At 60.6% G+C, this 57,671-nt stretch carries 51 protein-coding genes (1 of these 51 only partly in view); 19 read left to right on the top strand and 32 right to left on the bottom strand.

All coding sequences use genetic code 11. The features are described 5' to 3' along the window. Window positions 1–996 precede the first annotated feature (996 nt). The 3 genes from leuD to ACP90_RS01345 all read right to left on the bottom strand — a co-directional run bounded on the left by leuD (window position 997) and on the right by ACP90_RS01345 (window position 3,297). Window positions 997–1,602: a 3-isopropylmalate dehydratase small subunit gene (gene leuD / locus ACP90_RS01355; protein ID WP_023002568.1), complete on the bottom strand. Its 606-nt coding sequence runs from the start codon at window positions 1,600–1,602 to the stop codon at window positions 997–999. 38 nt (window positions 1,603–1,640) lie between these two features. Then, complete coding sequence (gene argC, locus ACP90_RS01350) at window positions 1,641–2,591, bottom strand: N-acetyl-gamma-glutamyl-phosphate reductase (RefSeq protein WP_062486157.1); 951 nt, start codon at window positions 2,589–2,591, stop codon at window positions 1,641–1,643. A gap of 139 nt (window positions 2,592–2,730) precedes the next feature. Next, window positions 2,731–3,297 (bottom strand): peroxidase-related enzyme, encoded by a 567-nt coding sequence (locus tag ACP90_RS01345; RefSeq protein ID WP_031270047.1) that lies wholly within the window; start codon window positions 3,295–3,297, stop codon window positions 2,731–2,733. Between the two features lie 107 nt (window positions 3,298–3,404). Here ACP90_RS01345 and ACP90_RS01340 point away from each other — a divergent pair, with 107 nt between their 5' ends. Both ACP90_RS01340 and ACP90_RS01335 read left to right on the top strand, forming a co-directional pair. After that, window positions 3,405–8,216 carry an NAD-glutamate dehydrogenase gene (locus ACP90_RS01340; RefSeq protein WP_062486154.1) on the top strand — a complete coding sequence of 1,604 codons (4,812 nt, stop codon included), beginning with the start codon at window positions 3,405–3,407 and terminating at the stop codon, window positions 8,214–8,216. A gap of 548 nt (window positions 8,217–8,764) precedes the next feature. Next, complete coding sequence (locus ACP90_RS01335) at window positions 8,765–10,135, top strand: MFS transporter (protein WP_062486151.1); 1,371 nt, start codon at window positions 8,765–8,767, stop codon at window positions 10,133–10,135. A 96-nt stretch (window positions 10,136–10,231) separates the two neighbouring features. On the opposite strand, the gene ACP90_RS01330 is transcribed toward ACP90_RS01335, so the two are convergent. From ACP90_RS01330 to htpX, 5 genes are all read right to left on the bottom strand, one after another. After that, window positions 10,232–12,343, bottom strand: coding sequence for a methyl-accepting chemotaxis protein (locus tag ACP90_RS01330; protein WP_062491243.1), 2,112 nt, complete (start codon window positions 12,341–12,343; stop codon window positions 10,232–10,234). Between the two features lie 229 nt (window positions 12,344–12,572). Next, a complete protein-coding gene (purH, locus tag ACP90_RS01325) occupies window positions 12,573–14,189 on the bottom strand; it encodes a bifunctional phosphoribosylaminoimidazolecarboxamide formyltransferase/IMP cyclohydrolase (RefSeq protein WP_062486148.1) in 1,617 nt (538 codons plus the stop codon). Window positions 14,190–14,264: 75 nt separating this feature from the next. Then, on the bottom strand, window positions 14,265–16,022 hold the full coding sequence (locus tag ACP90_RS01320) for a heparinase II/III family protein (RefSeq protein WP_208993424.1): 1,758 nt from the start codon (window positions 16,020–16,022) through the stop codon (window positions 14,265–14,267). A gap of 128 nt (window positions 16,023–16,150) precedes the next feature. Beyond that, the gene (locus ACP90_RS01315; protein WP_062486142.1) at window positions 16,151–17,527 is read right to left on the bottom strand and encodes a transcription antitermination factor NusB; all 1,377 of its coding nucleotides are present in this window, start codon (window positions 17,525–17,527) and stop codon (window positions 16,151–16,153) included. Window positions 17,528–17,691: 164 nt separating this feature from the next. After that, window positions 17,692–18,669, bottom strand: a complete 978-nt coding sequence (htpX, locus tag ACP90_RS01310; protein ID WP_062491241.1) for a zinc metalloprotease HtpX — start codon at window positions 18,667–18,669, stop codon at window positions 17,692–17,694. A gap of 156 nt (window positions 18,670–18,825) precedes the next feature. Here htpX and ACP90_RS01305 point away from each other — a divergent pair, with 156 nt between their 5' ends. Further along, entirely contained in the window at window positions 18,826–19,089 is a 264-nt protein-coding gene (locus ACP90_RS01305) for a DUF1674 domain-containing protein (RefSeq protein ID WP_023002557.1), read from the top strand. A gap of 67 nt (window positions 19,090–19,156) precedes the next feature. Here the strand turns inward: ACP90_RS01305 and ACP90_RS01300 are convergent, their stop codons facing one another. Further along, complete coding sequence (locus tag ACP90_RS01300) at window positions 19,157–19,813, bottom strand: SGNH/GDSL hydrolase family protein (RefSeq protein WP_062486139.1); 657 nt, start codon at window positions 19,811–19,813, stop codon at window positions 19,157–19,159. Between the two features lie 311 nt (window positions 19,814–20,124). On the opposite strand from ACP90_RS01300, the gene ACP90_RS01295 reads away from it, so the two are divergent. From ACP90_RS01295 to ACP90_RS01275, 5 genes are all read left to right on the top strand, one after another. Next, window positions 20,125–21,360, top strand: a complete 1,236-nt coding sequence (locus ACP90_RS01295) for an aminotransferase class I/II-fold pyridoxal phosphate-dependent enzyme (RefSeq protein WP_062486136.1) — start codon at window positions 20,125–20,127, stop codon at window positions 21,358–21,360. After that, window positions 21,357–24,101 (top strand): DNA translocase FtsK, encoded by a 2,745-nt coding sequence (locus ACP90_RS01290; RefSeq protein WP_062486133.1) that lies wholly within the window; start codon window positions 21,357–21,359, stop codon window positions 24,099–24,101. The genes ACP90_RS01295 and ACP90_RS01290 overlap by 4 nt, the downstream gene beginning before the upstream one ends. An 84-nt stretch (window positions 24,102–24,185) precedes the next feature. Further along, entirely contained in the window at window positions 24,186–24,833 is a 648-nt protein-coding gene (locus ACP90_RS01285; protein ID WP_023002553.1) for an outer membrane lipoprotein carrier protein LolA, read from the top strand. A gap of 19 nt (window positions 24,834–24,852) precedes the next feature. After that, on the top strand, window positions 24,853–25,815 hold the full coding sequence (locus ACP90_RS01280) for a hypothetical protein (protein WP_062486130.1): 963 nt from the start codon (window positions 24,853–24,855) through the stop codon (window positions 25,813–25,815). A 129-nt stretch (window positions 25,816–25,944) separates the two neighbouring features. Continuing rightward, a complete protein-coding gene (locus ACP90_RS01275; protein ID WP_062486128.1) occupies window positions 25,945–26,940 on the top strand; it encodes an LLM class flavin-dependent oxidoreductase in 996 nt (331 codons plus the stop codon). On the opposite strand, the gene ACP90_RS01270 is transcribed toward ACP90_RS01275, so the two are convergent. Next, the gene (locus ACP90_RS01270) at window positions 26,941–27,552 is read right to left on the bottom strand and encodes an NAD(P)H-dependent oxidoreductase (protein WP_286145718.1); all 612 of its coding nucleotides are present in this window, start codon (window positions 27,550–27,552) and stop codon (window positions 26,941–26,943) included. It abuts the gene before it with no gap. 279 nt (window positions 27,553–27,831) lie between these two features. On the opposite strand from ACP90_RS01270, the gene ACP90_RS01265 reads away from it, so the two are divergent. From ACP90_RS01265 to ACP90_RS01250, 4 genes are all read left to right on the top strand, one after another. Continuing rightward, window positions 27,832–28,092, top strand: a complete 261-nt coding sequence (locus ACP90_RS01265) for a PepSY domain-containing protein (protein ID WP_062491238.1) — start codon at window positions 27,832–27,834, stop codon at window positions 28,090–28,092. Between the two features lie 2 nt (window positions 28,093–28,094). Then, entirely contained in the window at window positions 28,095–28,745 is a 651-nt protein-coding gene (locus tag ACP90_RS01260) for a cytochrome b/b6 domain-containing protein (protein WP_062486122.1), read from the top strand. Beyond that, window positions 28,742–29,275 carry a helix-turn-helix transcriptional regulator gene (locus tag ACP90_RS01255; RefSeq protein ID WP_062486119.1) on the top strand — a complete coding sequence of 178 codons (534 nt, stop codon included), beginning with the start codon at window positions 28,742–28,744 and terminating at the stop codon, window positions 29,273–29,275. The genes ACP90_RS01260 and ACP90_RS01255 overlap by 4 nt, the downstream gene beginning before the upstream one ends. Before the next feature lie 172 nt (window positions 29,276–29,447). Continuing rightward, complete coding sequence (locus ACP90_RS01250; RefSeq protein ID WP_077291397.1) at window positions 29,448–31,034, top strand: arylsulfatase; 1,587 nt, start codon at window positions 29,448–29,450, stop codon at window positions 31,032–31,034. 107 nt (window positions 31,035–31,141) lie between these two features. On the opposite strand, the gene ACP90_RS01245 is transcribed toward ACP90_RS01250, so the two are convergent. From ACP90_RS01245 to ACP90_RS01235, 3 genes are all read right to left on the bottom strand, one after another. Beyond that, entirely contained in the window at window positions 31,142–31,348 is a 207-nt protein-coding gene (locus ACP90_RS01245) for a DUF1737 domain-containing protein (RefSeq protein WP_023002545.1), read from the bottom strand. A gap of 17 nt (window positions 31,349–31,365) precedes the next feature. After that, the gene (locus ACP90_RS01240; protein ID WP_062486116.1) at window positions 31,366–32,250 is read right to left on the bottom strand and encodes a CoA ester lyase; all 885 of its coding nucleotides are present in this window, start codon (window positions 32,248–32,250) and stop codon (window positions 31,366–31,368) included. Window positions 32,251–32,383: 133 nt separating this feature from the next. Continuing rightward, window positions 32,384–33,301, bottom strand: a complete 918-nt coding sequence (locus ACP90_RS01235; RefSeq protein WP_062491234.1) for an EamA family transporter — start codon at window positions 33,299–33,301, stop codon at window positions 32,384–32,386. Between the two features lie 203 nt (window positions 33,302–33,504). Here ACP90_RS01235 and ACP90_RS01230 point away from each other — a divergent pair, with 203 nt between their 5' ends. Beyond that, window positions 33,505–33,966, top strand: a complete 462-nt coding sequence (locus ACP90_RS01230) for a GNAT family N-acetyltransferase (protein WP_023002542.1) — start codon at window positions 33,505–33,507, stop codon at window positions 33,964–33,966. A gap of 72 nt (window positions 33,967–34,038) precedes the next feature. On the opposite strand, the gene ACP90_RS01225 is transcribed toward ACP90_RS01230, so the two are convergent. Beyond that, entirely contained in the window at window positions 34,039–35,088 is a 1,050-nt protein-coding gene (locus ACP90_RS01225) for a DUF2125 domain-containing protein (RefSeq protein WP_158514151.1), read from the bottom strand. Between the two features lie 150 nt (window positions 35,089–35,238). Between ACP90_RS01225 and ACP90_RS28150 the strand changes: the two genes are divergently transcribed. Continuing rightward, window positions 35,239–35,757 carry a gamma-glutamylcyclotransferase gene (locus ACP90_RS28150; protein ID WP_023002540.1) on the top strand — a complete coding sequence of 173 codons (519 nt, stop codon included), beginning with the start codon at window positions 35,239–35,241 and terminating at the stop codon, window positions 35,755–35,757. A gap of 45 nt (window positions 35,758–35,802) precedes the next feature. On the opposite strand, the gene ACP90_RS01215 is transcribed toward ACP90_RS28150, so the two are convergent. Further along, window positions 35,803–36,510 (bottom strand): GntR family transcriptional regulator, encoded by a 708-nt coding sequence (locus ACP90_RS01215; protein WP_023002539.1) that lies wholly within the window; start codon window positions 36,508–36,510, stop codon window positions 35,803–35,805. A 199-nt stretch (window positions 36,511–36,709) separates the two neighbouring features. Between ACP90_RS01215 and ACP90_RS01210 the strand changes: the two genes are divergently transcribed. Further along, window positions 36,710–38,170, top strand: coding sequence for an NCS1 family nucleobase:cation symporter-1 (locus ACP90_RS01210; protein ID WP_088665215.1), 1,461 nt, complete (start codon window positions 36,710–36,712; stop codon window positions 38,168–38,170). Window positions 38,171–38,258: 88 nt separating this feature from the next. Here ACP90_RS01210 and ACP90_RS01205 read toward each other — a convergent pair whose 3' ends face one another. Genes ACP90_RS01205 through ftsE form a run of 4 tightly spaced genes read right to left on the bottom strand, consistent with a single transcriptional unit; the run spans window position 38,259 to window position 41,591 of the window. After that, on the bottom strand, window positions 38,259–39,068 hold the full coding sequence (locus tag ACP90_RS01205; RefSeq protein WP_286145717.1) for a 1-acyl-sn-glycerol-3-phosphate acyltransferase: 810 nt from the start codon (window positions 39,066–39,068) through the stop codon (window positions 38,259–38,261). Between the two features lie 24 nt (window positions 39,069–39,092). Then, window positions 39,093–39,818 carry a YdcF family protein gene (locus ACP90_RS01200; RefSeq protein WP_023002536.1) on the bottom strand — a complete coding sequence of 242 codons (726 nt, stop codon included), beginning with the start codon at window positions 39,816–39,818 and terminating at the stop codon, window positions 39,093–39,095. Window positions 39,819–39,870: 52 nt separating this feature from the next. After that, window positions 39,871–40,923, bottom strand: a complete 1,053-nt coding sequence (locus ACP90_RS01195) for an ABC transporter permease (RefSeq protein ID WP_055660539.1) — start codon at window positions 40,921–40,923, stop codon at window positions 39,871–39,873. 8 nt (window positions 40,924–40,931) lie between these two features. Continuing rightward, entirely contained in the window at window positions 40,932–41,591 is a 660-nt protein-coding gene (gene ftsE, locus ACP90_RS01190; protein WP_031270017.1) for a cell division ATP-binding protein FtsE, read from the bottom strand. 194 nt (window positions 41,592–41,785) lie between these two features. Here ftsE and ACP90_RS01185 point away from each other — a divergent pair, with 194 nt between their 5' ends. From ACP90_RS01185 to ACP90_RS01175, 3 genes are read left to right on the top strand one after another with little or no spacing between them, the layout of a single operon-like run. Beyond that, a complete protein-coding gene (locus tag ACP90_RS01185) occupies window positions 41,786–42,730 on the top strand; it encodes a zinc-ribbon domain-containing protein (protein WP_062486106.1) in 945 nt (314 codons plus the stop codon). Window positions 42,731–42,732: 2 nt separating this feature from the next. After that, a complete protein-coding gene (hpt, locus tag ACP90_RS01180; RefSeq protein ID WP_035907880.1) occupies window positions 42,733–43,296 on the top strand; it encodes a hypoxanthine phosphoribosyltransferase in 564 nt (187 codons plus the stop codon). 2 nt (window positions 43,297–43,298) lie between these two features. Continuing rightward, entirely contained in the window at window positions 43,299–43,694 is a 396-nt protein-coding gene (locus ACP90_RS01175) for a response regulator (protein ID WP_023002531.1), read from the top strand. Between the two features lie 354 nt (window positions 43,695–44,048). On the opposite strand, the gene ACP90_RS01170 is transcribed toward ACP90_RS01175, so the two are convergent. The 4 genes from ACP90_RS01170 to argH all read right to left on the bottom strand — a co-directional run bounded on the left by ACP90_RS01170 (window position 44,049) and on the right by argH (window position 49,950). Continuing rightward, window positions 44,049–46,631, bottom strand: a complete 2,583-nt coding sequence (locus ACP90_RS01170; RefSeq protein WP_208993422.1) for a TIGR02302 family protein — start codon at window positions 46,629–46,631, stop codon at window positions 44,049–44,051. Window positions 46,632–46,769: 138 nt separating this feature from the next. Further along, on the bottom strand, window positions 46,770–48,044 hold the full coding sequence (gene lysA / locus ACP90_RS01165; protein ID WP_062486103.1) for a diaminopimelate decarboxylase: 1,275 nt from the start codon (window positions 48,042–48,044) through the stop codon (window positions 46,770–46,772). Between the two features lie 156 nt (window positions 48,045–48,200). Then, window positions 48,201–48,401 carry a lipoprotein gene (locus tag ACP90_RS01160; RefSeq protein WP_145903830.1) on the bottom strand — a complete coding sequence of 67 codons (201 nt, stop codon included), beginning with the start codon at window positions 48,399–48,401 and terminating at the stop codon, window positions 48,201–48,203. Window positions 48,402–48,564: 163 nt separating this feature from the next. Then, the gene (argH, locus tag ACP90_RS01155; RefSeq protein WP_062486100.1) at window positions 48,565–49,950 is read right to left on the bottom strand and encodes an argininosuccinate lyase; all 1,386 of its coding nucleotides are present in this window, start codon (window positions 49,948–49,950) and stop codon (window positions 48,565–48,567) included. 42 nt (window positions 49,951–49,992) lie between these two features. Here argH and ACP90_RS01150 point away from each other — a divergent pair, with 42 nt between their 5' ends. Further along, complete coding sequence (locus ACP90_RS01150; RefSeq protein ID WP_062486097.1) at window positions 49,993–50,655, top strand: TlpA disulfide reductase family protein; 663 nt, start codon at window positions 49,993–49,995, stop codon at window positions 50,653–50,655. Window positions 50,656–50,726: 71 nt separating this feature from the next. Here ACP90_RS01150 and ACP90_RS01145 read toward each other — a convergent pair whose 3' ends face one another. From ACP90_RS01145 to ACP90_RS01105, 9 genes are all read right to left on the bottom strand, one after another. Continuing rightward, a complete protein-coding gene (locus ACP90_RS01145; RefSeq protein ID WP_055660176.1) occupies window positions 50,727–50,939 on the bottom strand; it encodes a hypothetical protein in 213 nt (70 codons plus the stop codon). A gap of 136 nt (window positions 50,940–51,075) precedes the next feature. After that, entirely contained in the window at window positions 51,076–51,336 is a 261-nt protein-coding gene (locus tag ACP90_RS01140; protein ID WP_023002524.1) for a hypothetical protein, read from the bottom strand. Window positions 51,337–51,636: 300 nt separating this feature from the next. Then, window positions 51,637–51,843, bottom strand: coding sequence for a hypothetical protein (locus ACP90_RS01135; RefSeq protein ID WP_023002523.1), 207 nt, complete (start codon window positions 51,841–51,843; stop codon window positions 51,637–51,639). Window positions 51,844–51,901: 58 nt separating this feature from the next. Further along, window positions 51,902–53,392: an AMP-binding protein gene (locus ACP90_RS01130; RefSeq protein ID WP_062486095.1), complete on the bottom strand. Its 1,491-nt coding sequence runs from the start codon at window positions 53,390–53,392 to the stop codon at window positions 51,902–51,904. Between the two features lie 35 nt (window positions 53,393–53,427). After that, entirely contained in the window at window positions 53,428–54,309 is an 882-nt protein-coding gene (locus ACP90_RS01125) for a 3-hydroxybutyryl-CoA dehydrogenase (RefSeq protein WP_023002521.1), read from the bottom strand. 138 nt (window positions 54,310–54,447) lie between these two features. After that, entirely contained in the window at window positions 54,448–55,380 is a 933-nt protein-coding gene (locus ACP90_RS01120) for an FAD-binding protein (RefSeq protein ID WP_062486092.1), read from the bottom strand. 23 nt (window positions 55,381–55,403) lie between these two features. Then, window positions 55,404–56,153, bottom strand: coding sequence for an electron transfer flavoprotein subunit beta/FixA family protein (locus ACP90_RS01115; protein WP_023002519.1), 750 nt, complete (start codon window positions 56,151–56,153; stop codon window positions 55,404–55,406). Window positions 56,154–56,477: 324 nt separating this feature from the next. Beyond that, window positions 56,478–57,176: a hypothetical protein gene (locus ACP90_RS01110; RefSeq protein WP_062486089.1), complete on the bottom strand. Its 699-nt coding sequence runs from the start codon at window positions 57,174–57,176 to the stop codon at window positions 56,478–56,480. Continuing rightward, window positions 57,176–57,671 carry the 3' portion of an RNA polymerase sigma factor gene (locus ACP90_RS01105; protein WP_023002517.1) on the bottom strand. The gene runs 17 nt beyond the window's last position, so the window shows 496 of its 513 coding nt (coding positions 18–513); its start codon lies off the right edge, out of view — the gene reads right to left on this strand; the stop codon is at window positions 57,176–57,178. Before ACP90_RS01105 ends, ACP90_RS01110 begins: the two co-directional genes overlap by 1 nt.

The following is a 57,671-nucleotide window of genomic DNA, read 5'->3' as shown; positions in this document are numbered from 1 at the left end:
TATTCAATCCGACAGGAACCACTCATTCCCACATTCTTTGTCATCCCGGTTTGACGCGTCAGCGGCAAGACCGGGATCCAGTACGCCATGGGAACAGACTTCGAAAACCTTGCGAACCCAGTGAATACTGGATCCCTGCCTTCGCAGGGATGACAAGGTTCATAGGCTTCAGGACAACACGGCTGAATGCGGTTCCGCGATCATGCAGCGGCGGTTCGGTCACAGGGGTGAAGAAGCGAACCAAGGCGGTGGGCGGCGCACCGGAAAACTTCATTTAGCCCATTTGTCGACCAAGTTTTCAGCACAGCCGGCTTGCATCCGGTCGGAGCAGGACATCCGATTTGGAACCACTCATTCCCGCATTCTTTGTCATCCCGGTTTGACGCGTCAACGGCAAGACCGGGATCCAGTACGCCGGGGGATCAGACCCGAAAAACCTCGCGAACCCAGTGAATACTGGATCCCTGCCTGCGCAGGGATGACAAGGTTGATGGGCTTCAGGACAACACGGCTGAATGCGGTTCCGCGATCATGCAGCGGCGGTTCGGTCACAGGGGTGAAGAAGCGAACCAAGGCGGAGAGCGGCGCACCGGAAAAATTCAATTAGCCCATTTGTCGACCAAGTTTTCAGCACGGCCGGCTTGCATCCGATCGGAGCAGGGCATCCAATTTGGAACCACTCATTCCCACATTCTTTGTCATCCCGGTTTGACGCGTCAGCGGCAAGACCGGGATCCAGTACGCCGTGGGATCAGACTTCGAAAACCTTGCGAACCCAGTGAATACTGGATCCCTGCCTTTGCAGGGATAACAAGATTGATGAGCTTCAGGACAAGACGGCTGAATGCGGTTGTCGTGATCGAACTCTGGAGGATTGACCCTGTGAGTGGGGATCATGTCTTGGCGACGCGTCGCGCGCCTTAAAGAGCCTGAGGCAACCAAAACAAAAAAGCCGGGTCGTAAAACCCGGCTTTTCAAAAGTCATTGCAGTCCGGCTCAGACCCAGGGACGGTCGTTGCCCATCTTGCTTTCAAAGGTGTCGATTTCACCGGCCTTCGCCATGGTCAGGCCGATGTCGTCGAGGCCGTTGATCAGGCAATGCTTGCGGAAGCTGTCGATCTTGAAGGCGATGTCGCCGCTTTCAAGACCTTTGATTTCCTGGCTTTCCAGATCGATCGTCAGCGTGAAGTTGGCGCCGCGCTCTGCCGCATGCATCAGGGTTTCCAGCTCGTCTTCGGAAACCTGGATCGGGAGAATGCCGTTCTTGAAGCAGTTGTTGTAGAAGATGTCGGCGAACGAGGTGGAGATCACGCAACGGATGCCGAAATCAAGCAGTGCCCAGGGCGCATGCTCGCGCGAGGAACCGCAGCCGAAGTTGTCACCGGCGATCAGGATCTTGGCATTGCGGTAGGCGGCCTTGTTGAGAACGAAGCTCTCGTTCTCCGATCCGTCGTCGTTGGTGCGCATTTCGTGGAACAGCGCGGTGCCGAGGCCGGTACGCTTGATCGTCTTCAGGAACTGCTTCGGAATGATCATGTCCGTGTCGATGTTCACGATCGGCAACGGCGCTGCGACACCGGTCAGGGTCTCAAATTTTTCCATTCTTCTTCTCTCCTGAAAGGCCTGAAAACGGATGCCGCTTACGCGGCAAGGCTGGTTGTCTGATCGACACCGAGCATCAGATTGAGGTTCTGGACCGCAGCACCGGACGCGCCCTTGCCCAGGTTGTCGTAGACGGCAACGATCGCAGCCTGCGCCCTGGCGTCATTTGCAAAGACGTGCAGATGCAGCTTGTTGGTGTCGTTGAGCGCCTGCGGGTTGAGGCTGTCGGATTTTTCGAGCGCTTCCAGCGGCGCGACCTCGACAAAACCGCCGGGTGCCGAAGCGAAATGATCGGCGATCGCCGCATGCAGCTGCTCGCCCGTCGGCACCTTGGCGAGGCCTGCCAGGTTCAACGGAACCACCGTCAGCATGCCCTTGTAGAAATCTCCGACAGTCGGAGTGAACAGTGGAGCTGCGTCGAGCAGGCCGTATTCCGTCATTTCCGGAAGATGCTTGTGATTGAACCCGAGCGCATAGGGCGCAAACGAATTTGCGCTGGTTCCGGCGGCTTCGTAATCGGCAATCATGCCCTTGCCACCACCGGAATACCCGGAGATGCCGAAATAGGTCAGGTTGAAGTCCGTCGGCAGCAGCTCCGCGGCAATCAGCGGACGAACCGCCGCGATCAGGCCTTGCGGCCAGCAGCCCGGATTGGCAACGCGCATGGCTGCGGCGATGATGTCGGCCTGGTCGAGGTCCATTTCGGCAAAACCGTAGGCCCAGCCCTCGGCAACCCGGTGGGCGCTGGAAGCATCAATCACACGGGTGGTGTCGTTCTCGATCAGGGCAACGCTTTCCTTGGCCGCCGCATCCGGCAGGCAAAGAATGGCAATATCGGCCTTGTTGAGGTAGTCGGCCCGGGCAGCCGGATCCTTCCGGCTTTCGTCCGGAATGGAGATCAGCTCAAGGTCGCGGCGCATGGCAAGGCGCTCGCGGATCTGCAGACCCGTCGTACCGGCTTCACCATCAATAAACACGCGCGCAACCATCGCCCGTTCCTCTCCCTCTCATGATCGCCGCCAGTTTCGAACCCCAGGGCCCGAAAGCCGTCAGGCAGATCGGTGCAAAATCGAAAGCGTCATACACCCAATCGCGCGGCTTGTCACCGCCGCGCGACGCTCCGTTATCTCAACGGGCCCTTGAGTGATACTCATCATTCGGGCGCATGTCGGACGCCGCAGCCACCCTGTTTGACATGTTGAAGAAGCCCGTTACCGAGGCGATGTCCCAGATGTCGCGATCCGTAAACCCGACATCGCGCAGGGCTTGCCGGTCGCTTTCCACGATTTCCGCCGGCTTCTCCGTCAACTTGACGGCGAAGTCGAGCATCGCCCGCTGCTTTGGCGAAAGGTCCGCAACGCGGTAGTTCATCACCATCAGTTCACCCAGCACGGGGTCCCCGGAAAGCTCGCGCACCGCAGCACCATGAGCCGTAAGACAATAAAAACAGCGGTTGACCGCTGATACCGCAACGGCAATCATCTCTCTCTCGAGCTTGGAGAGTGTACATTCGCCCAGCATGAGGTCGTTGTACATGTCGGTGAAGGCGCGCAGCTTCGTTTCGTCGAACGCATATGCCTTGAGGACGTTGGGAACGAGACCCAGCTTCTCTTGGCACAAGTCGAAATAAGCCTGTGTCTTTTCACTCAATGTTACATTTGAATCGATTTGCAAGGCCGTGACTTTACTTGACAATTTGCTCCTCCCGTCATGAAACCGTTTATGTCGCTGAAATATGAACTTAAGTCTTAGAACGAGCGAGCGACAGAGCCAAACCATACGATCGCCTAAGGGGATGGAAAATGCCGGACAAACACGACGTCGAGAAACTCAAACTCATCGACGCGGTCCAAGCAACCTTGAATCAGGAAGATCCGGCTCTCGCCGAGTTTTCCCGCGCCTTTTATGACCGGGGCGCAGCGGAAGACCTGGTGGCCTACACCGCGGAAGAGCTGACCGGCTTTGCCCGGGACGCCTGGCAGGATTTCCAGAACCACGAACTCGGCACGCATCGTGTCAGCATCGCCGATCCGGCGTTCAAGGCCCAGGGCAGCAAGGTCAAGGGCGTCTCGATTATCGAGATCGTCAACGACAACATGCCCTTCCTGGTCGATTCCGTCATGGACGAGCTGCAGGAAAGCAAGATCGAAGTGCATCTGGTCCTGCACCCGATCTTCATCGTGGAACGGGATGACAACGGCAAACTGACAAGCGCCACGGCCCGCAAGAAACCACCGAAGCGGACCGACCGGCAGGAAAGCCTCATCCATATCCACGTGACACGGATTGATTCGCCCGAAGCCCGCGCAGCCCTCAAGGCACGGCTCGACAAGGTTCTGTCCGATGTCCGCGCCGTCGTGTCGGACTTCAAGCCGATGCAGGAACGCCTGGCGGAGGCCATCGACACCTACAAGACCACGCAAATCCCCGGCAGCAGCGACGAGTTGTGGGAGGCAATCCACTTCCTGGAGTGGATGGAGAACGACAACTTCATTTTCCTCGGCATGCGCGAATACATGTTCGAAGGCGGCGTCGAGGAGGGCGAGCTTTCCCCCCATGAGGGCACGGGCCTCGGCCTCTTGTCCGACCCGGATGTGCGCGTTCTCCGCCGCGGCACGGAGTTCGTGCAGATCACGCCGGAAATTCGCGAGTTCCTGAAGAAACCCGAACCGCTGATCATTGCCAAGGCCAACGTGAAGAGCACCGTGCACCGGCGCGTGCACATGGATTACGTCGGCGCCAAGCTCTATGACGACGAAGGCAACATGAACGGCGAGCTGCGCATCGTCGGCCTGTTCGCCTCGACCGCCTATACCGAACCGACCAGCACCATCCCGTTCCTGCGCCGCAAGGTTGCCAGCGTTCTGGCCCGCGCCGGCTACGGGTCGGAAAGCCATTCCGGTCGCGCCCTCCGCAACGTTCTGGAAGCTTTCCCGCGTGACGAGCTGTTCCAGATCGAACGGGAGCGCCTGTTCGACTTTTCCATCGCCATCCTGCAGCTGGACGAGCGCCCGCGCATTCGCGTGCTGTCCCGCCCGGACAAATTCGACCGCTATGTCTCCATTCTGGTCTTCGTCCCGCGTGACCGCTATTCCACCGAAGTTCGCCTGAACGTCGGCACCTATCTGGCCTCGGTCTATGAAGGACGCGTGTCGGCCTGGTACGTTACCTATCCAGAAGGTCCGCTGGCGCGGGTTCACTACATCATCGGCCGCGATCGCGGGGAAACGCCGACGCCCCAGCAGGAAGAGCTGGAGGCCGCCGTTGCCGACATGGTGCGCACCTGGTCCGACAGCGTGCGCGACGCGCTCAAGGACGAATTCGCGCCTTCACAGGCCCGCAAGCTGGCCGATCGCTACGCGCTTTCGTTTCATGGCGGCTACAAGGAAGTCTACAACGCCCAGTCCGCGCTGTTCGACATCGTCAAGCTGGAAACCCTGTCCGACAAGAACGACACCACCATCACGTTCCACCGCCAGGCAGGCACCAGGGACAGCCGCCTGTCGCTGAAGGTCTATCACCGCGGTTCGCCGATCCCGCTGTCCGCGCGCGTGCCGCTCCTGGAAAACATGGGCTTCCGGGTGATCAACGAGCGGACCTACCGCGTCACGCCGGCCGATGCCCCCTTGTCCTACCTGCACGAAATGACGCTGGAATCTCGCAGCGGCGAAGACATCGTCTTTTCCGATCAGCTGCAATCCCGGCTGGAAAGCATGTTCATGGCAGTCTGGACCGGGCTGGCGGAGGACGACGGCTATAACCGCCTGGTGCTGACGGCGGAGCTTGCCTGGCGCGACGTGGCAGTGATCCGCGCGCTGTCGAGATACCTGCGCCAGGCCGGTATCCGCTTCTCCGAAGACTACATGTGGTCCACGCTCAACAACTACCCGAAGATCGCGGCCAAACTGGTGGAACTGTTCCACCTGCGCTTCAACCCGGATGTCACCGAAAAGGACAGGGACCTCGGCACGGAACGGCTGGAAAGCGAACTGACCGCCGATCTGGAGGACGTCGCCAGCCTTGACGACGACCGCATCCTGCGCCGGTTCCAGAACACGATTGAATCGATCCTGCGCACGAACTTCTACCAGCTCGACAAGAAGGGTCAGCCCAAGCCGACCTTCGCCTTCAAGATCGACAGCCGCCAGATCGACGACCTGCCCCAACCGCGTCCGTTCCGGGAAATCTTCGTCTACAGCCCTCGCGTGGAAGGCGTGCACCTTCGTTTCGGCATGGTTGCCCGTGGCGGCCTGCGCTGGTCTGACCGGCCGCAGGACTTCCGCACCGAAGTGCTGGGTCTGGTGAAGGCACAGCAGGTGAAGAACGCAGTGATCGTCCCGGTCGGTGCCAAGGGCGGTTTCGTGCCCAAGAACCTGCCGCCGATGAGCGATCGCGATGCCTGGTTCAAGGAAGGCACCGAAAGCTACAAGATCTTCATCAACGCCCTTCTGGACGTGACCGACAACCTCGGCGAGGACAACATCCTGCCGCCGGAGCGCGTGCAACGCTACGACGGTGACGACCCCTATCTGGTGGTGGCAGCCGACAAGGGCACGGCCACCTTCTCCGATACGGCCAACGGCATTTCGGAAGGAAGGCACTTCTGGCTGGGCGACGCCTTCGCTTCCGGCGGGTCCGCCGGCTACGATCACAAGAAGATGGGCATCACCGCACGCGGCGCCTGGGAAGCGGTCAAGCGGCACTTCCGCGAGATGAACCGGGATATCCAGACGCAGCCCTTCACGGCGGCCGGTGTCGGCGACATGTCCGGCGACGTCTTCGGCAACGGTATGTTGCTGTCGAAGGCAACCAGGCTGATCGCCGCCTTCGATCACCGCGACATCTTCATCGATCCGGATCCGGACCCGGCAAAGACCTGGGAAGAGCGCAAGCGGATGTTCGACCTCGGCCGCTCGTCCTGGAAGGACTACAACACCGACCTGATTTCCAAGGGTGGCGGCATCTTCTCGCGCCAGATCAAGTCCATTCCGCTTTCACCGGAAATGCAGTCCCTGCTCAACCTGAACAAGGGCAGCGCAACGCCGCAGGAAGTGATGACCGCCATCTTGAAGATGGAAGTCGACCTGCTGTGGTTCGGCGGTATCGGCACTTATATTCGCGCCAAATCCGAGACGGACGCCGATGTGGGCGATCGCGCCAATGACCCGATCCGCATCACGGCATCGGAAATCGGCGCAAAGGTGATCGGCGAAGGTGCCAACCTCGGCCTGACCCAGCTCGCCCGTATCGAGTTCAACAAGAAGGGTGGGCGCTGCAACTCCGATGCGATCGACAATTCCGCCGGGGTGAACTCCTCGGACATGGAGGTCAACATCAAGATCGCTCTCGGCGCCGCGGTGAAATCCGGCAAGCTGACCATCGAGCAGCGCAACGAACTTCTGGCTGAAATGACCGACGAGGTCGCCGAACTCGTGTTGCGGAACAACTACCTGCAAACCCTGGCCATCTCCATGACCGAACTGCGCGGCATGGAAGACTTCGGCTACCAGGTGCGCATGATGCGCCAGCTGGAACAGGCCGGCCTTCTGGACCGGGTGGTCGAACAACTGCCGGACGAGGCAACACTCGACGAGATGCGCAAGGCCGGGCTGCTGCTGACCCGCGCCGAACTGGGTGTGCTGCTGGCCTATGCCAAGATCACGCTTTACGACGCGCTGCTGGAAAGCTCGGTTCCGGACGACGATTATCTGGCGCGCGAACTGTTCCGCTATTTCCCGGACCAGATGGCCGACACCTATAAGGACGAGATCAGCGGCCACCGCCTGCGGCGTGAAATCATCGCCACGATGCTGGCCAACTCGATGATCAACCGGGGCGGGGCGACCTTCATCACCCGTCTGCGTGACCAGACCGACGCGACCGCGACCGAAATCGCTCAGGGCTTCGTTGCCGTGCGCAACAGCTACGACCTGACCGATCTCAACACGGAGATCGACCAGCTCGACACGAAGATCGACGGCGCTCTGCAGCTGGAGCTCTATTCGGAAATCCAGTCACTGCTTCTGGAACGGGTCGTCTGGTTCAAGCGCAACGTGTCCTTCGACAAGGGCCTGTTTGCCGTTGTCGAACGGTTCCGTGCCGGTATCGCCGCGCTGCGTGACCGCCTGGAAGCGGTCTTGCCGGAAGAACCCGCCGCGGTTCTGGCGGAGCGCACCGCAGCCTTCGTGGAGCAGGGTGTTCCGGAAAGTCTCGCCCGGCGGATCGCCTGGCTGCCGGCCGAGCGGGCCATTCCCGATATCGTCATCGTGTCGGAAGAAACCGGGGCAGATCTGGATACGGCGGCAAGGGCCTATTTCGAAGTTGCTCACCATTTCCAGCTCGGTGCGATGCTCGAGCTTGCCAACGATCTCGACGTCCGGGACTACTACGACGGTCTCGCGCTCGACCGGGCACGGGCCATGCTGGTCTCCGCGCAGCGCGCCCTGGCCATCGCAGCTGTTCGCGCCGGCGGTTTTACAAGCTGGCTGGTGGAGCACGAGGCGGAAGTGGGCCGGCGCAAACGCTCGGTCTCCGAAATCCTCGACGGCGGTCTCAGCGTGTCGAAATTCTCCGTGGCGGCAAGCCTGCTCGCGGAAATCTGCGGCACCGCGTAACCGGGCGGAAATCGCGTTACGGGGCCGGCAGTTCTGCTGCCGGTCTTGGCTTTTCAGCGGTATTGCCGTCGCCCCGGCAACGCTATGCGCGAGCGGGGAATGGAGAGCCAGCGGCACCCAAGGCAAAGCGTACCTTCCAAGATAGTCTTTGGCTCACCGATCCCGGATCTTCGCTGCGCTGCGTCCGGGATGACGCGGTTGGTGCTTTGAGACCCTTGCTCACGGACGTTTCGTTATCCGCTTTTTGGATCGCTGGAGGCGCATGGAGGTTGAGGCCCGTCTTTCGAGACAGCGCTATGCGCTTCCTCAGGATGAGGTGATATGTGTTGCCAGGCTGGTGAGAGGCCCACCTTCCCACACCCTCATCCTGAGGAGCCGCGCAAGTGGCGTCTCGAAGGATGGGCCGCATACGCCAACCGAAACTCTCTCCTGCAACAGACACCGGATATTCGCAAACACCTGTGGGCTTCAGGAGCGGGAAGCGATATGCATGAATGAGTTGGGCTCGTCCCGGTCTTGATCCCCCAGGCAGCGAGTTGCCCTTTTCCATGACAACCGTTTCAGACATCCCGTTGCAATCTACCGACAGGCGCGCCGTTCTCTCCTGGGCGCTGTTCGACTGGGCGGCACAGCCCTTTTTCACGCTGATCACAACATTCGTCTTTGCGCCTTACTTTGCCTCGACGCTGGCCGCGACCCCGGCCGAAGGCCAATCGCTTTGGGGATACGCAACTGCGGCCGCCGGACTGTGCATTGCCTTTGCAGCACCGGTACTGGGCTCGATCGCGGACGCAACAGGCCGGCGAAAACGCTGGATCCTTCTCTTCTCGTTGCCGTTTGTCATCTGTTGTTGGGCATTCTGGTACGCCTCTCCGGGAAGCCCGAACGGCATCGCCATCGCGCTCATCGCCTTTGCTATCGGCACGCTGTCCATCGAAATCGCGACCGTCTTCAACAACGCCATGATGCCTTCGCTGGTACCGCCGGAACGCATCGGACGCCTGTCCAGTTTCGGCTGGGCACTCGGCTACGCCAGTGGACTGGTCACGCTGGTGATCGCCCTCGGATTTTTCGCCGCCAGCCCCGAGTCAGGCAAGACCCTGCTGGGTTTCGAGCCGGTTCTGGGTCTTGATGCGGCGACACAGGAAGGCGATCGCGCCGTCGGGCCGTTCTCCGCGCTCTGGTATCTCGTTTTCGTGTTGCCGATGTTCCTCTTCGTGCCGGACGTGCCGCACCAGGCAAAGATCGGTCCGGCCATCCGCGCCGGCCTTGCAAACTTGCGCATGAGCCTGGCCCAGGCACGCACAAACAGGAATATCTTCCTGTTTCTCCTCTCCAACATGATCTTCAAGGATGGTCTTGTCGCCCTCTTCGCGTTCGGCGGAATATATGCCGCCGGCCAGCTTGGCTGGGGATCCATCGAAATCGGTACTTTCGGCATCATCCTGACCATCACCGGAACACTGGGCCTGTTGCTGGGCGGGCCGATGGATGATCGTTTCGGGGCCAAGCCGGTGATTGTCTTCTCGCTCATCGTTCTGATGATCTGCGGCCTCGGCATGATTTCCATCGACCGGACAACGGTGTTCTTTGTCATCAAGACCGCCGCTGCCCCCGAGGGTGCTCTCTTCGCGTCGCTGCCGGAACAGGTGTTCATTGCACTCGGCGGTGTCATCGGCGCAGTGTCCGGTCCGTTGCAGGCCTCCTGCCGCAGTCTTCTGGTCCGCATAGCTCCGCCACAGCACGTGACCCAGTATTTCGGCCTTCTGGCGCTCTCCGGAAAGGTCACCAGCTTCCTGGCCCCGCTTACCGTCGGCGTGGTAACCGCCCTGACTGCCAGCCAACCCGCCGGCATGTCCGTCATCCTGGTCTTTTTCGGAGTTGGCCTCCTGTTGTTGTTGCGGGTGCGGGAGCGCTAACAGACGCCTTTGCCAGGAAACGGTGCGGGCATTGCCCAAACAAAAACGCGCCGGAAAATCCGGCGCGCTTCATGTTCAAATGTTGCCAGTTTCGCCTCAGGCGACCTGACGGACGCTGGCAAGGAAACCTTCGACTTCCTGCTTGAGCCGGTCGGCTTCAGTCTGCAGGACGTTGGCGGAGGCCGAGACTTGACGGGCCGCATTGCCGGTGTCGTCGGCAGAGGCTGCCACCTTGACGATGTTCTGCGCCACTTCCTGGGTGCCGTTGGAGGCTTCCTGGATGTTGCGGGCGATCTCGTCGGTGGCAAGGCCCTGCTGTTCGACCGACGCCTGGATGGACGAGGAGATCTCGTTCATCTTTTCGATGGTTTCGGAAATGCCCTTGATGGCATCGACCGATCCGGCGGTTTCCGTCTGCACCGACTGGATCTGCAGGGAGATTTCCTCGGTCGCCTTGGCGGTCTGGTTGGCCAGCTCCTTCACCTCGGCGGCAACAACGGCAAAGCCCTTGCCCGCTTCGCCGGCACGTGCCGCCTCGATGGTGGCGTTCAGCGCCAGCAGGTTGGTCTGTTCGGCAATGTCGGTGATCAGCTTGACCACTTCGCTGATCCGGTTGGCCGCTTCCGCGAGCCCCTCGATCTTGCGGTTTGTCGACTGGGCCTGTTCCACGGCGTGGGAGGCAATCTCGGTGGACTGGGTCATCTGGCGGGAAATTTCACCGACCGATGCCATCAGTTCTTCAGCCGCGGACGCAACCGTTTCCACGTTCGACGACGCTTCCTCGGAAGCGGCAGCCACTGCCGTGCTCTTCTCGCTGGTGTCGTCGGCTCCCGCCGTCAGCGTCATCGATGCCGCGTTGAGGTCCTGCACCTGGTGCATCACCGTCTGGGTCAGCTCTGAGATCTGGCGGTCGAAATCCTGCGACAACTCGCTGATCCGGCCTGCGCGCGCCAGCTGCTGACGCTGCGCTTCTTCCTGCTCGGCGGCCAGTGCCTCGGCCTGCCGGGCCTTGTCGCGGAAGACTTCCAGCGCCTTGCTGATCTCGCCGATTTCGTCCTGGCGGTCGGTATCGTGGATCGGCTCGTCGTAACGGCGATCGATGAGCGCCTGGATGCTGCGCACGGCGCGCTCCAGCGGACGGCGAACAATCGTGTTACCGACAAGATAGATGGAAAGAGCCACGACGATGAGCAACACGACACCGACGCCGACGATCATGGTCGTGATTGAAGACGAAGCCGCATTGAGGGTCGCCAGCGGCACGTTGACCACCACGGCAAGCTTGGCATCGGTACCGGTCACATGCACCGGCATGACGATGCGGTGCACTTCCGTGCCAAGCGTGTTGGAATATCCGTCATAGGCAAATGGCTCGCCGTTCTTGACCGCCGCCAGAAGCTTGTCCTGCACGGCAAGGTCGGCTTCGGACTGGCCTTCCATCCATGGCTTGCCGAGAACGGCAGGGTCGGCGTGGGCAATCCAGACGCCGTTCTGCGACAGGAGGTGAACCGATCCCGTGTCCAGTGGCCGTTGCTGGCCAAGCACTTCGGACAACGGTGTCAGAAGGATGTCGCCACCGGCAGCACCAATCACCTTGGACCCGTCTCGGATTGGCGAAGAGAACGACACACCGGTTACGGTCTCGCCATCGGCTTCCCAGCTGTAGGGTTCGGTCATGTAGTCCTTGCCGGACACATAGGCACCATTGAACCAGAGGTCGCTGGTTGCACTCAGGTCACCGACGGCGATCTTCTCGATGGGCCGGTAGGCCAGCGTTCCGTCCGCCTTGCGGAAGTAATAGGGCTGCCATTCGCCGTCTTCGGCCCATTTCTCGTCGCCCTTGAACTCGGCATCCTTGCCGTCGAGCTCGTCTCCGGCAACCACGCCCCAGGTGCCCGAAAGGTCCTTGTTGGTCAGCGTCAGGTTTTCAACGACGGCGTTCCAGGCTTCACGGTCGACCGATCCGGCCTTCTTCATGCCGCCGAGGGAACTTGCCAGCGTCTGTGCGGATTTCAGGCCGTTTTCAAGGCCACGCTGGACGAATTGCGCCTGCTCGCGTGCCACTGTCTCGGCTTCGGACCGTGCAAGATCACCCGTAATGCGGGACGCTTCCCATCCGATAAAACTGATGCCGACCACAAGGGCAACCGTCAGGGTCGCCGCACTGGCCCCAATGAGCTTTGTTGTGACCTTCGCTCTTCTAAACACCGGCAATCTCCGCGAATCGCAAGAAAACGGCAGGCGAATACCTGCCAAAGCTTGCTGCAGACTACCCGTTGGGCGTTAACAAGGTCTTCAGTGGGAGGGTTTTTCTTAATGACCCCTGTTATTTTTGACAGTATTTTTGGATCGTTAGCTTGCTAATGTTTTACAAGCTCAGATGAAGTGCCGGTTCGAATGAAAACCGGCACTTCAGTTCATCGGCGAATACCCGAAATCAGTGCCGGAAATGACGCATGCCGGTCATGACCATGGCAAGGCCAGCTTCGTCGGCTGCCGCAATCACGTCGTCATCGCGCATCGAGCCACCCGGCTGGATAACGGCGGTTGCTCCGGCTTCGGCGGCCGACAGAAGACCATCGGCAAACGGGAAGAACGCATCGGAGGCGACCACGCATCCCTTCGTCAGCGGTTCGGAAAGACCGGCGGCCTCGGTCGCGTCCAGAGCCTTGCGGGCAGCGATGCGTGCGGAATCCACCCGGCTCATCTGACCGGCCCCGACACCAACGGTCGCACCGTCCTTGGCATAGACGATGGCATTGGACTTCACGTGCTTGGCAACCCGGAAGGCGAATTTCAGATCGGCCAGTTCCTGCTCGCTCGGGGCGCGCTTGGTAACGACCTTGAGGTCAAGGTCATCGACCACACCGTTGTCGCGTGACTGGACCAGAAGGCCGCCGGCAACGGACTTGACGAAGAGACCCTTGGCGCGTGCATCGGCGAGGCCACCGGTGACCAGAAGGCGCAGGTTCTTCTTCGCCGCGATGATTTCGCGTGCCGCGTCGTCCGCATCCGGCGCGATGATCACTTCCGTGAAGATCTTGACGATTTCCTCGGCCGCAGCGGCATCCAGTGTCTGGTTCAGGGCGACGATGCCGCCGAAGGCTGAAACCGGATCGCAGCGCAGGGCCAGTTCGTAGGCTTCCTTCAGGCTTGCGCCTTCGGCCACGCCGCACGGGTTGGCGTGCTTGATGATGGCAACAGCACTGGTGCGGACCGGATCGAACTCGCTCACCAGCTCAAACGCGGCATCGGTGTCATTGATGTTGTTGTAGGACAGGGTCTTGCCCTGAAGCTGCCTGGCCGTGGCAACACCCGGGCGCTGCTCACCGGTGGTGTAGAAACCTGCCGTCTGATGCGGGTTTTCACCGTAGCGCATGACTTCGGCAAGCGAACCGCCAACCGCACGGTGGGCGGGCGTTGCTTCGCCCAGCTGATCCGCCATCCAGTTGGAGACGGCGGCATCATAGGCAGCCGTGCGGGCAAAGGCCTTTTGCGCCAGCTTCTTTCGCAGGGCCAGCGGGGCCTTGCCGCCATTGGCATCAAGCTCGGAAATTACTGCATCGTAGTCGGCCGGGTCGGTGACCACGGTAACATAGGCATGATTCTTGGCGGCTGCACGGGTCATCGCCGGTCCACCAATGTCGATGTTCTCGATGCCGGTTGCGTAGTCGGCACCGGAGGCGACAACGTCCTCGAACGGATAGAGATTGCCGCAGAAGAGATCGATACCGACGATGTCATGCTCGCTCATCGCCTTCTGGTGGTCGGCATCATCACGGATCGACAGCAGACCGCCGTGGACCTTCGGATGCAGCGTCTTCACACGGCCATCCATGATTTCCGGAAAGCCCGTGACTTCCGAAATGTCCAGAACCGCAAGCCCGGCTTCCTTCAGCGCCTTGTAGGAACCGCCGGTGGAGACCAGCTCGACACCGCGCTCGGACAGCGCTTTTGCAAAGTCGACAAGACCGGTCTTGTCGAAGACGGACAGAAGGGCGCGCTTGACGCGAACTAGCTCGGGAACGGGTACGGCTTTGGACACAATGGCCATGAATTTGCCTCGCAATTGGGGACGGTCCGGGAGTTGCCGTCGCCCTATCACGTCTTCAGCAAAAGCGGAAGGTCTCTATTCTTCCAGCGGGAGTTCGTCCGGCTCGTCAAAATCGCTGGTGCCGCGCCGGCTGAGTTTGGCCGTCGCCGTCTTGCGGAACTGCCACCCCACGGAGGGGGCCTCGAGCACCGCACCGGAGATCACGATCTGCTCGGTCTTGCGGTGGCCGTAGACATCCGAAAGATAGATGCTTTCTTCCAGCATGACCTCGGTCCCGGGCGCTTCGAATTCCCAGGCTTCACCGTCCCGGCACACCAGGAGCACCGCTGATCCGCCGCGGATGAGCGAGCTGCGCAGGCCCGGATGCAGGTGAAAGCGGATTGCGTAGCGGTTTTCGCTGTCCACAGGACCGATTGCCGAAAACGTGTCGATGCCGTCCAGCACCGTGCCGTCGCCTGCAAGGCGAATGTCACGCTCATGCAGGACATGGAACTCGCTGGCATAACCATCATGCGAGGCCGTGATCCGGCTGCCGGCCGCATCGTCTTCCCGTTCAACCGGCACCCTGACCGGACCGGACAGGATGGGTGCGCCCAGAATATGCCCGAACGGCCGGTTCGACAGGAACCGGCAGGAGGACGTATCCTCGATCACCGCCGTGGAGTGTGCAGGCGTCGAGCGGCTGACCCGGCGCCAGGCCGGATTGGACTTGGGCGAGACGCCGCAATTGACCACGATCCGGTTGTTGCCGGAGGAGAATTCGAACGAAAGACAGCCTGCATGAGCGTCGCCGGAAACGCCGATGGCCGGGGCAGGGCCGGTGTCGACCAGGACAACGGAATTACCACCGGTTAAGCGCTGATAGCCCGAATGCGGCGCATTCTGCGGTGGGGCGCCCCGTGCATCGTCATAGGCAAGGATGGTGGCGACAAGGTCGCTCGGCGTCGAGCCCATGCCGTTGAAATGGGCGAGGGCCCCGTCGCCATGACGGAAGAAGCGCAGCAGTGGCATCATCCGGTCCACCGACTGCACCATCGCCGGCGGAACTTCCAGCCCCTGGGCAACGAAGGCCTGGCGAACCGGCAGCAAGTCCGCGAGAATGTCGATCAGCGCTTTCGGATTGCGCGAGATATGGCCGCCATCGGGCAGGATCTGGCGTGTCAGCTCCTGGTCGAGACGCCGGATGCTCTGGCGTGCAAAGCGGCCCTGTCCGGCCATGGAGATACAGGCGGACGCCATGGCCAGGGCAGCATGCAGGCGCTCGACGCCATCTTCCGTTTCGTTGATGGTCTGGCGCAGGTAACGCACCTGGCGGGCCAGCGACCGCACGAAACTGCGATAAAACTCGTGATCGCCGTCCTGAAGAATGAAGGGCGAATGCGCCAGCCAGGACAGAATGCGGCGGGTCACGACCGACGCTTCCCAGCCGATGTCGTGCCAACGACCGCAGAACTTGATCCAGTCCTCCACCAGCGCCCGGGCATTTTGCCGGGAAATCTGGCTGTCGGCGGCGCGGAGGTCCCGCATCCAGCCGAAGCTGTGAAGCTCACGCTGCCAGTCTTCGTGAACGGCCTGAAGCTCGAACGGAGATCTGCCTTGCGTCTCCACCAGATGGCCGGAGAACAGGAAGCGGCCGCCATAGATATCGGCAGCATTGGTCGCGTCGGCAGTGCGCAGATCCTGCGGCGCGATGAGCAGGCGCGCAGGCACAGCCGAAAACGGCTGCATGCGGAACAAAGGCCCGCCATGCATCCATTTCAAGGAGCGTTGCCAAATATGCAGGGCCACAAGCCGCCAGATGCGGCTTCTTTCACTCAGGCTTGCAGTATTCACCAAACCATCTCCAAAACTGATGGTTTCTGCGCGGTTATGGGGAATCTCCGGTGTCTAATTCAGGAAACGAACCATTAAGGTTAGCATTTCATTTAAAGAATCATTGCAAGTGAACAGTTTATTCCGCGTTAAAACCGGCGGAACCTTGCGGCAAAAAAGCCGTCCATGCCCTTGCTCACCGGATCCAAGGCGGCGCTATGGCAGGGCAGACAGCGAAGATAGCCTTCATTTGTGACACATTCGGCAAGGCCGCCCACCTCTGAGGCCTCGACCGGAACCAGTTCGATTTTTCCGGCCTGCCGCTCCAGAAAACCGGCCACCTGGGCTTCGCCTTCCGCCGCTTCCAGCGAACAGGTACAATAGACGACCAGCCCACCCGGCTTGACCCAGCCCATCACCCTGTCCAGCAATTCGCTCTGGATTTCCGTCAGCTTTTCAATGTCGTATGGCTTCTTGATCCAGGGCACATCGGGGTGCCGGCGGATCGTGCCTGTCGCGCTGCAGGGCGCATCGAGCAGGATTGCATCAAAGAGATCCCCCGGCTCAAAGGCCCGCAAATCCGCCGCAACCGTTTCAACACTCAGGCCGAGCCGCGTCATGTTTTCTTCAAGACGTTTCAGGCGCGCCTTTGAAATATCGACCGCGGTTACGCTTGCACCCGCGGCCGCCAATTGTGCGGTCTTGCCGCCCGGTGCAGCGCAAAGATCGGCAACACGCAGATCCTTCACGTCACCGAGAAGCCGGGCGGGAAGCGCCGCGGCGGCATCCTGCACCCACCACTGGCCGTCGCCATAGCCTTCAAGTGCATCGACAGCGCCCTTGCGCACGAGGCGGATGCTGCCCGCACCCACAATCTGGCCGTCCAGTTTCCGGGCCCACTCTTCCGGATCCGCTTTCACCGACAGATCCAGCGCCGCTTCGCTTTCGTGAGCCCGCGCGATCTCGCGCGCTGTCTCCACTCCATAGGCTGCCTGCCAGCTTTCCATCAGCCAGTCCGGTGTGTTCAGCACCGCCGGATCGAGATCACCGGTCACTTCGTCCCGCTCGCGCCCGAGCCGGCGCAACACACCGTTGACCAGGCCTTTGTAAGGACGAGACCGGCGGTCGAGACCGGCATGATCAACAGCAAGAGAGACGGCAGCACGGTCCGGAATGTCGAGAAACAGCATCTGGGCAATGGCCACATGCAGGATATCCAGGATCCGGCCCGTCTTTTCCGGGATCGGCCGATCAAGCAACCGATCCAGGATTTCAGCGATTTCACCCCGATGGCGCAAGGCCGCACCGATGATTGCGCGAACCAGCGAACGATCGTTGCCGGCCAGCGCCCGAAATCCGGAGTGGCCGGACGTGATATCCAGCTCGCCATCGAGAGGCCGTTTCTTGTGAACGACATTGCCAAGAATATCGGCAGCCACCTTGCGTGCGGCAAACCCCGGCTTTTCGGCCTGTTCGGGTGCCGGTTTGCCTGAAGGCTTCTGTTTGTTGTTCGGCCGTTTGGTCAAGGCTCAATCCATTCACGCGCCCGGCCCTGCTGTTACGGCCGGTATCAAAATCAAGCGCCGCAGACCGGTCTGCCGGTCGCGGCGCATCTGGTCATACTAAAGCCAGGTGGTCATCCGGCAAAGTTGTTTTTGTCAAAGAAGCTGACGTTCCGGGGGACTGTTGCCTATCCCCACGGCCCTTTTGGACGGCGCGGCGCGGAGGAAGGCCCCGTCGGACCGGCGCCGCTCCACGGGCCGGCCTGCTGTGGAGCCTGGCGGGTAAACGACATGGGACCGCTTCTGCCGCCCCTGCCACCAGTGCCCAGACCTGCATCCGACAGCTTGCGCAGTTCGTCAATCCGGTTCTGGGTGTTCGGGTGGGTGGAGAACAGATTGTCCATCCGCTCGCCTGACAGCGGGTTCATGATGAACATATGTGCGGTTGCCGGGTTCGCTTCCGCGTCCGGGTTATGGATGTGCTCCACCCCGCGCGAGATCTTCGCAAGTGCTGAAGCCAGCCACATGGGTTCGCCGCAGATCTGTGCGCCCATCCGGTCGGCCGCATATTCGCGCGTCCGGGAGATCGCCATCTGCACGACCATTGCCGCCAGCGGCGCCACGACCATCATCAGGATAACCCCGACGATGCCCAGCGGATTGTTGCGGTTGCCGCCGAAGAAGAAGGCAAAGTTGGCCAGCATGGAAATCGCACCGGCGATTGTCGCCGTGATCGTCATGATCAGCGTGTCGTGGTTCTTCACATGGGCCAGCTCATGGGCCATCACACCGGCAATCTCCTCGGGCGTCAGCATGTCGAGCAGGCCCGTCGTTGCCGCGACGGCAGCGTTTTGCGGGTTGCGGCCGGTCGCAAAGGCATTCGGCTGCGGATTGTCGATGATGTAGACCTTGGGCATCGGCAACTCGGCATTCTGCGCCAGCTGCCGTATCATCCGGTAGAACTCCGGCGCTTCGCGCTCACCCACTTCCCTGGCATGATGCATGCGCAGGACCATCTTGTCCGCGTTCCAGTAACTGAACAGGTTCATGGCGGCTGCAATAAGCAGCGCGATCAGCATGCCCGACTGACCGCCGATCATGAAACCGATCCCCATGAACAAGGCGGTCATCCCCGCCAGAAGCATTGCCGTGCGAATGTAGTTCATCGCCGCTTGTTTCCGTTTCTGTCCTGTTTTCGACTGCTTGCAAGAAGGCGCATAATGGCCTTTGTATCCGTCCAACAGATGGGGAGTGCTGCCATTCTTGGCAAGATTACCCTATATACGCCAGACAAGACTGCAAACTGAACGACCCGAAGAGCCATGACAGAAACACCGGACAACCCGACGAGCCGCTACAGCCAGAACGAGGCTCCCTCCCTGAAGACCAATGTCGAGGAAGCTCCGAAGCGGAAATTCGAGGACCTGCCACCGGCAGCCCAGCGCGCCCTCAAGGAAGCCGAAGAACGGCGCAAGGAAATCGACGCAAGACAGCAGAACATGGCCGAAGAAGTCAACGGACGCGGCGGCCTGGAGCCCACCCGCTACGACGATTGGGAGATCAAGGGACTGACCTCGGATTTCTGAGGGAATGTTCAGCCGGTCTGCCTGTCGGAGACAGCTCTAACCGCAGCAGGCAATCCAGTCTGCCAATTCAGTTTGCCAGCTTGCGCACTTCCGCTGCCACTGCCCTGGCGAGATCGGCCTGCGGCTCCGCATCGAAATGGACGGCATCAACCGGGCTGGCGGAAATCACCGTTCCTGCATCGAAGAAAGCTGCACCATATTCAACAGCTTTCTCCCGGTAGCAGGCGGCCAGGCGATGGGATTCCGTGACGCTCTGTTCGCTGAACTGCGCCACGAAGGGTGTGCCTGCCAGTGGTGCCAGCGGCGGCGGTGACATCAGCAGCACCTTTGGCGCCCGGCCTTCGACATCGTCGGTTGGCCTGCGGGCAAAATCCAGAAGGCGCCCCATGGCAATCGCGATCGTTTCAGCGTTCATGCAGAACCGGGCCTGAAGGTCGTTGGTGCCGAGCATGATGATCAGAATGTCGATCGGCATATGCGTCTTGCGAACGGTCGCCAGATGCGCAAGACCGTTCTTGTCGCCCTTGACCGGATCCTCGAACACGGTTGTTCGGCCGTTGACGCCTTCTTCGGCCACATAAAACCTGTCACCGAGTTCTTTCTGCAGAAGCCGGGTCCAGCGGATGTCGTGGCCGTACCTGGATTTGTCGACCGGATTGAATCCCCAGGTGAGAGAGTCGCCGAAGCAAACGACGCTTATCGGATTTTTTGTTGTTTTCGACATCGTAGAACCTGTCCAGGTAGGCGCACTTTGAAAAAGGTCAGGCATATTTCATTTCTGCCGACCGCGCCGATGCCTTCAATTTCTACAGAGTCTTCGTTGACGATCAAGGACTTCCGGGCAATTCCCGCCAACCAAGGACGGAGGGGTGAAATTGTCCCTATGGACAGATCAGACGCCCGGGCAGGCAGTGCGGGAAAATCCGCAACCATTTGCAGCATTTCCTGTGCCCTGCCCCGCTTGGTTAATAAGGGATTTACCACACCGGCTATAGGGTCTGAGCAAAGTTATGCGTAACGAGTGCCGGATCATTCATGCTTGCCAGCAAAAAAGCCTATCAGCGCGGTGTGTCCCTGCCGAGCTCCAATCCGTTTCAACGCCTTGCCGAACTTCTGAGCGGCGAGACACCGGGGCTCGACCCGATTGTCATGACGATTGGCGAACCGCAACACGCCATTCCTGATTTTACCGCGGAAGTTCTGGCTGAAAATATGGCCGGTTTCCGCCGTTATCCGCCGATCGACGGCTCGCCCGAATTCCGTTCGGCCGTCGCATCCTGGCTGGATCGCCGATACAATCTGGGTGGGTTGATCGACGCCGACCATGGTGTGCTGCCGCTGAACGGGTCCCGCGAAGGACTTTCCTTCGGCGCCATTGCCGCGCGTGATCAGCTGAACAAGGGCCTGGACCACCCTGTGGTGATTCTGCCCAATCCGTTCTACCAGACCTATGCTGCCGCAGCGCATGTCGCCGATGCGGAGGCCGTGCTGCTCGACGCGGTAGCGGGAAACAATTTTCTGCCGGATCTCGACAGCCTCGATGCGGAGCTGCTGGAAAGGACCGTCGCCTTTTATGTCGCCTCACCCACAAATCCGGAAGGGTTTGTGGCCGATACCGCCTATTGGCAGCGCCTGATCGGTCTCGCCCGCAAGCATCGCTTCTATATCTTTGCAGACGAATGCTATTCGGAAATCTATCGCGAGACGCCGCCAATCGGCATTCTGGAAGCGGCCAGGGATCTGAATGAAGAGCAGGGCGGCGGCTTTGCCAACATCATCGTCCTCAATTCGCTGTCCAAACGCTCCAACCTGGCGGGCCTGCGCTGCGGCTTTGCGGCAGGCGATCCCGAGTTCCTGAAAAAATGGGCGAAGTTCAGAGGCCTTGCCGCACCGCAGGTGCCGCTGCCGGCACAGGCAGTTGCCGTCCGGGCCTATCAGGACGAATCCCACGTCATTGAAAACCGCAGGCTCTACAACGAAAAATTCGAAGCTGCCGAAAAACACCTCGGCCCGATCCTTGGGCCGGTCACGCCTGACGCCGGGTTCTTCCTGTGGCTGGATATCAGCCGCTGGGGCGACGCCGTTGCGGTCACGAAAGCACTCTGGACCGAAATCGGGCTCAAGGTACTGCCGGGCAGCTACCTTGCCTCGGACCAGTCGGACGGCAGCAATCCGGGGCGGAACTATATTCGCATCAGCCTGACGGCTCCTCTTGAGCAGACAGAGATCGCTCTGGAGCGTCTGGCAAAATGGTTGGGGGACAAGGCATGAGGCGGGCCAGCGCAGTTCGCGGCAACGGCCGCAGATCTTCGGTTGACCTTCTGGACACCGAGAGCCCACTGAAGCGGTTCATCCGGCGCAATCTTGTCGGGGCCGCGGGCCTCGGTATCATTGCGCTGGCGGCAATGCTCGCGGCAAGCCTTGCCACCTGGTCCGTCAGCGACCCGAGCTTCAATCATGCCACCGGTGGCCAGGTGCGCAACGCCCTGGGAACACCGGGCGCTGTCCTTGCAGACATTCTGATGCAGACCATCGGCCTGGCGACGGCCGTCTTCCTGATTCCTCTGGTTCTGTGGGGCTGGCGGCTTCTGACCGGCCACGCGCTTGGCATCGGCCGCAAGCGCCTGGTCTACTGGCTGATCGGCACAAGCCTTGCCGCAGGTGCCCTGGCGTCGCTGCCGGTTCCCGAAAGCTGGCCGCTGCCGACCGGTCTCGGCGGCTTTTTCGGCGACACCGTTCACCATTTGCCTGCGCTCGTTACCGACAACATGACAAGCGGCGCCGCCACGATCGTCGGTGTGCTTGGTCTTGGCGTACCGGCTATCCTATGCCTGCTGGCAGCTGCCGGTTGGCTGGGCAGCATCGGCGCTCCGTCCGAACGGATCGAGCCTGTGGCCGGCCCTGTCGGTCACGGCAAGGCCGCCGAGCATGAACTCGACTTTGACGACGACGATGGCGAGTCCCGCATCGGTATCTTCATGAGTGCCTTCGTCGGCCAGATGGAGCATTTCGGTCTTCAGGCTGCTGCACAGGTGCGCCGGTTGACCGGTCTGAAGCGCAGCCAGGCCCAGGAGGAAGAAGAATACTGGGACGAGGATGAGGACGACACCGACTACGAGCCGGAAGACACTCGCCAGGGCAGCCGTCTGAAGGCATTCCGCAAGGCCCTTGCCGGCCGGTTGATGCCGCAAGATGACGACGGCCTGGACGACTTCTACCAGCGTGGCCGTCATGCGGACGACGGAGACGAACCCTACGCGGAAGAATACTACGACGAGGAAGGCGATACCTTCGAGCCGGACGACCTGATGATCGACAAGGGCCCCGTCAACGGTCGTCCCGCGGTCCCGGTCGGCATTGCCGCGCCGGAGGCTCAGCAGGCGCCTGCGCAACCGGCAGCGAATGGCCGCGTCATTCCGCAGGCACCGCGTCCGAAGCAGAGCAAGCGTGCGATCGAGGAAGCTCAGCCATCCTTCCTCGGAGCCCCGGAAGAGTACGAATTGCCTCCGCTGCGGCTGCTGGCCGAGCCGAAGGTGGCCGGCAAGGTGCCGGGTCTGTCCGCCGATGCGCTGGAGCAGAATGCCCGCATCCTGGAAGGTGTGCTTGAGGATTTCGGTGTTCGCGGCGAAATCATCGAGGTTCGCCCCGGTCCGGTCGTGACCCTGTACGAACTGGAACCGGCACCGGGCATCAAGTCCTCGCGTGTAATCGGTCTTGCGGACGACATCGCCCGCTCCATGAGCGCGATTTCCGCCCGTGTGGCGGTGATCCCGGGCAAGAACGCCATCGGTATCGAACTGCCGAATGCCCGTCGTGAGACGGTCTACCTGCGTGAACTGCTGGCCGCCCAGGACTTCGAAAAGTCCAAGGCCAAGCTGGCGCTGGCCCTGGGCAAGACCATCAACGGCGAAAGCGTCGTCGCGGATCTGGCCCGCATGCCTCACCTGCTTGTGGCCGGTACCACCGGCTCGGGCAAGTCGGTCTCGATCAACACCATGATCCTGTCGCTGCTCTACCGGCTGACGCCCGAGCAGTGCAAGATGATCATGATCGACCCCAAGATGCTGGAACTGTCGATCTACGACGGCATTCCGCATCTGCTGACACCGGTTGTGACCGATCCGAAGAAAGCCGTCGTCGCCTTGAAGTGGACCGTCCGCGAGATGGAAGACCGCTACAAGAAGATGTCCAAGATGGGCGTCCGCAACATCGACGGCTACAACACCCGCATCAAGCAGGCGCTGGAAAAGAACGAAACATTCACCCGCACCGTTCAAACCGGCTTCGACCGCGACACCGGCCAGCCGATCTATGAAGAAGAGCAGCTGCCGCTCGAGGCGATGCCGTATATCGTCGTCATCGTCGACGAGATGGCCGACCTGATGATGGTGGCCGGCAAGGACATCGAAGGTGCTATCCAGCGGCTGGCTCAGATGGCCCGTGCCGCCGGTATTCACCTGATCATGGCCACGCAGCGGCCGTCGGTGGATGTCATTACCGGCACCATCAAGGCCAACTTCCCGACCCGTATCTCCTTCCAGGTGACGTCGAAGATCGACAGCCGCACCATCCTGGGTGAAATGGGCGCCGAACAGCTTCTGGGCATGGGCGACATGCTCTACATGGCCGGCGGCGGGCGCATCCAGCGTGTGCACGGGCCGTTCGTCTCCGACGACGAGGTCGAGGATATCGTCAAGCACCTGAAGGTTCAGGGCACGCCGCAATATCTGGAAGCCGTGACCGAGGAAGATGACGAGGCCGAAAGCCCCTACGACGGTGGCGGCGGACTTGCCGGCGGCGAGGAGGGCAACGATCTGTACGACAAGGCGGTCGCCATCGTGCTGCGCGACAAGAAGGCGTCGACCTCCTATGTGCAGCGGCGCCTTTCGATCGGCTACAACCGTGCCGCTTCGCTGATTGAGCGGATGGAAAACGAAGGCCTGATCAGCGCCGCCAACCATGCCGGAAAACGCGAAATTCTCGTGCAGAACGGCGTGGAAGAAGATTTTTGATGGTAAACTGCCAAAGCTTTGCCACACACGCTCCCTAGCTAAGGGGAAACGTGTCACACAGAGAACGATTTAGGACATTGCATCATGCTGAAACGCTTCGCTTCCCGCCTGATCAAACCTATGCTGGCAGCTGGCATTGCTGCGGCTCTGTCCCTGTCGGCACTGCTGCCCGCCGCGGCGCTGACCGAGCAGGAACAAAATGCCCTCAGGGATCTCAACTCCTATTTCAACTCGGTGAAGACCATGCATGGCGACTTCATCCAGTTCGGTCCTGACGGAAACCAGTCCGACGGCAAGTTCTACATGGCCCGCCCGGGAAAGGTGCGCTTCTACTACAACAAGCCTTCCGTGCTCGACATTGTGGCCGACGGCAAGTCGGTGTCCGTGCGCGACCGCAAGCTGAACACCCAGGACATCTGGCCTCTTGGCCAGACGCCGCTGCGCTTCCTGCTGTCAGACGACATCGACCTGCAGAAGGACACCAACGTCACCAACGTTCTGGTGGAAGAAGACCTGATCACCGTCACGATCCTGGACAAGACCAAGTTCAACTCCGGTACGCTGACGCTGATCTTCGATGCCAAGGACTACGCATTGAAGCAGTGGACCGTTACCGACCAGCAGGGCTACGACACCTCCGTTGCGGTCTATAACGTTGTGTCCAATGGCCCGACCAATCCGGACCTTTTCAAGATCGATTATCTGGCCAACGCCCGCCAGAAAAACAACTGACAGCCCGGCTGGCCCCAGCATGACGGAAACGGCCGGCCGGCGCGCACTCGTCTTTGACCTGCTTGAAGTCTATTGCGCCCGCAAAGGCTACCGCCTGACGGCGGGCGACGGCCATGGCCATGCCGGTATGGTCGAAAGCCCGTCCGGCAAGCGCTGGTTGTTCAAGGGCACAAGGTTCGACCTCAACACGCTCGGCGCAGCGGAAATCGCTACCGACAAGGCCTATGCCGCGGCCTTTCTGAAGGCCGCAGGCCTGACAGTGCCGGACGGACATCTGGTGTTCGCACACGACATCCGCATGGGCCGAACTGCGCCGCAAGACCTTCTGGATTTTGTCGGGAAGCAGGGGTTCCCGCTTTACGTCAAACCGAACTGTGGCCGGGAAGGGCGGGACGTAGTGCGGGTCGACACCAGTCACACCCTTCAAACGGCCCTGCACACCCTCGCCAAGAGCAACGACCAGCTGCTGGTGCAACCGGAAATCCGCGGACAGGAACTGAGAATTATCATTCTGGACGACGATGTGCTGTGCGCCATCGAACGCCATCCGCCTCAGATCACAGGTAACGGTCATCGCAGTATTGCCGAGATCATCGGTGCCGATCCGCGCTTCGACGCTGCCGACCCCCGCCTCGTCCTCGAACTGGAGCAACAAGGGCTGATGCTGGAAACGGTTCCCGCGTCAGGCCAGACGGTCACGCTTCTGCCCGTGGTCAACCTGTCCGCGGGCGGCACGGCCAGAATTGTCACCGGCTCGCTCGCCCCGGACCTTGCAGCCCTTGCCCGCAAGGCCGCACAGGCCCTGTCTCTGCGTTATGCCGCCGTTGACCTGATCTTGCCGACTGCAGCCAACGCAAACGCTGTTGTCCTGGAGGTCAACGCCGCGCCAGGTCTCGGCAACCTTGCCCGGCAAGGGTCTGAAGAGACCGAAGCGGTGAAGCGTATCTACGAGCGTGTGTTCGAAGCTACATTCGCCGAATAGATCCCGCTGACCCCGGGAGCCGTAACCGTTTAAGCGCCTGGGAAGGCTGCACCAAAGCAGGCTGCCGACAAAACTTGACCTTGGCGGGTGGGTTTTCAGATCCTACATGGAGCTCCAACGGAGATATCCATGCAGCATTTTTCCCTACTCGATCTGTCCCCTGTGCCGGAAGGCCAGACAGCGGCCGAGGCTCTGGCAAACACGGTCGATCTGGCGCGGTCCGCGGAACAGGCAGGCTACCATCGCTACTGGCTGGCCGAGCATCACAACATGCCGGGCATTGCCAGCGCCGCAACATCGCTTGTCATCGGCCAGGTGGCGGCAGCAACCTCCACCATGCGCGTCGGCGCGGGCGGTATCATGCTGCCCAACCACTCGCCGCTGATCATCGCCGAGCAATTCGGCACGCTGGCAACGCTTTACCCGGGCCGGATCGACCTGGGCCTGGGCCGCGCCCCGGGCACGGACATGGCGACGGCCAGGGCCCTGCGTCGCCACATGGCCGGTGAAGACAGTTTTCCGCAGGATGTCCAGGAGCTGATGGGCTATTTCAGACCCGCTTCTGAAACCAGCAGGGTGCGCGCGATCCCGGGCGAAGGCACGCAGGTACCGATCTGGATCCTTGGCTCGAGCCTTTACGGCGCGCAACTCGCGGCGGCCTTCGGGCTGCCCTATGCCTTTGCCTCCCATTTCGCACCGGACATGCTGGAAGAAGCACTGGAGATCTACCGGGCAACCTTCCAGCCGTCACCGCAGCTCGCCAGACCGCATGTGATGGTGGCAGCTGGCGTATTTGCTGCCGACACCAACGAAGAGGCAGATTACCTGCGTTCTTCCCAGTTGCTCGCTTTCGCCCGGTTGCGCATGGGCAACCCCGGTAAACTGCCCCTGCCGGTGGAAAATGTCCCCGCCGAAATTCCGCCCGCCGTTCTGGCGCAGGTCGAACACGCCCTGTCCTGCTCGGCAACGGGATCTCCGGCGACGATCCGCGACCAACTGTCGGCTATCATCAACCGCTATCAGCCCGACGAACTGATGATCACCGGCATGATCCATGATCACGGCGCCCGCGTGAAATCCTTCCAGCTCGCGGCCGACGTCCTGAAGGATCTCGTGACAGCTTAGTCAACCATCAAAGGCGCTTCGACAAATCTGGGCGGTTTCTTCCAGCCAGTCTTGCCGCTGGGGATAGGAGCTGCCCACAACGGGCCTGAAGACGTGGCGCTCATAATCCAGAGCGCCACAATACGGCAGCACGCACCGGCCCCAGATCAGCTCCAGCGGGTCTCCAAGATCAAGCCGCTCTCGCTCCGCTTCGGTGTCGGACGTGTTGAAGACGACGGCCTTGCGGATCGACAGCAGCCCTTCCGGCAGACCGTCGGCAGTCTGCAGCCGGTAGGCAACGCCCGGCACCAGCACACGGTCCATCCAGCCTGCAAGGATCGCCGGCGGTTTGCCCCACCAGTTCGGATGGACGACCAGCAGACCATCGGCGTTCGAAATACCTTCCCTGTGCCGCGCAACAACGGCATCCTCTGAACGGGACAGCACTTCTTCCAGAGTATCGCCGATCGAGTAGGCTTCCTCTGCTGTCAGACAGGGATCGAACTCTTCGGCGTAAAGATCGTGGTGATCTATCTGGTGCCCCTCGGCCTCCAGAGTGTCACGCGCCTGTTTCGACAGCGCATGGCAGAAGCTGTTGTCCCTGGGGTGCGCCAGTAGGGAAAAGATGCGCAACGGCCTGTTTCCTTGATGCAAATTGAAAATACCGGCTCGCAAATGTGCCGGAGCAATTCCTGTTCCCCTGACTTCGCAATTCATTTCAGCCGTTTCAACCCTGGCAAGACCATTTGCCTGGTTTGACCTTCTGGACGGCTGCCGAAGGATCGAAATCCGCGCGTAAGCATCTGCTTATGATGCCCGGCGTCAGCAGTCCGTCAATCGACCGAAGCCGAGTTTGCGGCCAATCAGGACGAAGACCGCACCGGTCGCAGAAACCTGATGAAGGACACAATCATGCTGAAGAAATCTCTCGCCGTACTTTGCCTCTGCCTTGCTCCGGTCGCCGCGCAGGCCATGCCCGCCGTTGGTGACATGGTCGGCACCAATCCCGAGGAAGCCACCGCGGCTCTGGCCAAGGCCGGTTGCACGGTCAAGGAATTCGAGGCCGAGGACGGCAAGATCGAAGCGAAATGCACCGATGCGCAAAACAAGCTTTGGGAAGTCTACATCGACCCGAAATCCGGCACGGTCACCAACGTCAAGAACGAAGACTGATCATGGGTGCCTCAAACACCCCGCAATCGAACGAGGGGGCGCAAAGCCCCCCCGAATTGTGGGATCCGCTGGTGCGTATCAGCCATTGGCTGATCGCAGTCGCGGTGATTGCCAACGGCCTCCTCAACAAGGCGGGCGGCACCATTCACATCTGGATTGGCTGGGGTGTTCTTGCCCTGCTTGCGCTCCGCTTTGTCTGGGGATTTCTCGGACCGGCGGAAGCCAGGTTCTCCGCCTTTCCACCTGATCCGCGCGCTGCGGTGTCTCACCTGATCGATCTCGTTCGCGGTAGCCCGCGCCACTACCGCTCCCATAATCCCGCCGGAGCGATCATGGTCTATGCGCTCTGGGCCTGCCTTGTGGTGGTAACCGGAACCGGCCTTTACATGACCGGCGCCAAGAGCCCCATCACGATTGCCGAGGAAAAGGCGGCGGTTGCCGCCGGAGACTGGTCGGTGCTCGTCAAGAAAGACGACGACGAAGGCGAAGAGAAATCGTCCCTGGGTGAAGTCGCGGAAGAAGTTCATGAAATCGCAGCCAACCTTATGCTGGTGCTGGCCCTGATCCATGTCGCAGGTGTCGCAGTTGAAAGTCGTGTGATGAAGCGTAGTCTGGTTCGGCCCATGCTGGTTGGCCGGAACAGGGAAAAATGACATTTTCAGGGATCAACCTGCGGCAGGGACGGCGTGAGACAACCGCCCTTGCCGCATTCATGCTGTTGCAATCCGTTGCCGCGATCTTCTTTGTCGGCGATGCCTTTACCGATCTTGTGACCGACGTCAGCAGCCCGCATTCCATTTTCGAATTCTTTGTCGCCTTCGTGTTGATCGTCGGCATTTTTCTGGCCGGCTGGCAGCTGCGGCTCACCCTGGAAAGACTGCGCAATCAGGAGCGCGCCCTTGGAGCCGCCCGCGGCGATCTTGCCCGGATCATTGACGCCCAGTTTGCCGAATGGGGCCTGACGCCTGCTGAAAGCGATGTCGGCCTCCTGGCCCTGAAAGGCCTGGATCTTTCCGAAATCGCTCAGCTGCGGGGCGCGGCACAGGGAACCGTGCGCGCCCAATTGACCAGGATCTACGCAAAGGCCGGCGTTTCGGGCCGTCACCAGTTTGCGGCCTGGTTTGTTGAGGATCTGCTTCAGGACGGCCTTGCGGACAGGGCCACGGTATCCGCTGAGGCCTGAGCCTGTTTGGCGACACCAGAACCCGAACAAATCCCCGGGCAAATCCCGGATATATCCCGAATACGACCACTCCGTGCATTAAGCGTAAGTACTATCACAGCTTGGCTAATTGCCATGTTGCGTCTACTCTCCCAGAGGAACTCACCGAGCGTGTTCAAGGGAGACGAGGATCATGTCTTTTCGACATCTGCTTGCAGGCCTGCCCATCGCACTTCTCATGACGTGCACAACGTCCATGGCGCAAGAGTCAAAACCACCAAACATATTGGTCATCTGGGGCGACGATGTCGGTTGGCAGAATGTTTCCGCCTACGGCATGGGCACCATGGGTTACACCACGCCCAACATCGACCGCCTGGCGAATGAAGGCCTCCGCTTCACCGATCACTATGCCCAGCCGAGCTGCACCGCAGGCCGTGCGGCCTTCCTGACCGGTCAGTACCCGATCAGGTCCGGCATGACCACCGTGGGTCAACCTGGGTCTCCGCTTGGTCTGAAAGCAGAATCGCCAACGCTTGCGGAAGAACTGAAACAGATCGGATACCGCACGGGACATTTCGGCAAGAACCATCTGGGTGACCGGAACGAACACCTGCCCACCGTCCATGGCTTCGACGAATTCTTCGGTAATCTCTATCATCTCAATACGCAGGAAGAAGCCGAACAGCGCGACTACCAGCGGTTCGGTGAAGCTTTTTCAGGCAGCCTTGAGGAATACGAGAAGCAGTTCGGAACACGTGGCGTCATACACAGTTTTGCATCGGAAACCTTCGACGATACCGAACAGCCCAGGTTTGGTGTCATAGGCAAGCAGACCGTTGAGGACACCGGTCCGCTCACCCAGGAACGGATGAAGAACTTCGACGAGGGTGAAGTCATCCCTCTGGCCAAGGACTTCATGAAAAACGCCCAGGAAGCGGGCGAACCGTTCTTTGTCTGGCTGAACACCAGCCGCATGCATCTCTACACGCGGCTGAACGACGAGTGGCGCTACGCCGCAGAAACCTATACGACCGAAGCCGACTACCACGGCTCGGGCATGCTGCAGCACGACCATGATATCGGCCTGGTGCTGGACTGGCTCGACCAACAGGGCCTGACCGAAAACACCATTGTCTGGTATTCGACCGACAACGGACCCGAGCATTCTTCCTGGCCCCACGGCGCAACCACTCCGTTCCGGGGCGAAAAGATGACCACCTATGAAGGCGGCGTCCGTGTCATTTCCATGGTTCGCTGGCCGAACATACTGGAAGCCGGCAAGACGCTAACCGGAATTCAGGCACACCAGGACATGTTCACCACCCTGGCAGCCGCAGCCGGCATTGAAGACGTCAAGGCTGAAGTGATGGCCGAGAAGCAGCAGTTCATCGACGGCGTCAACAACCTGGCTTACTGGAAGGGCGAACAGGCCAATTCCAATCGCAACCACATCTTCCACTATTACGAAAGCGTGCTGACGGCGATCAGGATGGGACCGTGGAAATTCCACTTCTCGACCAAGGAAGATTATTACGCCAACCTGGTTCCGCGGACAGCACCTTTGGTGTTCAACATCCGAGCGGATCCGTTTGAAAGCTACGATTCAACCGATGGCTACGGACACCTGATGCAGAAGGTATCGTGGCTTATCCAGCCGATGGGCGTGCTCATGGGTCAGCATCTGCAGAGCCTTGCCGACTATCCCCCGGTCCAGGGCGGGGCGTCGTTCAACATGTCGAACATTGTCGAGGACTTTCTGTCGAAGGGGATGCAGTAGCGACCCGAACTTCCTGTCTCGACAAAGCGAAACGGCCCCGGAACTTTCGGGGCCGTTGAATTTTCAGCGATCGTGCAGAGCAACCTGATTCAGGGAACCAACAGCGATCAGTAGTCGCCGAGCTTGATGTCCCGGGAGTATTCAACGCCTTCGACTTCCTTTGTCACTGCCTGGCCGCAAATGGTCGCGCCACGCGTTGCGTCGTAGGTGAGCGAAGGAGAACCAGACAGCTGCCAGCCCTTGTTGAGAGCCTGGGTAACCCGGTGGCAGAATTCGCTGTCGTCGATGCCGGTGATGAAGCGGTAGAGTTTCATGAGAGCTCTCTTGTGTGTCAGGTCCGGGCAGCGATGGCGTCGGCGATGGCGATCACCCGCTTGCCCATGTCCGCATGTAGCCTTTCAACCATCTTGCCGTCCACCTGGATTGCGCCCTTGCCCGCATTTTCAGGCTCATCGAACAGAGAATTGATCTTGCGTGCCCATGCAACTTCCTCTTCCGACGGACTGAAGGCTGCGTGGCAGGGGGCGATCTGTTTCGGGTGGATCAGCGTCTTGCCGTCCATGCCCATGTCGACACCCTGGGCGCATTCGGCGGCGAAACCTTCCTCGTCCTGAAACGCATTGTAGACACCGTCCAGAATGTCGATGCCACCGGCACGCGCTGCCGCAACGCAGGTCATCAGCCAGGGCGTCATGGCGGCGCGGCCGGGCGTGAGGCGTGCCCTTGTTTCCTTGGCCAGATCATTGGTGCCCATCACGAAACAGGACAGCCGCACAGCCGGATCCAGACCGCAGGCGCCGATGGCGGCGGCATTCAGCATGGCGAGCGGCGTTTCCATCATGGCCCAGAGTTTCAGGTCCGCAGACGCCCCCAGAAGCGATAGCTTGTGCGCAACCACCTGCAGGTCGGCCGGGCTGTTGACCTTGGGCACCAGAATGGCATCCGGATTGGCCTTTACCGCTGCCGCCAGATCGTCTTCGCCCCAGGGCGTCTCGAGCCCGTTGATGCGGATCACCACCTCGCGATTGCCATAGGGACGGGCCGAAACGGCCTCGACGATCTGGGTGCGCGCCATGTCTTTGGCATCGGGAGCAACCGCGTCTTCAAGGTCCAGCAGCAGGCAGTCCACATCCAGCGTTGCCGCCTTTTCCAGCGCCCGGGCGTTGGAGCCGGGCATATAGAGAGCGGAACGGCGGGGTCTTGGCTGTGTTGTCATGGGTCGATCCTGCAAGTCGGGAAAACGGATTTCCGATAAACCTAGTGGATCGCGGCGGCCAGGGGAATTCGCCGAAGGGGGAACGGCCGCGTTCGTGCACCGGGGTACCGCCAAACGCAGGCGCCGCCGCCGATCACGGGAGTTCGTCTGCCTGCATGCTCACCGACGCTTTCTGCCGGCGTTTGAAGATCATGTCCTTTGCGGCAATCACCGCCCCCAGCGTAATCGCCACACAGGCGATGCCAACGGCAGGTGTCAGCGCCCCGAAGCCGAAGGCAATCAGCAACAGGGTGGACAGGAGCGGCGCCGAATAGGCCGCTGCGCCCAGAACCTGAATATCGCCATGCTTGACGCCGACGTCCCAGGTGAAAAACGCAAGTCCCACCGGAAAAGCGGCAAGAGCCAGCACCGATGCCCATTCCAGCGACGATGCAGGCAGGATCGTTTCCTCCAGCGCCAGATGGCAGATACCCGAAAGGATTGCGGTCATCAGACAGAACCCTGCAACGGCTTCGGTCGGCACCGCACCCAGTCTGCGCGACAGCACGGAATAGCTGGACCAGAACAGACACGAGGCCACCGCTGCCCCATAGCCGAGCATCGAGCCGGAGGAAAAACCGACACCTTCCCCGCCGGTGATCAGAAGCACCGCGCCGGCCAGGCCCAGAACCGTTCCAATGACATGATGCAGACGCAGCCGTTCCCCCGGTAACAGGGCGGAAAACAGCACGATCAGGAGCGGCCAGGTGTAGTTGATCAGATTTGCTTCCACAGGCGGCGCGTTGCGGATGGCAGTGAAATAGAAAAAATGAAAGCCAAACAGGCCGAACGTGCCGAATGCCCAAACGCCAAGCGGCTGCCTGAGCAACCGGGTTCTGCCAGTCGCGATCAGCCAGATCAGCGCCATGATGCCGGAGAAGCCGAAACAGAGCGTGTTCAACAGGAACGGAGGCACATTTCCGGAACCGGCACCGAACAGGCCGAGGGTCGCCCACATCAGCACAGCTGTAAGTCCGATCAGCGTCGCCCTCAACTTTTGCTTGTCCGCCATTTCCTGTTCCCGTCTTTTCCGTGCATCGCTCATGGCACGAAATCGCCGCAAGCGAAAGGCCGCAGACCCCGGACAGGGCCTGCGTAGCCGACCGTCAGCAATGCCGCAGCCATTAATTGATCGAAGTCCTTGATCAGCGAACCCGTTTCGGGACATGGTGGGCCAAAGTCACACTCTTAATCGATTTGCTTTCCGGGGAAATCATGACGACAACGCAAATCAGGGCCCTTCGGCTGGATGATGCTCATAAGCTTGCGCCGCTTATTGCCGAAAATGCTCAGGCGCTGCGGCGCGGTGCACCGCGTCGTCCCGACGCCTATTACGCCGAACGCATTCTGTCGGACAAGACGGCCGAGGTTCTGGGAGCTTTCGAAGGCGACAAGCTGGTCGGCTTCGCAGTTTTCTTCGACCTGCCGGAACTCATTACGGGTCTCAGGATCGGCCAGATGGATGACATCTATGTCCATCCCGATCACCGCAACAAGGGCACCGGCCGCAAGATGATCGAAACCCTGGTCAGCGAAGGCCAGAACCGCGGATGGCTGCATTTGCGCTGGCTCGTACCGGGCAAGAACACCCCGGCGGTTGCGCTCTACGAAAAGATCGCTGAACCCGATCATCGCAAGAGCTACCTGATCCCGATCGACCGCATCGCCGGCGACTGACCGGGCTTCGCCTTCAGGCAGGTTTCAGTCCGCATACCGCTGTTCAGGGTGCGGACTGAGGCCATCAAGCGATCAGGATCCCGCGGGAAACAACGGCGGGATCTGGCCAAGCGGCAGAAAACCGATGCGAACCACGCCGCGGTCGACCGAGACCGGCAGCGTGATGGTCCGCACACCGTCGACTTCCTTGGCGGCAGGCTCCAGGCTCTTCACCACATTCTGCAGCAGTGAGAAAGTCTGGTCTTCAGGCGAGAACAAGGGCTTCACGCTGTCCAGAAGCGCGTCCGGATTGCCGAGGTTCAACTCCAGTGATCCGCTCAAGGTGCCGTCACCCGAAAGCACAAGATTGCCGCTTGCCGTGGCCTTGCCAGCCCCGAGCAGTATCTCGGTAAGCACCAGTTCGACCGGCAGTTCTCCGCCCTGCGCCCGCACAAGCGAAACGAGGTCTGCCCCTGCAAGCAGGGCCGTGCCGCCTTCGATACGGGCATGGCTGCGCAGGGAAATCGTCTGCTGAAGTTCCGGCAGAGATTTGAGGCTGAGGTCCTGAACCGTGACGAAACTTTCCAGTGTCGCCGCGCTCTCGGGTTGCTTGCGCAGATGCACTTCGGACTTTTCAGCCGCAAACAGGCCCCGAGCGAGGGCGGTGTCGAACGCTGCTTCCGGTTTGTCGATCACCGCATCGAACGATCCGAGCGCATTGTCGCTGAACTTCACGCTGGCGCGGGCCGTCTGCCACGTCAGGCCACCCTCGAGGCCGTTCACCGGCACCGACATGGCCGCAGGCGACTTTGCCTCGAAGATCACGTGCCACGGATTATAGATCAAGGCGACGGCATTCAGCCCGCCGAGCGATGCGGCTGTTCCCCAACGGTCGGCCGAACGCATGTCCGCGCAGGAGACCTCATAGCGGAACGGATAGCCGGCAATGGCAAGATCCGCGCAGCTCACATCCAGGCCCCGGTCCGCCATGCGGACAATTTGCCGGTCGAGTTGTTCCCGCAGCACGGACTGCCCATAAAACCAGGCGGCCGACCAGCCAGCAATTACCAGAACGACAGCTCCTGCCAGCAGGATATACCCGCGTCTGGTGGGTTTCGGCGGCTTGGTCTTGATATCGGACACTGGGAGACACTCTCTTCTGGTTCGGGCGATTTCCGGACCGGTCACACTGCCGACAAGGGCCACCTGCAGGACAGGCGCTGCCGGAGTGCCATTGAAACGACCGGTGCAGCTTGCTATCTCCGCAGCTGCGGTAACACAAGACAGGTCGGTATGAGCGATTTTTGGGTCTTTGGCTACGGTTCTTTGATGTGGAACCCAGGATTTGATCACCAGCGCGCCGAACCGGCGCTGCTGCGCGGTGCACATCGCTCGCTTTGCGTCTATTCCTGGGTACATCGGGGTACGCAGCAGAGACCAGGCCTCGTCTTCGGCCTCGACAACGGCGGCGCATGCCGGGGCATCGCCTATCAGGTCTCCGGGGATATCTGGCCGCAGGTGCTGGAATATCTGCGCGCCCGGGAACAGACGACGATGGTCTACAAGGAGCACCATCATCACGTCGAGCTCGACAGCGGCGAGAAGGTGGAAGCGCTGGTCTACATGGTCGATCACGGCCATGCCCAATATGCGGGTTCCTTGCCGCTTGAAGAGCAGCTGGAAATCGTAAGAGGCGCTGTCGGCAAGTCCGGCGCCAATCCGGACTATGTCATCAACACCGCCGCCCACCTCCAGGAAATGGGCATTCCCGATACGGGTCTTGCCTGGCTGGCGGAGCGCCTGAAAGCCTGAGCCAGGCTCAGGGACGGCAGTACAGGTCTTGCAGAATGCTAACGCTCAGGGAACACCCCACCAGCGCAATGTCTGCTCGCAATGATATTTCAAGGCTTGCACCGCAGCGGCCTCGTTCCGGGTTTCCAGCGCCTCGATGACCGCCAGATGCTCGTCCATCGCCGAGGCGATCCGATCCGCAAGAAACGGCCGCGCATGCTGGATGACGGCGATCCGGATACGGTTTGCGGCATAGGCAGCCGACAGCAGCGAATTTCCAAGTCCCTCGCCAAGGTATGTGTGCAGGGACAGGTCCACCTCGATCGCCTTGGGCGGCAGGCTGGCCGCAGGTCCCGTCCGCACCTCGTCGCGCATGATCTCGTGACGCCGGCGCAAGGCGTCCAGACCCTCCAGATTTCCCTGTGATATCCGCCGGCGCGCACCTTCCTGGTCCAGCACCAGACGCACGTCCAGACATTCGCGAATGTTGTCCGGGCTAGCTTCCATCACCTGCAGGCCGCGTTTGGGCACTGTCGTCAGGAACCCCTGCGAGCTGGCGTATTTGACGGCTTCGCGCACGGGCGCGATCGGATAGTCCAGCTGGTCGACAAGCTGCGACATCGACAGGAACTGGCCATTGCGCAGCGAACCGCTGCGCAAGGCTTCGACAAGCGCCTGAAAAGCCTTGTCGTTCAGCAATTCACCCTTGTTTGCGTCCTTCATTGCAGCTCCGTCGATCCGGTCCGGATGATCGCAGGTTGTCGCCACTGGCATTTCCAAGCAAAGCCGAAAGGACCTGCTTGAAATTCCGTATAGTCTGTTACCTAACATGCTTTGTAAAATGTTAGATGCAAGCACAAACTTTTTGCAATGCACAGCCAAGAGCTTCCTGCGTCCGGGAGAACGCAAGAAGACTTGCGAATGTCCGGAAAAACACCGAAGCCGCCGGGGATGCGGCCACATGGAGGAGACTATGGCGAATTTATCTGGCAAATCGGGTCCGCGAGACGGAGGCCTCTACAACGAGGACCTGGCGCCGATCCCGGCTTCGGAGCGCAAGTGGGGCGCCTTCGAAATCTTCAACGTCTGGAACAACGATATCCAGAGCCTGTTCGGCTACACGCTGGCCGCATCGCTGTTCATCACCTATGGCCTCAACGGCTGGATGGTTTTCGCGGCAATCGTGCTGGCCGGTTTCTTCGTCATGGTGCTGGTCAATCTCACCGGCCGCCCGTCGGTAAAGCACGGCGTGCCCTATCCGGTGATCGCACGCGCCTCGATGGGCGTCTACGGCGCCCGTTTCCCGGCGCTCGTGCGAGGCATCGTCGCCATCTTCTGGTATGGCGTGCAGACCTACTTCGCGTCCACGGCGGTTGCCTTGCTGTTCAACACGCTGCTCGGCACTGAGGGCGGCGCGGAATTCCTCGGCATGACAACGGTCGGCTGGATTTCCTATCTCATCGTCTGCGTCTTCCAGGTTGCCCTGTTCATGAAAGGCATCGACTGGGTCGGCAAATTCCTGAACTGGGCAGGTCCGTTCGTCTACATCGTCATGATCGCGCTGTGCCTGGTGATCTGGTGGAAGGCTGGCAACGGCATCTTCTCGGCTCTCGGCACCATCTTCGAAGGCAGCGAAGCAACCGACCCGCGCGGGCCTGTTGCGGCCTTTGTCGCGGTGGTCGGCACGATGATCGCCTATTTCGCCGCCGTCGTGATCAACTTCGGCGACTTTTCCCGCTTCGTGTCGGATGAACGCGCCATGAAGCGCGGCAACTTCTGGGGCCTGCCGGTTTCCATGGCCTTCTTCTCCTTCATCGCCCTGTTCGTGACGGCAGGCACCGTGGTGCTGTTCGGAGAAAAACTGGTGAACCCGGCTGATATCGTCGACCGTGTCGACAACGTCCTGCTGACGCTGATCGCTGCCGTCACCTTCTTTGCGGCAACGGTCGGCATCAACCTGGTGGCAAACTTCATTCCGCCGGCCTATGACATTGCCAACCTCAACCCGGAAAAGATCTCGGCCAAGACCGGCGGCATCATCACCGCTGTCATTGCCTTCTTCATCGGCGCGCTATGGGTGTCGGTCATCTCGAACATCGGCATTGCCGCGTTCGTCGATACGCTTGGCGCCTTCCTGGCACCGCTCTACGGCATTCTGGTCGCGGACTACTACCTGGTTCGCAAGCAGAACATCGATGTCGAGGCGCTGTTTTCCTCCGATCCGGACGCCCGCTACCACTACAACAACGGCTGGAACATGAAGGCGATCTTTGCCTTTGCCATCGCCGCACTGTTCTCGGTGGCAACGGTGTGGGTTCCGGCCCTGTCGGAACTCTCCGGCTACGGCTGGGTCATCGGCGCGGTTCTGGGTGGTGTACTCCATCTGGGCCTGATGCGCCTGCAGACGACCGAAGCCGGCAAGACAGCACAATAAGGCAGCCTGAAGACAGGTTCAGGCGATGATATCGCCTGGACCCGTTCAAACTGAAAGACCGTCTCAACGCATTGGGGCGGTCTTTTTTTCAGACCGGCTGTGCCTTGCGGCGCGTGTCGACTTCTGCAAGCACCGGCGAGGGCTTGCGGGCCGTGCGGGCTTCCTCGATCAGCCGATCGCTGGCTGTCTCGATATCCGTGACCATTCTTTCGTAAAAGGCATTGGGCGCCAGGCCCGGCTCGATCGGCGGCAGGATCTCGACAATCACCGTGCCCGGATAGACCTTCCACGAGGCGCGAGGCCAATAGAGGCCGGCGTTGTGAGCTATCGGGACAACCGGACATTTCAGGTCGCGGTAGAGATGCGCGATACCGAACTTGTATTTCGGCTCTGCCCCGGCCGCCCGGCGGGTGCCTTCCGGAAAGATCAGGATCTGGCGCTTCTCGGCAATCGCCTCCTTTGCAGCCAGCATCATTGCCGCCAGCGCTTCTGACCGCTTGCCCCGGTTGATCGGGATCTGCTTGAACTTGGCTGTGTACCAGCCAAAAATCGGTATCCAGCGCAGTTCGCGCTTCAAGATGAAGGTCGGGCTTCTGAAGAGGGGGATCAGCGCCACTGTCTCCCAGGCGGACTGGTGCTTCATGGCGGCGATGAAACCGCCGTCAGGCAGGTTGTCCCGTCCCCGGACTTCCACCTTGATGCCCGCAAAGACACGCATCAGCAGCTGCAACACCCGTGACCAGGTCGGCACCACCCACCAGCCCCAGCGCCGCGGCAGCAGCATGACTGGCGCGAACAGGATCATCAGCACGAACGTGACGAGATAGAACAGGATCTGGAAAAGGGTAGAGCGCAGAAAAACCATGGCACCATAAAGACTGGTCGTGGGTGAAGCCACCGCTCGGCCGTGGTCCGACAGCTGTCAGCGCACGCCCTGCACGGTAATCCGAAGTCGGGCGAGGATATACTTCACATATTCGCGCATGAGAAGCCGCATCGTTGCCGGTTCCCTGTACCAGCTGTCCAGCTTCAGGTCCTTGGAAAAGACCGGATAGGCAATCAGGGCGACATTCGGCAGGGCGCCGGCAAGTTCTACCTTGGCACGCGGCAGGTGGTAGGCACTGGTCACGACCAGCAGGGACGAGAACCCGTTCTTCTTGACCCAGTTGGCGGTTTCCACCGCATTGCCCGCTGTATTGAGCGCGACCCGGTCAAGATCGACACTGTTTTTTTCCAGCGGCATGCTGGACGCTGTAACGGCGGCAAGCTGTTCACGCGTGGTGCCGGGATGAACGCCTGAAATCAGCAACCGGTTGGCACGGCCTTCTTCCAGGAGACGGATTGCCTCGTTGACGCGGGCATGCCCGCCCGTCAGCACGACAATGGCATCCGCATTTGCGGAAGCCGGCACTCTGGCATTGGCAACCTTCTGCGCGAACATGGCAAACTGCCCGACGGTTCCCGCAACAAGAGCCGTGATGACGGCAACGAAAAGGATCCTGAGACCGAAGCGTTTCTTGCGCGCATCGCCGCTTGTGGCGTTCCTGCGCGCTGTGCCCTTGTCCTTTGAAACGGACACACGCCGATCGCCGACGACGGAAGAACCGTCGTCCAGAACGGGGTCTAACACTGTGTCAGCATGGGTCATGGCGCGACTATGATAAGTGATTCGGCCAATTTCACGGCATTGTGCGATAAAATCAATCCACTTTTGCCAAATGGGCCTTGACGGCAAGGCCAGAAGTCAGGGCTGTCAGGATCGCGACGAGGAACACCACACCGAATACACCGAGGTAGCCGGGCAGGCTGACGGAGATGCCGCCGAAGAGAGCCGACATCTGGTCCGACCCCGCCTGGCCGGAGCTCTGCCGGGTCAGCATGTCAACCGTCAGAAAGGCCAGGATGGCCGCAACACCGCCGGAAACACCGCCCTTCAGGCCCAGCATCAGGAAGTGGCGCTGGAATTCACGAGCGATGAAACCGTCTTCCGCTCCAACGAAATGCAGAACGGAGACGACGTCCTTGTTGCCGGCCATGGCTGCCTGGGTCGCAAAGACGACGCTCAAGACCATCGAGCCGAGCACAAGCACCATGATCGCAAAGCCGCCCAGCACCACCGCACCTGCCATGGCCGACAGACGGGACGTCCAGACGGAATGATCGTCGACGCTCGCGCCCGTCACGCTCTGCGAGACCATCGAGCGCAACTGCGACAGGTTCAGAAGTTCCGGATCCCCGACTGTGATCTGAATGAGCCGCGGCACCGGCAGGCCGTCAAGCTGAAGGCCTTCACCCAGCCAGGGTTCCAGCAATGACTTGGTTTCGGCATCGGACAGGGCCCGTACGGAATCGATGCCCGGAAACTCCTGCGCAAGCGCAACGGCCTTGTCGATCTCCCGCAGCATGTCGACGCCTTCGGCCGGGCGGATCTGAATGGTGATCTCACGCACCAGATCGTTCTGCCACGCATCGGCTGCGTCCCACACCACCGACACTGCACCGACCGTCAGACAGGCCAGAAAGCTCATGATGGCCACCACCAGCGTGAGAGCCCGCCCGGCGACTGCCTGTGGCGGAACGATCGCCGCGGAGGGGCGCAACTTGGCATCGTCCCCCTGGGGTGCTTCGTTCTTCGGCCTGGGGGCGGCCTTGCGCGCCGGCTTTCGGCCACGCTTCGGTCGTTCGGCTCGCTTGGGCGGGCGAACACTGGCGGCGCTTGCCTGTTTTTTGTCTGTGTCGTCGGACTGAGCCATCATGCCGCCTAATCGAAAATTGAGAGGCGCCCGTCGGCAAGCACCATGCGCCGGGCGTCCACCTGTTCCAGCAGCGCGATATCGTGGGTCGCGATGACGACAGAGGTGCCGAGTTTGTTCAATTCGATGAAAAGGCGCAACAGACGACGTGCAAGTGGCGGATCCACGTTACCGGTCGGCTCGTCTGCGAGCAGCACCTCCGGCCGGGTGATCAGCGCCCGCGCAATGGCCGCACGCTGCTTTTCCCCACCCGAAAGCACCGGCGGCAGCACATGCATGCGATCCCCAAGTCCGACCCATTTCAACAGATCAATCACATCGGAGCGGTATTCGGATTCGTCCTTTCCCACCACGCGCAGTGGCAGGGCCACGTTTTCATAGGTTGTCAGATGGTCCAGCAGGCGGAAATCCTGAAACACCACGCCGATCTTGCGCCGGAGCTTCGGCAATTCCTGCTTGTCGATCACGCTCAGGTCGCGGTTGAAAACCTTTATCAGGCCTCGGGTCGGACGCAGGGACATGAACAGGAGCCGGATCAGGCTGGTCTTGCCTGCCCCCGAGGGACCGGTCAGGAACTGAAACGACTGCGGTTCGATCTGAAAAGTCAGGTCGCGCAGGATTTCCGATCCCATTCCGTATCTCAATCCGACATTTTCGAAGCGGATCACAAAATTACTCCTGTTGATGGCCCGAACGCTATAGCGTGGCCGTTAACGGTGCATTAATCATATAAAGGTCCATTAAGGACCTGAAAGCCCGTCATAGGATTTGCTTGGCCCTTGTCCAATATTTCGTGCCGGATTTCGACCCCCCGGTTCCAAAGTGAACCGCTAGAGCATGCCATGGCGAAAGGTCTTCGCACATGAAGATCAAATGTCCGGACTGCAGTACGTCCTACGAGATTAAGGTAGAGGCGCTTGGCCCGGAAGGGCGTAGCGTCAAATGCGCCAAGTGCGGCAACCGCTGGTTCGTTTCGCCCGACGATGACGAAGAAGGCGATGTTGCGTTCAGCGCAAAGAACGACGTCGACGAAATTGCACCTCCTTCCGTTGAAGAAGATCCCGCACAGGACGAAGCCGATTGGGCAGCCGACGCGGAAGAAGAAACGTATGACGCGGAAGCGGATGACGACGACGACGATGAACCCGAAGCAGCCGTCGCTCCGGAACCCGCAGCCGCCCGTACGGCCAGCGACGAGGCAAAATTCGCTGCGGATCTGAAGGAAGACGCCAGGACCGGTGAGCCTGAAAACAAGGCCGACATCGAATCCATGGCCAAGCGGCCGAAGATCATCGTCAATCCGAACAAGTTCCGGCGGGACCAGATCGGTGCGATCCTCAACTGGATCCTGCGGCGAAATTATCGGCGCATTGGCGGCGTTGCCCTGTTCGGCGTCGCGGTTGCGGCCTGTGTTTTGTTTGTCCTCATGCGAGACTCGCTCGTCAAACAGTCTCCTGACCTGGCAAGCCTGTTCCGGATGATCGGGTTTGAAGTCAATCTGCGCGGACTTGAATTCCGCAACCTGCGCACCTTCACCGAGGTCGAGGACGGCAAGAAGGTTCTCGTGGTCGAAGGCTCGATCCGCAACCTGCTTGATGAACTGAACTCGGTGCCCGCCGTGCGCCTCTCGATCCGCGGTGCGGACATGCAGGAAGTTTATGCCTGGACTGTCGAGCCCAGAACAAAATCGCTAAACGCACTGGACGAAACCCGGTTCAGGACGATATTAGCCGACCCTCCGAAAACCGCGTCCGATATCCAGGTCCGGTTTGTTGAACGCGGCCAACGCCAGGTAGTTCTAGAGTGACCATGACATCAGATATCCATACTCTGTTCGATGAAGACGCCATTGCCCAACGTGTTGGCGCGCTCGCAGAGGAAATCGCCGAAGGCAAACCGCAAAATCTTTTGGTTGTCGCGGTTCTGAAAGGCAGCTTCATTTTTGCGGCCGACCTTGTGCGGGCAATGCACCGGGCAGGGCTGCAGCCGGAAATGGAGTTCATGCACCTGTCCTCTTATGGCGCCGGGACTGAAGGCTCCGACACCATCCGGATTTTGCGCGATGTTGAAAGTGACGTTAACGAGCGCGATATTATTTTAGTGGATGATATCCTGGAATCCGGTCGCACGCTCGCCTTCGCGCGGGAGCGGCTGCTGAACAGGGGCGCGCACTCGGTGAAGATCGCAGCTCTGCTGGATAAACCCGAGCGCCGTAAAGCTGCCATATCTGCCGATTATGTCGGTTTTGCCTGTCCTGATAAGTTTGTCGTCGGATATGGTATGGATATGGGCCACGCTTGGCGGCAGTTGCCCTATATTGGATACGTTGTCGCCCCGGACGACGGAGCGGCTGACGGCAACACAGGAGAGTGAGCATGGCTCGCATTCTTCTTACTGAAGACGATGAAGCTGTCCGCAGCTTCGTAAAGCGTGCCCTGGAGCTTGACGGTCATTCCGTTGAAGCGGCCGAGGATGGCGGCGAAGCCGTCGAGGTTCTGACCCGCGAGAAGGGCAGCTTCGACTTGCTGCTGTCCGACATCAAGATGCCCGTCATGGACGGCATCGCCTTGGCTCTGCATACGGCGCGCGACTATCCACGGCTGCCGATCCTCCTCATGACCGGCTTTGCCGACCAGCGTGAACGGGCCAATGGTCTGGAATCCCTGGTCCATGACGTGGTCACCAAGCCGTTTTCGCTGGCCGATATCCGCAAGGCCGTGCGCAACGCCATTTCCGGCGATCTGCCGAGCGAGACCCGCCGCTACGCGTAAGGCCTGCCGCCGCAATTCCGAAACCCAAGACCCCGCTTCGGCGGGGTTTTTGTTTGGGCTGATCACGCCGGTAGTCACCGTATTCCTTCAAAACACAGAGAATTGAGCAAGCAGACCATCCTTCGAGACAGCGCTTCGCGCTTCCTCAGGATGAGGGTGGTCTTGCGGCAAAGAGATATCCGAACGTGGCTGGGCTCTCCGCGGGGCTACAAAAGGCCTCATCCCAAGAAGGCAACCTCATCCTGAGGAGCGCACGTGTGCGCGTCTCGAAGGATGGGCCACAAACACAAACATCACCGCCAAAAACAAATGACCCCGCCGAAGCGGGGTCATGAAACCTTGTCAGAAACGGGCCTAGTACCGCTTCAGGAGCCGTTCCAGATAATCGAGTTCCAGCTGCGGCCGGGAAGGATCGGAGAAGCGGCGGCGGAGCTCTTCCAGGATCCGGCGCGCCCGCTGAACATCGATTTCGTCAGGGATGCGCACCCGGTTGTTGAAGTCCGGACCCTCGGTGCGCCGCGGACGGCCAAGAGGGTCTTCGTCCATCGGCGACGCGCCGTTGGGCGATCCCGGGCCTTCGCCCTGACCCATCATCTGCTCCGTCAGGCCCTGCGCGCCGCGCCGAAGCGCATCGAGAGCGTCGCCCTGCTCGCCGAGCGCCTGCTGACCCTGTCCATCCCCCAGGGACTGCTGAGCCTCGCCCATGGACTCGCCAGCTTCACCCAGCGCCTGGTTCTGACCCATGCCGTTCTGGCTAAGCTGGTCCATGAGTTCCTGCAGCCGCTGTGCCAGGTCCCCCTGGCCCTCCTGAAGCTGCTGAAGCATCTGTTCCAGTTGCTCCTGGGTCAGCTGTTGTCCCTGGCCCTCTTGTTGCTGACCGGGTTGCTGCTGTTGACCGCGACGCTGCTGCTGCTGGTCCTGGTTGAACTTGTGGGTTTCATCCATCAGCTGCTGTTGCCGCTGGATCATTTCACCCAGCTGGTTGAGCATCTCCATCATTTCGCTGGACATGCTGTTGGGCATCATCTGCGGCCGGCCTGCTTGCAGGTTTTCCAGCATCTGCTGCATCTGTGCCAGCAGCTCGCGCGCGGCATCACGGGAGCCGGTACGCGCCAGTTCCTCGATCCGGTCCAGCATTTCGCTCAGGTCCTGTTCGCTAAGCGTCTGCTGGTTGCCGTCGAAAGGCTGCATGGCCTGCGGGTTCTGGCGCATCTGCTCGGCCAGTGCCTGCATGTATTCGTTCAGGGCTTCCCGCAGTTGCTGGGTCAGCTTGGCGATTTCCTCGTCGCTCGCCCCTTCTTCCAGCGCCTTGCGCAGGGCCTCCTGGGCATCACGCAGCTTGCGTTCGGCTGCGGAAAGGTCACCGTCCTCGATCGACAGGGCGAGGTCCCACAAAAGCGGCAACAGGGCCTTCAGGTCTTCGTCGGTCCTCGCGTTCACCAGAGAGCCGTAGGTAAAGCGCATGCCCAGATAGTTGCGCGGCTTGAAGTCGAACATTTCCGGCGCCAGCATCAGGGCATCGAACGCAATGATGACCTCGCTCTGGCTTTCGGCATCAAGCGCAAGATTACGGCGCTGTTCGACGACAGCGCGGGCCAGAGGCTTGCCGAAGCGTCTCTGGGGCAGGGTGATGCGATACGCGGGCGATTGCCCTTCCTGACCGGCCTGGTCACGTGCCAGCAGCGATAGATTGACTTCAGAACCGGCCCAGGGATGCGACGTCAGATCCCGGATGGTTTCCGCCGTCTTGGCTGTGCCGGCGCGCGGCGGCAGTGAAAGCGGAAACTGGGGTGCTTCCACAAGCGGACGCGGAGCCCGGTTGTTGTTGTCCGGATTAGGCAGGGGGGCGATGCGAGCCTCGGCGGCCACAACGCCATAGTCGTCATTCACTAGATAGGAAAACTTGAGCGCGCCGCTGAGCTGTTCTTCAGGATCGTCCGTCAACCGGATGTCCGGTGCATCGTCCGGCTTCACCGCGAAGACGTAGCTCAGCATCGGCTCTTCGCCGTTGAGCAGTTCGACGATGCCGGTGGTTTCCAGCTCGAGCCTGCGTTCAACCGGCAAAAGCGTTTTAAGATCCGGATCTTCCGTCTCTGTCCCAAGTTCAGGTTCGATCACCTGAGGCTCGGTGTCTTCCGCACGGGCGTAGGTCATCTTGAGATCACGTGCGCCTTGCGTGCGGACCACAAGTATCGACCCTTCCGGCACGGAGATCGGCGCACCCGGATCACGCAACTGGGCGCTTTCGCCCGTCAGGTAAATCGGCGGTTCGCTGGTATAGAGCGGTGGCGTGACCCAGGCATCGAGACGGCTGGGCGGTTCCACTGTCTTGAACGGGTTCTGAAAGGCCGAGACCAGTCGGCCAAAATGATCGCCACTTGCTGTCGAAAACCCGATCAGGAGTACACTGGCGGCCAGGACGCGAAGCGCCCAGGGATCACGGCGGAACGCTTGCGGATCCGGCGCTTTCGAGCGGATCGCGGCGACTGCTTCGGCTGTGCGGCGCTGATGCAGGGCCCAGATGGCCTGGCTTTCGCGATCGCTCGCACCGACCGACAATTCGTCTTCAAGCGTTGTCAGGGGACGGTGGGTACGGCCTGAGGATTTCTCCACCCGGGAAAGCGCATCCTCGCGCGTTGGCCAGGCAAGGTGGAAGAGATCCCGCGCCGCCCAAACGGTGGCGGCAGCGAATACGAGAAGCCCGAGCGGGCCTGCCCAGGCAGGAAGAACCAGCCACAGACCAAGCCAGGACACCCCGACAAACAGGCCGAGTACCACCAGCACCGGAAGCAAAGCACGCCACAGGCGTTCGATGAACAAGGCACGGCGGCTTTGGCGCACCAGCCTGTCCAGCCGGGATCGGATCAAGGCCCGCCAGCCGTAGGTCTCGGAAGAAATCTGCCGTTCTTGATCGGGATCGCTGTCGCTCGGGCTCAATGGCACCTCCGGTTTTGCCCCCCGAACTGCCCGTTTCTCCGGAAACGCAGCCCGCTGGACCTGCCCACCATACAATAAGGTGAGGCATAGCGGGCTGTCCGGCAACCTGTCGGTTTAACTAATTGTCAGCCGATCTGTTCACGAACCCTTGAGCCAGTCCGGAATCCGGTCCAGACCGAGCAGGTCTTCGTAGCTGGTCCGGGGCCGGATAACGGCAAATTGGTCTGCATTTACGAGCACTTCGGGCACCAGAAGCCGCGAATTGTACGTGCAGGACTGGACTGCGCCATAGGCGCCGGCCGAGTAGACCGCCAGCATTTCCCCGGCCTCTACCCTAGGCATATCCCGGTTCTGGGCCAGAAAATCACCGGTTTCGCACACCGGACCGACGATATCGGCCTTGATTCGGTCTGTTTCTTCCCCCGGTTCGCGCACCGGGCGCACCTCGTGATAGGCCTCGTAAAGCGTCGGACGGATCAGATCGTTCATGGCGGCATCGACAATGACGAAATTCTTGTCGGCGCCTTCCTTCACATAGACGACTTCGGTAACCAGGATGCCGGCGTTGCCGGCAATCATGCGGCCCGGCTCGAACATGACCATGCAGTCCAGTTCGCGCACATGCTTCTTGACCACCTGGGCATAAGCGTCCGGATGCGGCGGCGGATTGTTGTCGGTGATATAGGGGATACCCAGTCCACCACCGAGATCGACATGGTCGATCGTGTGGCCTTGCGAGCGCAGATCCGTGATCAGCTCGCCCAGACGCGCAAATGCGTTGTCGAAAGGCTCCAGCTCCGTGATCTGCGAGCCGATGTGCATGTCGATGCCGGTGACCTTGATACCGGACAGAGCCGCTGCCTCGGCATAAACGTCACGTGCACGCTGCCAGGGAATGCCAAACTTGTTCTCGGCCTTGCCGGTCGCAATCTTGGCATGGGTCTTGGCATCGACGTCCGGGTTGATGCGCATGGACACCCGTGCGGTCTTGCCCATTGCAGTGGCGACCCGTGAAAGCTGGCGCAACTCGGGCTCGGATTCCACGTTGAAGCACAAGATGTCTTCCTGAAGCGCGTAGGCTTGTTCGGCCTCGGTCTTGCCGACCCCCGAAAAGACGATCTTCGACGCGGGAACGCCCGCAGCCCGTGCACGGCGCAATTCGCCTTCCGAGACCACGTCCATGCCGGCGCCCAGCTGTGCAAGCGTCTTCAGGACCGCCTGGTTGGAATTTGCCTTCATCGCATAGCAGACCAACGACGGAATATCGCTGAATGCGGCGGCAAACACCTGGTAGTGACGGGTGAGCGTTGCCGTGGAATAGCAGTAGAACGGTGTGCCGACTTCACGCGCGATCGTCTCGATCGCCACGTCTTCGGCAAACAGCTCGCCATTCTTGTAATCGAAGTGATGCAAGGGACGGCCCTCATGCGGCTGGATCAGGTTCAGGGCCGGTCGCTATTACCAGACCGTGCGGAAGCTGATCGGCATTGAAACGATGGAGCGTATCGGTTGCCTCGGCAGAGCCGGCTCGCTCCGATGCGCAGCCGGCTCTGCCGCTGCGCGCATGGTTTATCGGATCATGAAATCCAGGAAAAAAGGCTTGTCGCTTTGCGGCGCTTCCGGCTGAACCGGTGCTGCCACAGCGGGATCAACCGCGGCGTCCGCCTGCTGCACAGGCGCTCCCGGGTTTTCCAGCCCGCCCTTGCGGCCACACCCTGCCAGGGTCACGCTCAGGCAAAGACCGACCAGAGCCAGGGTTTTGAACCGCATTGTCATCACCATCATGCCTTTTTGGATCGACTGCCCCGCGTCCGGGCGGACACGGGAGTTCTTACAAAGTCACATACCGGTCCTTCTCCTCGCATGACACGGCGCGTTCGGCAAGACCAGTTCGCGCCGTGTGTTGCGGGGAAAGCCGACCTTCAATGGGCCATCAGGCCTTGGCCAGCTCTTTCAGCCAGCGTCGTGCCTGCTTGCGTACGTTTACCGGCGACGTGCCGCCATAGCTGGTTCGGCTGCGTACGGATTTGTCGACGGAGAGCACCTGGAAGATCTCGTTGGTGATCTTCGGCTCCACCGCCTGCATCTCTTCCAGCGAAACCTTGTGCAGTTCGATGCCCTTCTCGACGGCAATCGCCACGATGCGCCCGGTCACGTGGTGGGCGTCGCGGAACGGCAGACCGAGAACACGAACCAGCCAGTCGGCGAGGTCCGTTGCAGTCGAATAGCCAGAGCCTGCGGCCTTCTTCAGCGCCTTGGTGACAGGCTCCAGATCGCGGATCATGCCGGTCATGGCCGCAAGAGCCAGGGAAACGCTGGCCAGGCCATCGAAAGCCTGCTCCTTGTCTTCCTGCATATCCTTGGAATAGGCGAGCGGCAGGCCCTTCATCATCACCAGAAGCGCTTGCAGTGAACCGTAGATGCGGCCCGACTTGGCACGCACCAGTTCCGCCGCATCCGGGTTCTTCTTCTGCGGCATGATCGACGAACCGGTCGAAAACTTGTCCGACAGTTTCACGAAGCCGAACTGCGCCGAACACCAGATGACGATTTCCTCGGCAAGGCGCGACAGATGCATGGCTGTGAGAGATGCCGTTGCCAAAGCCTCGATGACGAAATCACGGTCGGAAACGGCATCGAGCGAATTGGCAGACGGACGGTCGAAACCGAGCGCCTTGGCGGTCATGTGCCGGTCGATCGCGAAGGACGTGCCGGCTAGCGCCGCTGCACCAAGCGGGCACTCATTCATGCGCTTGCGCGCATCGCGCACACGGCCCCGGTCGCGGCCGAACATTTCGACGTAGGCCAGCATGTGGTGTCCGAAGGTCACCGGCTGGGCCGACTGCAGGTGCGTGAACCCAGGCATGACGTCGGCAGCATGGGTTTCCGCCTTTTCCGCCAGGGCCTGCATCAGCTCACCCAGCTGGTCGTCGAGCGTATCTAGCGTGTCGCGCACCCACAGGCGGAAATCGGTCGCCACCTGGTCATTGCGTGAGCGCGCCGTGTGCAGGCGTCCGGCAGCCGGGCCGATCAGCTCGGCAAGGCGCGCCTCGATGTTCATGTGGATGTCTTCAAGCGCGCGGGAAAACTTGAATTTGCCGCTTTCGATCTCTGACAGGATTGTGTCTAGACCTTGAACGATCTTGTCGGCATCGTCCCGCGTCACAATGTCTTTTTCCGCGAGCATGCGCACATGGGCTTTCGAGCCGTCGATGTCCTGCTTATATAGCTTCCGGTCGAAGTCGATGGAGGCGTTGATCTCCTCCATGATGGCGTCCGGTCCCTCAGCGAACCGGCCTCCCCACATGCGATTGCTCATGTCCTGTCCCTTAGAAGGCGCCCCCTTGCGGGGTGTGAACGAATGACAAAGCCAACCGAACCAGCGAAAACCAACAGACGCGGCATTGTTGCCGCCGGGCTTGCGGGTGCAGTGGCCGCCGTAGCGGCTCTATACGTGATCGCTGGACCGAATGGCAACATCGCCGGTGCGCAAAGCTGTTCGGCTGCGCTCGATTTTGCGGCGGCGGCCAAGCCATTTGCCACTGGAGAAGTAGCCGCCTTCCTTCCGGCAAGCGCGCCGCTGGACCTTCAGCACCTGACCTTCCAGGGGCCTGACAACCAGCAGATGACGTTGTCGGACTTCGGCGGCAAGACAGTGCTCCTCAATCTCTGGGCAACATGGTGCGCCCCGTGCCGCAAGGAAATGCCGGCGCTGGACGAACTGCAAGCGGAGATGGGAGACGACAATTTCGAGGTGGTTGCGGTCAATCTCGACCGGGGCGGACCGGAAAAGCCGAAAGACTTTTTGAACGAGATCGGCGTCGGCAATCTCGCCTTCTATCAGGACAGCTCGAACGATCTTCTGAAGGACCTGCGCAAGGTTGCGCGGGCAACCGGTTTGCCGACAACCATTCTGGTTAGCCCGAAGGGCTGCGAGATCGGCACCATGTACGGCCCCGCCGAATGGGCCTCCGGCGAGGCCAAGGCGCTTATTAAAAACGCAATGGCGGCCCCGGACGCCTGACGTCCGGCTGCCGCCAGAAATATCAAGATCATCAACCCTTTCGAAGCCAGTGGAGGTGACCCTCCGCCGGTTCAGACGCTGATGTCGACCGCGTTGCCCAGACCTGGAATGCGGCGCGACTCGCGCCGGTCTTCCTCCTGGGTTGCCTGGGCCTGCTCCAGCCGCTCGGCAACCTGGCGTTCCTGCTGGTTCTGGTCCCTTACCGCATTGGCAGCAAGTTCGCTGCGAACACTTGCAGCGCTGTAGGCGGCCGAGGAAGAGGAACTGTCGATAGCACTCGGCATGATGGGTTACTCCTTCGCCGTGGTGATGAGGCTTGTCCGCAGCCGTTGGTCACCCGTCATCCTTGCAATCGGGCAACTCGGCTTTTTGTTCGTTCGTCTTATGCTTCCGGTCGGCTTATCCGGAAGATGCGTCACATCAGGCCAGGATGTTGACCTGTAATCCGACACCATCTTCCAGCCGACGCGTTTCCGCGCGATTTTCCAGTTGCTCAGCTTGCCGGCTCAGGAATTCTGCCCGGTTCGTGCTGAAACTCGCCTGGCGTTGCGCAATCACGGCTGCAGCTTCGGAGCGTTTGGTCTTGAACGCTTCGGCTTGTTCTGCAACCTGGCCCGCACGCGTGTTGGCCTGGTTCGGCTGATACGCCTGGGATGCTCCATATCCTATTGCTTCAGGCATGGTCGTTCCAATCCTTGGATACGATTTTAAACTTCATCTTGTATGAAATACCTGAATTCAAAGGTAAATTTCCAAAACAACTCTCAGAGTTGCTGACTCAATTACTGAATTGATCAGAATATTTTTCTTAAAACTTTACGTAATTATGGATAAGTATCTGAAAGACAGGAACTTTCAGAAGCATCTTTCGAGAGGCGCTTTTCAGGCTTCACCCGAAAAAAGACACCCGGCGGAGCAACAAAAACGGCCCGTGCGGGGCAAATCCGCACGGGCCGTTAACAAAACTGCAAAGGAACGGGATCAGGCGCTGACGTCTACCCGTCCGCCGAGACCGGGAGGTGGTGTGGCCTGTTGAGCCTGAAGATTGTCAGCCCCTTGCTGCAGCAGCGCCACCAGATTGGCGTCTTGCTGGGCGGCCATCTTCATCATCTCTGTCTGAAGCGTCTGGGCTGTCTGTGCCTGGGTCTGCGCCACGAATGTCGTGGCAATGCCAACGCTGTCCATCATTAACTCCTGAGGTTGTGGCCACCCTAACCCCCTACCCTTAATCAGGCGTTAACGAATGTCAGTGCCCCTCCCGCAAGACACTGCGCCGGACCTTGCCGGACGGTGTGCGTGGCAACTGTTCCAGCACCTTGTAGACCTTGGGACGCTTGTATTCCGCCAGGTTTTCTGCCGCATGAGCGGCAAGACTGTCGGCATCCAGCTGTCCGGGGAGGGCCGGCACCACGAAGGCCGTTATCAGGCTGACACCTTCGCGCGCAGGCACCGCCGTCACGGCCACTTCCTGCACCTGCGGGTCCGCTGCCAGCACCCGCTCCACTTCTTCCGGAGCGACCCTGTAGCCGAAAGCGTTCATCAGATCGTCAGCACGGCCTTCGTACCAGAAATAGCCGTCTTCATCTGTTCGCGCCCTGTCGCCGGTCAGGAACCAGTCGCCCCTGAATGCGGCCGCCGTTTCCTCGGCACGGTTCCAATATCCCAGCATCAGGCCCGGTTCATCCCTGTGAACAGCCAGAAGCCCTGTCTCCGTTCCGGACACCGGGACCGGCGTGTCATCCAGCTCGCTGAGAATGGAAACCTTCCGGCCTTCCTGGGGTTTGCCCGGGGAACCCGGCTTTACCGGAACGCTGGGGCTGCTGGAGAGATAGGTGGAGATCTCGCTCATGCCGAGCGCTTCATAAAGTTCGCGGCCGGTGCGTTCCCTCCACTCCCGATAAAGACTTGCCGGAAGCGCTTCTCCGGCCGTCAGGCCGTGGCGAAGGTCGGGAAAGGAGGCGGGCGTAACAGCACCATATTTCAGGATACGCCGGTAGAGACTGGGCACGGCCGCAAACAGCGTCGCCCTTGTGTCTGTCATCAGGTCCGGCCAGAGGTTCGGGTCTCGAGGCCCGTCATAAACAACACTGGTCGCACCATTGGCCCAGGGGTCCATCAAGCCGGCACCCAGCGTATAGGTCCAGTTGAATGCTCCGGCATGAAGCAGTCGGTCGGAAGCGCCGATGCCATACCAGCCGGAATACATTGGCCGGCGCGCACTGGCGGCGCGCTGCGCATGCAGGACGCCCTTCGGCGTGCCGCTGGTACCGGACGTATAGACAAGAAAAGCCGGGTCGTCAGCGTGGGTCTCCGCGAAGTCTCCCGGTTCTGCCTGCTTCAGTTCGACCAAGGCCTCTGGACCCAGCAACATCGCGCTGCCCGCGGTCGGCAGCACGGTGTGACCATCGTGCAGCACCATCCGGGCCCCGCTGTCGGCCAGAATCGCGTCAGCTTCGGATGCAGTAAGTTGGGAAGACGTCGGGATCGGCACAAAACCACCCGCAATCGCCCCGAAGAACGCCAGCGGAAAATCACTGGAGTGACCGATCCTGAGAAGGATACGGTCACCGGACGAAAGATCCGTGGCGCGCAAACCCGCGGCAACCGAAAGAACGGCTCGCGTCAGCGAGCCATAGCTCCATGTTTCCAGAAGGGCGCCACCGGCCCCGACCAGTTCCAGCGCCGTCTTGCCCGGGTCCGGGGCGGCGCTGGTCAGGCAATAGCGGGCTAGGTTCATCGTTACCGGGGCTTCTGCGGTGGCTGGCGAACCGATTACCGGGTCGGAACCGGGTGTTCGCCGCGGTAATCATAGAACCCGCGTTGGGTCTTGCGGCCGAGCCAGCCTGCTTCAACATATTTCACGAGCAGCGGGCATGGACGATACTTGGTGTCCGCCAGACCTTCGTAAAGCACCTGCATGATCGACAGGCAGGTATCGAGACCGATGAAATCCGCAAGCTGCAGCGGCCCCATCGGATGGTTGGCCCCGAGACGCATGGCCTTGTCGATGGAATCAACAGAACCGACGCCTTCATAGAGCGTGTAGATTGCTTCGTTGATCATCGGCAGAAGGATACGGTTGACCATGAAGGCCGGGAAATCCTCTGCGACGGCAATCTGCTTGCCGAGACGGACGCAGAACCCTTTCGAGGCTTCGAAAGTCTCGTCTTCCGTGGCTATGCCGCGCACCAGCTCGACCAGTTCCATGACCGGAACCGGGTTCATGAAGTGGATGCCGATAAAGCGTTCCGGACGATCTGTCGAAGCGGCAAGACGCGTGATCGAGATCGAAGATGTGTTGGTCGCCAGGATCGCTTCGGGCTTCAGGATCGGGCAAAGCTGCGAAAAGATCTTGCGTTTGACCTGCTCGTTCTCGACGGCGGATTCAATCACCAGGTCTGCATCACGCAGAAGATCGAGATCTTCGGCTGCCTTGATACGATCCAGCGCAGCGTTGCGCTCTTCCTCGGTGATCATGGACTTGGACACTTGGCGCGCCAGGTTGCCGTTGATCGAAGCCAGGCCGGATTCGATCCGTTCCATGGAGAGATCGCTCAATCCCACGTCGAAGCCCGCAAGTGCACACACATGCGCAATGCCGCTGCCCATCTGACCAGCGCCGATTACGCCGACTTTCTTGATTTCGACTGCCATCCTGAAAATCCGATCTTTAGAAAACATCCCGATTGGACGGGTTGCGGCTATTTTTGGCAAGTCTTGCGCCGAACAGCAAGAACCCCGGAGCGAAAACTGTTATTCGCCCCGGGGTCCGTGATCAATTTGCCGCAGGTGTTACTCGACGGCAGTCTTCAATTCCGGCAGCACGTCGAAGAGATCCGCCACGAGGCCATAGTCCGCGACCTGGAAGATCGGAGCTTCCTCGTCCTTGTTGATCGCGACGATCACCTTGGAATCCTTCATGCCGGCAAGGTGTTGGATGGCACCGGAAATGCCGCAGGCAATGTAGAGATCCGGAGCAACCACCTTGCCGGTCTGGCCGACCTGCCAGTCGTTCGGGGCGTAGCCCGCATCGACGGCGGCGCGCGATGCGCCAACCGCCGCGCCGAGAGCATCGGCCACCGGCATGATGACTTCCTGGAACTTCTCGGAAGAACCGAGCGCGCGGCCGCCGGAGATGATGATCTTGGCAGACGTCAGTTCCGGACGGTCGGACTTGGAAAGCTCCTCGCCGACGAATTCCGAAAGACCCGAACCGTCCGTTCCCGCAACGGTTTCAACAGCGGCAGAACCGCCTGCTTCCGCTGCCGCGAACGTGGAGGTCCGCACGGTGATCACCTTCTTGGGATCGCCGGATTTCACGGTCTGGATCGCGTTGCCCGCGTAGATCGGACGCTCGAAAGTATCCGCGTCGACAACAGCCGTCACGTCTGAGATCTGCATCACGTCCAGAAGGGCTGCGACGCGCGGCAGGGTGTTCTTGCCGTTGGCGGTTGCCGGGGCAACGATCGCGTCATAATCGCCTGCAAGGCCGACGATCAGATCGGCGGTCGGCTCGGCCAGCTGGTGCTCCAGCGCATCGCTTTCAGCAAGCAGAACCTTGGCGACGCCGGAAAGCTTGGACGCGGCATCCGCAACGCCCTGAACGCCCTTGCCGGCGACCAGGACGTGAACGTCGGCACCAAGAGCGACGGCAGCCGTCAGGGCCTTTGCCGTGGCATCGCTCAGTTCGCCACCGGCGTATTCGGCCACAAGAAGTGTTGTCATGTTTTATCCTCCTGCGACGGGTCTTAAAGGACGCCGGCTTCGTTCTTGAGTTTGTCGACCAGCTCGGAAACGGAACCGACCTTGATACCGGCCTGGCGCGACGCCGGCTCGGTGGTGGTGACAACGGTGAGGCGCGGCGTGGTGTCGACACCAAAATCGGCCGGAGACTTTTCGTCGATCGGCTTCTTCTTCGCTTTCATGATGTTCGGCAGGGACGCATAGCGCGGCTCGTTGAGGCGCAGGTCCGTGGTCACGATGGCCGGCAGCTTCAGCTTCACGGTCTGCAGGCCGCCATCCACTTCACGGGTGACATCGACAGTGCCGTCGCCCAGATCGACCTTGGAGGCAAACGTGCCCTGGCTCCAACCGAGGAGGGCTGCCAGCATCTGGCCGGTCTGGTTGCAGTCGTCGTCAATCGCCTGCTTGCCGAGGATCACGAGACCCGGCTCTTCGGCTTCGACGATCGCTTTCAGGATCTTCGCGACTGCCAGCGGCTCGGTGGTGTCGTCGGTTTTCACCAGAATGCCGCGGTCGGCGCCCATGGCAAGGCCGGTGCGCAGCGTTTCGGTGGCCTGTTGCGGCCCGACGGACACGACGATCACTTCACTCGCCTTGCCCGCTTCCTTCAGCCGAAGGGCTTCTTCGACGGAGATTTCGTCAAACGGGTTCATGGACATCTTGACGTTGGCAAGATCGACGCCAGAACCATCCGCCTTCACACGGACCTTCACGTTGTAGTCGATGACCCGTTTTACGGGTACGAGGATCTTCATTTGGTCTCAACCTCTTGCTGGGCCGGCTTTCACCGCACCGCATTCTCCGGCTCTCTGCCCTCATGACGCTAGGTTACAAACGGCAGAATTGAGCCAATCGTGGCGCATGGCGGGGGACGGTACTGACCGACACGGCACCTGTCAATTGCGGTAAAAGGTCTAAGGCGGCAATTTGCCGGGCTTGGAAAAACATGCGTCGCAATGATGATAGTTCGGCAACGCAACAATGCGTGGAAAACCGGGGCTCACCGCAAAAAAGAAACCGCGCGCACCTGTTACGGCAACACGCGGCGACTTCTCTGTTTTCCTGGTGCCGGTCCCCGGTCAGATGCCGGGGGTCTGCGGCGAGAACTTGTCGGACACCGGTTCGGCGAACACGGTCACCCAGGTGCCGTTCTCGTCCCGGCAGGCCGTGCCACGAATGGAAAGGTCCAGCCTGCTGAAGGTGGTCTCGCGAAGGTACTCGCGGCACCAGTGCCCGCTCTTGCTGCGGTAGGTCTTGATCGGCGTCAGGATCTCGCGCCAGTCGCCTTCCTGCCCAACGAACACGGGCTCGCCGCTGACTTTCGTTTCCAGCGCTTCCTGGACGGTCTGTGCCAGGAGCATCCGCTCAGTTTCCATATGTGCGGCAAGAGAAGACACGGCACTGTCCATCCGCGTCTGCATCCAGTAGGTGGTAAAGCCGAAAGTGCCGGCGACCATCACAAGTGCGGCGGCGATCTGGATCAGCACACCTGTCCAGGATGCATGCGCATGACGGGTCGCAGGTCCTTCGCGCTTGGCGAATTCCTTTTCGATGAGTGCTTCGAACCGTGCCATTGATTCGTCAGGCACCGGCGCAGCAACCGCTTTTTGCAGAATGGTATTGTCCTTGGACATCTGCTCCAGCAGATCATGTCCGCCACCAGTCGCGTCGATCCGGCGAAGCAGAGCTGCACGCTCCTCTTCCGAACCTTCCTCGTCCAGGATTTTGCCGATATCCTTTGCAAGCAGGATCTGTTCGCGCTTTTCGTCAAATGTCATCACATACCCCCTGGCATGCTGCGCAGCCTGACGCCCTGCGGGGCATCGTTCGTGTCCAGCCACTCGCGCAGTTTCAGTCTTGCGCGGGCGAGCCGGCTGGTTACCGTTCCAATCGGAACGCCGAGTTCATCCGCCACATCCTTGTAGCTTCTGCCCTCAACGGCGATCTTCAGAAGCACCTCGCGGTTGTCTTCTTCCAGCTCGCCAATGAAATCCTGCACTTTCTGGAGTTCCAGGCTGTCGGCGGCGGCTTTCGCGCCGTCGTAGCTTTCCTCGAAATCCAGCATGGCAAGGTCGAAAAGCCTGGCCCGGTTTGCGGTGTCGCGAACCGAATTGAAGTACAGATTCTGCAAAATCCGGAACATCCAGCTGTCGAGCCGGGTGGCCGGATCGAACTGGTCGAGCGATCGGATTGCACGTTCGCATGTCATCTGCACCAGATCGTCTGCCTGATCCGGATTCCGGCACAGCCTTAAAGCAAAACTCCTCAGCTTC

This window comes from Labrenzia sp. CP4 (assembly GCF_001579905.1).
In the GTDB taxonomy this organism is placed as follows: Bacteria; Pseudomonadota; Alphaproteobacteria; order Rhizobiales; family Stappiaceae; genus Roseibium; species Roseibium algicola.
The sequence above is the reverse complement of the archived record's forward strand: the minus strand, read 5'-3'. Positions and strand labels throughout refer to the sequence as shown.

Coding starts and splice junctions, on each gene's coding strand:
- leuD (WP_023002568.1), bottom strand. CDS start 1,602: ATGGAAAAATTTGAGACCCTGACCGGTGTCGCAGCGCCGTTGCCGATC.
- argC (WP_062486157.1), bottom strand. CDS start 2,591: ATGGTTGCGCGCGTGTTTATTGATGGTGAAGCCGGTACGACGGGTCTG.
- ACP90_RS01340 (WP_062486154.1), top strand. CDS start 3,405: ATGCCGGACAAACACGACGTCGAGAAACTCAAACTCATCGACGCGGTC.
- ACP90_RS01335 (WP_062486151.1), top strand. CDS start 8,765: ATGACAACCGTTTCAGACATCCCGTTGCAATCTACCGACAGGCGCGCC.
- purH (WP_062486148.1), bottom strand. CDS start 14,189: ATGGCCATTGTGTCCAAAGCCGTACCCGTTCCCGAGCTAGTTCGCGTC.
- htpX (WP_062491241.1), bottom strand. CDS start 18,669: ATGAACTACATTCGCACGGCAATGCTTCTGGCGGGGATGACCGCCTTG.
- ACP90_RS01305 (WP_023002557.1), top strand. CDS start 18,826: ATGACAGAAACACCGGACAACCCGACGAGCCGCTACAGCCAGAACGAG.
- ACP90_RS01300 (WP_062486139.1), bottom strand. CDS start 19,813: ATGTCGAAAACAACAAAAAATCCGATAAGCGTCGTTTGCTTCGGCGAC.
- ACP90_RS01295 (WP_062486136.1), top strand. CDS start 20,125: ATGCTTGCCAGCAAAAAAGCCTATCAGCGCGGTGTGTCCCTGCCGAGC.
- ACP90_RS01290 (WP_062486133.1), top strand. CDS start 21,357: ATGAGGCGGGCCAGCGCAGTTCGCGGCAACGGCCGCAGATCTTCGGTT.
- ACP90_RS01285 (WP_023002553.1), top strand. CDS start 24,186: ATGCTGAAACGCTTCGCTTCCCGCCTGATCAAACCTATGCTGGCAGCT.
- ACP90_RS01280 (WP_062486130.1), top strand. CDS start 24,853: ATGACGGAAACGGCCGGCCGGCGCGCACTCGTCTTTGACCTGCTTGAA.
- ACP90_RS01275 (WP_062486128.1), top strand. CDS start 25,945: ATGCAGCATTTTTCCCTACTCGATCTGTCCCCTGTGCCGGAAGGCCAG.
- ACP90_RS01265 (WP_062491238.1), top strand. CDS start 27,832: ATGCTGAAGAAATCTCTCGCCGTACTTTGCCTCTGCCTTGCTCCGGTC.
- ACP90_RS01260 (WP_062486122.1), top strand. CDS start 28,095: ATGGGTGCCTCAAACACCCCGCAATCGAACGAGGGGGCGCAAAGCCCC.
- ACP90_RS01255 (WP_062486119.1), top strand. CDS start 28,742: ATGACATTTTCAGGGATCAACCTGCGGCAGGGACGGCGTGAGACAACC.
- ACP90_RS01250 (WP_077291397.1), top strand. CDS start 29,448: ATGTCTTTTCGACATCTGCTTGCAGGCCTGCCCATCGCACTTCTCATG.
- ACP90_RS01245 (WP_023002545.1), bottom strand. CDS start 31,348: ATGAAACTCTACCGCTTCATCACCGGCATCGACGACAGCGAATTCTGC.
- ACP90_RS01240 (WP_062486116.1), bottom strand. CDS start 32,250: ATGACAACACAGCCAAGACCCCGCCGTTCCGCTCTCTATATGCCCGGC.
- ACP90_RS01235 (WP_062491234.1), bottom strand. CDS start 33,301: ATGGCGGACAAGCAAAAGTTGAGGGCGACGCTGATCGGACTTACAGCT.
- ACP90_RS01230 (WP_023002542.1), top strand. CDS start 33,505: ATGACGACAACGCAAATCAGGGCCCTTCGGCTGGATGATGCTCATAAG.
- ACP90_RS28150 (WP_023002540.1), top strand. CDS start 35,239: ATGAGCGATTTTTGGGTCTTTGGCTACGGTTCTTTGATGTGGAACCCA.
- ACP90_RS01215 (WP_023002539.1), bottom strand. CDS start 36,510: ATGCCAGTGGCGACAACCTGCGATCATCCGGACCGGATCGACGGAGCT.
- ACP90_RS01210 (WP_088665215.1), top strand. CDS start 36,710: ATGGCGAATTTATCTGGCAAATCGGGTCCGCGAGACGGAGGCCTCTAC.
- ACP90_RS01200 (WP_023002536.1), bottom strand. CDS start 39,818: ATGACCCATGCTGACACAGTGTTAGACCCCGTTCTGGACGACGGTTCT.
- ACP90_RS01195 (WP_055660539.1), bottom strand. CDS start 40,923: ATGGCTCAGTCCGACGACACAGACAAAAAACAGGCAAGCGCCGCCAGT.
- ACP90_RS01185 (WP_062486106.1), top strand. CDS start 41,786: ATGAAGATCAAATGTCCGGACTGCAGTACGTCCTACGAGATTAAGGTA.
- hpt (WP_035907880.1), top strand. CDS start 42,733: ATGACATCAGATATCCATACTCTGTTCGATGAAGACGCCATTGCCCAA.
- ACP90_RS01175 (WP_023002531.1), top strand. CDS start 43,299: ATGGCTCGCATTCTTCTTACTGAAGACGATGAAGCTGTCCGCAGCTTC.
- ACP90_RS01160 (WP_145903830.1), bottom strand. CDS start 48,401: ATGCGGTTCAAAACCCTGGCTCTGGTCGGTCTTTGCCTGAGCGTGACC.
- argH (WP_062486100.1), bottom strand. CDS start 49,950: ATGAGCAATCGCATGTGGGGAGGCCGGTTCGCTGAGGGACCGGACGCC.
- ACP90_RS01150 (WP_062486097.1), top strand. CDS start 49,993: ATGACAAAGCCAACCGAACCAGCGAAAACCAACAGACGCGGCATTGTT.
- ACP90_RS01145 (WP_055660176.1), bottom strand. CDS start 50,939: ATGCCGAGTGCTATCGACAGTTCCTCTTCCTCGGCCGCCTACAGCGCT.
- ACP90_RS01140 (WP_023002524.1), bottom strand. CDS start 51,336: ATGCCTGAAGCAATAGGATATGGAGCATCCCAGGCGTATCAGCCGAAC.
- ACP90_RS01135 (WP_023002523.1), bottom strand. CDS start 51,843: ATGATGGACAGCGTTGGCATTGCCACGACATTCGTGGCGCAGACCCAG.
- ACP90_RS01130 (WP_062486095.1), bottom strand. CDS start 53,392: ATGAACCTAGCCCGCTATTGCCTGACCAGCGCCGCCCCGGACCCGGGC.
- ACP90_RS01125 (WP_023002521.1), bottom strand. CDS start 54,309: ATGGCAGTCGAAATCAAGAAAGTCGGCGTAATCGGCGCTGGTCAGATG.
- ACP90_RS01120 (WP_062486092.1), bottom strand. CDS start 55,380: ATGACAACACTTCTTGTGGCCGAATACGCCGGTGGCGAACTGAGCGAT.
- ACP90_RS01115 (WP_023002519.1), bottom strand. CDS start 56,153: ATGAAGATCCTCGTACCCGTAAAACGGGTCATCGACTACAACGTGAAG.
- ACP90_RS01110 (WP_062486089.1), bottom strand. CDS start 57,176: ATGACATTTGACGAAAAGCGCGAACAGATCCTGCTTGCAAAGGATATC.